The following is a 42683-nucleotide window of genomic DNA, read 5'->3' as shown; positions in this document are numbered from 1 at the left end:
TGTGGATCCACGTGGTTCCTGACAAGGCGGAGGAAAGCCGCTCGTACTGGATGTACTTGGGCTTTTCTCCAACGCCGTAACACAGACAGGGGCCGCTGTTGGCCGCAGCGGCGTAAAGGTTTCAGGGTCACGCGACACTAGTTCGTGCGGTGGATGAGCAGTGACCCCGCGATCTCCCACGAGCCGCCGTCCGCGTGCGCGCCGCGCAGCCCGTCGAACAGCCCGGTGTCGACGAGCGACCGCGCGGCCGGCCCCGCGGTGGCCACGGTCCGCCGCGGGGACCAGGCCGTGCCCACGAGCTGGCGGCCCATGCCGACCCAGCCCGCGAGAGTCCCGGTCACGACCCACGCGTCGGGCGCGGGCGAGGCGAACCGCCGCGCCTGCCGCAACCACGACGCCGCCGTCTCCGGCCACGCGACGGTCGCCAGCACGAAGCCGTCCCGCGCGGTCCACGCTTCGGCGAGCCGCGCCCCGTTCGCCCGCGACACGGGATCCGCGGACGTCCCGACCACGATGCTCACCGGCCGCAGGTCGAGCAGCAGGCCCAGCACCGTGGCGATCTCTGCCGTCCGCACACTCTGCAGACGCGCCGGCCGGCCGGAACGTGAGAAACGCCTCGATGATCCGCGGCCCGCGCCGCCACCGGCCGAGCGTCAGACCGGTCTCGAGCGGGAACACCCGCCCGGTCGCCGGGTCGGCCGGCAGCGCCGACGCCACCGCCTGCGCGCGCGTCGGGCAGCGTCACCACGAAGTCCACCAGCACGTCCACCAGCACGTCCACCAGCACGTCGGCCGGCCGGCACGGACAGGTCGAGCGGGCACGCCCGGGCGAGGTACAGGATCAGCTCGGCGCAGCGGCGGCGGCACGGCGGCGACACCGCGACGACCCCGCACGGCGCCCCGACCGGGAAGTCCGCGGCGAACAGGTACAGCGCCCGCGGCGATCCACCCCGCCCGGTCCCGCGGCACCGCCCACGTGCCCGACCCGGGGTGCGCGCTCATCACGCCCGGCTCGCGGGTAGCAGCTGGTGCCAGCCGGGCGCGCGGTGGCCGGCGGCGACGAGGTCGTGACGGCGAGGACCACGATCAGCGACGTCGGTGACCTGGTCTTTCCCGCCGACCCGTCCGGCAACGTGGTCGGCGCGATGCGCTACGACGACGCCGCCGACTGAAACGCGTCGTCGATCGGGGTGTCGCACAGGTTGGCCGCCCAGTTGGCGATGCTCGTGTAGCCGACCTGGGTGATCACCTCGTACGCCTGCGCCACGGTGTAGCCGGCCGTGAGAAAGGCGTCGACCGGCGCCCGGCCCCGGTCGCGCAGCACCGCGACGGCGAACTTCCGCAACGCCTGCGACCGAGCGTCCGGCAGCGGCCGCCCGGACCGCGCCGCGAGGATCACGTCCGGCGCGGCGCCCTGGCCCGCCGCGAACACCGCGGGCGCGGCCAGGGAGTACGGGCAGTCGTTCTCGTGGCTGACGGCCAGCCCGACGACCTCCCGCTCGGCCCCGGTCAGCGTGGTGGCCCGCAGGGTCTGCTGGAGCTGGCCGAAGCCACCGATCAGGACGGGGGAGCCGGCCATCGTCGCGGCCAGGTTGGGGATGAAGCCGATCCGCTGCTCGAGCTCGGCGAGTACCGGCCGCGACGCGGAAGGCGCCGAGTCGAGGGTGTGGACGGTGAACGTCTGCGAAGGTGTCATGGCTCGATCCTGTGGCCGGGGTGCGCGCCTGCTCAATTCCCTCCGAGGGAAGTGCGGCCGACCCTGCCGGCTCGCTACCGTCCGCATCGTGACCTCGGTGAACGAACGTCCGGCCGTCGGGCAGCTGCTGCGGTACTGGCGGCAGGTGCGCAGGATGAGCCAGCTCGCGCTCGCCACCGAGGCACGGGTGACCCCGCGGCACGTCAGCTTCGTGGAGAGCGGCCGGGCCACCCCGCGCCGGGAGATGGTGCTGACCCTGGCCGGCACGCTGGACCTACCGCTGCGCGACCGCAACCAGCTCCTGGTCGCCGCCGGGTACGCGCCGGTCTACCACGACACGGACCTCGACCAGCCGGCCATGACCCCGGTGCGCGCCGCGGTCGACCGGGTGCTGCGCCAGCACGAGCCCTACCCGGCGGTCGTGCTCACCCGGCACTGGGACGTCACGCAGACCAACGACGCGGCGCGGGCGATGTTCGAGTGGCTCGTCGGCCCGGCCGCGGCTCGGACGCGGCGCCGGCCAACGTCGTCCGGCTCCTGTTCGACCCGGAAGGCCTGCGCCGGTACGTGCTGAACTGGCCGGACGTGGCGCGCTCGCTCCTCCAGCGCATCCACCGCGAGGCCGTTGGCGGGATCCCGGACCCGCGGACGGGCGCGCTTCTCGAGGAGGTCCTCGCCGCGCCCGGCGTGCCGCGCCGCTGGCACACCCCGGACTTCACCAGCGACCTGCTCCCGGTCGTGCCGGTCGAGTTCGCGAAGGACGGCCTGACCCTGCGCTACTTCTCGATGGTGACCACGGTCGGCACCCCGCAGGACATCGCCGCGCAGGAGGTCCGCCTCGAGAGCTTCTTCCCCACCGACGACGTCACCGCCGAGCACCGCTGGGCGTGACCAGCTGCGCATCGTGCACCCGGCGCAGGAGCAGCTGGGCCAGCAGCGCGCCGCACAGGCACAGGAACATGTCCCACTGGGTGTCCCACACGTCGCCCTGGGTCGCGAGGAACTCGTCCGCGCCGGCACCCAGGATCAGCGCCGCCGCCCACTCGACGAACTCGAAGCACGCGCTGATCGACAGGCACACGGCCGCGGTGAGGGTGAACGTCCAGCCGCCGCGTTGCAGCGGAGTGAGCCGCAGCAGCAGCTCCCGCACCAGCATCGCCGGCACGAAGCCCTGCACGAAGTGGGCGAAGCGGTCGTAGTGGTTGCGCGACAGGTCGAAGGTGTCCTGGAACCAGTTGCCCAGCGGCGTCTCGGCGTAGGTGTGGTGCCCGCCGTAGCAGAGCACGATCGCGTGGCAGACCAGCAGCCACAGCACAAGCCGGGTCAGCGCGAAGCGGTGCCGGTTGAGCAGCACGATCGGCGCGCCGACGAAGATCCACACCACCTCGAGCGCCCACGTGCCGAGGCTCTTGGCGCCGATCGCCGACCACCCCAGCGCGACCACCAGGATCACGACCAGGACGTAGCCCTCGGTGCGGGTCACGGTGCGCATCGCGCCACTGTGCCGTACTCAGGAGCCGCGTGGGGGACGGGGAAGGAACCCGCTGGTGCGGCGCACGTACTCGGCGTAGCCCGGCCGCGAGCGCGCCAGGTGCCTCTCGGTCAGCGGCTTGCCGGTGCCCGCGGCGAGCACGACCGTCATCACGACCGGCGCCGGCAGGGTCGCCACGCCGCCCCAGGTGCCGCACGCCAGCAGGTACAGGCCCCACCACACGGTGGCGTCGCCGACGTAGTTCGGGTGCCGGGTGTAGCGCCACAGCCCGCTGTCGAGCACCCGCCCGCGGTTGGCGGGGTCCGCGGCGAACCGGCGCAGCTGCCGGTCGCCGACCGACTCGAACACGAAGCCGACCAGCCACACCGCCACGCCGAGGCCCAGCAGCCACCCGGGCGCGCCGGCGCCGTACTGGCCGACCTGGACCGGCAGCGACACGAGCAGCATGACCGCGCCCTGGGTGAGGTACACGACCCGCACGAGTCGCACATTCCCGCCGCGCGACCGGATCTCGACGTAGCGGCGGTCCTCCGGCCTGCCCCGGCTGTGAAGTCCGATGTGGACGGCCAGGCGCAGGCCCCACACCGCGGTGAGCACGGTGAGCAGGACCCGGGTCGCGAGGTCGCCGGTGGACAGCACGAACGTCGTGACCGCGATCAGCGTGAACCCGAGGCCCCACGCGACGTCGATGAGGTCGTGCCGGTCGCGGCGCACCGAGATCGCGAACACCACCGCCAGCAGCACGGCCACCACACCGGCGCAGACCGCCAGGTTGACCAGGACCTCACGCACGGGCCACCAGTCCCTGCCGTACCGGCGGCATGCCGCTGCGGCCCTCGGCCGTGGTGCGGACCGCGACGACCTGGTCGACGCCCATCCGGTTCTCCTCGAACGCCAGCGCGCCGCCGGCCGGGTAGAGCCGCCAGACCCGGGCCCGCTCGGGGCCGATCAGCGCCACCACGTCAGCGAACCGTTCCTCCACAGTGGACAGCCAGGCGCGGCGGGTGCGGACGTAGTGCTCGCGCATCGCCTCGACGTCGCGGATCTCGAAGCCGGCCGGGGCGAGGTGGTCGAGCGTCGCGCCGACCGGCCGCACGGTCATGTCCGGCGCGCTGTAGGTCTCGATGAACGCGCCGCCGCCGGGCGCGACCGCGCCGCGGGACATCTGTTGCAGCACCAGGCGGCCTCCCGGTTCGAGCAGCCGGTGGAGCGCGGCGGCGTAGGCGGGGTAGTTCCGCTCGCCGACGTGCTCGCCCATCTCGATCGAGGCGACCGCGTCGAAGAGCGGGTCGTCGAGCTCACGGTAGTCGCGCAGCCGCACGGCGACCCGGTCGCCGACCCGCGCTCCTCTCCTCACCGCACCATTCGGTACCCGAGGAGCCGCGGATTGGGCGTGACATGATCGGGACCGGCCGACAGTGGGAGGCGACGATGCGCAGCGACGACCTGGAACCGCCCGCGGGCCAGGCGCGGGCCCACGCCCTGTTCGTCGGCGAGCTCGACGTCGCCGCGCGGATCGCGCCGGAACTGGCCGCGGCCGGGATCGCGATCCGCCGGTTCGATCCGGCCTCGGTGCCTGCGGGTCCGACTGTCCTCATCGGACACGGGGCCGTCGGCGCGGCCGTGCTGGCGGCGGCGGAGCGCCTGCCCGACGTGCGCGCGGTCGTCACCGTCGGCGTGCCGTACGGACCGGTCGCGGTGGGTGGGGCGGCGCTGCTCGTGCTGCACTCACCCGTCGACGGGGTCGTCGGGGTCGAGAACGCGCGGCGGATCTTCGACGCGGCCCGTCACCCGAAGTCCTTCGTCTCCCTCGACGGTGCCGACCACCTGCTCGGCGCGCCGGCCGACGCGGGGTTCGCGGCCACGATGATCGCGACCTGGGCGGCGCGGTACCTACCGGAGGCCGCGCCCACCAAGGAAGGCAGCGTCGTCGTCGCCGAGACCGGGGGCGGCACCTACCGGCAGCGCATCACCGCCGGCCGGCACGTGCTCACCGCCGACGAGCCCCGCCCGGTCGGCGAGGACACCGGGCCCAGTCCGTACGACCTGCTCCTCGCCGGGCTCGGCGCGTGCACCTCGATGACTCTGCGGATGTACGCGCGGCGCAAGAAGCTGCCGCTGGAGAAGGTGACCGTCCGGCTGCGCCACTCGCGGATCCACGCCGAGGACTGCGCGCACTGCGAGACCCGGGTCGGCCGGGTCGACCGGATCGAGCGGTCGATCCGCCTCGACGGCGACCTCGACGACGACCAGCTCGCGCACCTGCTCGAGATCGCCGACAAGTGCCCGGTGCACCGAACCCTGCACTCCGAGATCGACATCACCACGGCCCTCGAGCCCTGAGCCACCTTGCCCTGAACGACGCGCTCGGGGCACTCGACGTCCCGAGCGCGTCGTTCAGGGCATGCCGGCGGTCCGGGCTCGAGGGCTGTCAGCCCTGGCCGTCGGGGACGATGTGCACCGCGGCCTCCTCGGCCGACGCCGCCGCGCCGTCCACGCCCACGTCCCGCGCGTACAGGTAGGCGTCGGTGTCGCCGCCGCCCTCGTCGTCCTCCACGAGCCGGCCGGAGCGGGCGACGCCCACCTCGCCGTCGTAGGGCTCGCCGTCGGTGTCCGAGGCGTCGCCGAGCCCGTCGGCATCATTCGCGTCCTCGGCGTCGGACAGGTCGGGCAGCTCCCGGGACAGCCTGCCCGCCAGCGGCTCGTGCCCGTCGAAGAAGTCCGACGGGCGCTCCGCCGGCGAGTAGCCTTCGTCCAGCACGTCCTCGACGCCCCGGTCGACGAGGGTGTCCTCCGGCCCGAGCAGGTCGGACTCGCTGTCGATGTCGTCTCTCATGGCGTCCTCCTGAACGTCACGGCATGGGGATGCGCACGGACCGCGCACCCCGGAGGTCCAGCCACGCGTCGGTCGGCGTGCGCACCAGCCGGGCGATCACCGAGCCGCAGGGCGCGCACCGCGCGACGATCCCGGGCCCGCCGCCGTCGTACACGTGGCTGTCCGCGAACCGGCCGGCCGCGCCGCAGCTCACACAGGTGACCATGGCCGTCGTGACGTCGATGCCCAACGCCTCGGCGAACATGCCGGCCGCGCCGTTGCCGTCGATGAAGTTGCCGTCGATGAACGTGCCCATCATCATCCTCCGCTCGGGCCGAACCGCTCGGTCCGGATGCTCGCCGGATCGTGTCCGCCGGCCAGCAGCAGCTGGGTCACAGACTCCACGAAACCCGTGGGGCCGCACACGTAGGTCCGGGCGCCGGCGTCCGGTGGCCAGCCCGCGGCGAGGTCGGCCGCACCGATCCGCCCGGCGGGCCGGTTGGTGCCGAACGCCTTGCGCGTGAAGAGCACCGTCACCTCCAACCCGGGCTTCGACCGTAGCTCCGCGTCGTAGTACACCTCCGCCGGGGTGCGAACGGAATACAGCAGCTTGAACTCGGCCGGGTTCGCCACCCTGGCCCGCGCCCGCACCATCGCCATCAGCGGGACGATCCCCGAGCCGCCCGCCACGAGCAGGACCGGCATGGTCTCCGTGCCGTGCCAGGCGAACCAGCCGCCGATGGGGCCGCGCAGCTCGATCTGGTCGCCGATGACCAGGTCTCCGACCAGGTAGGGCGACACCTCGCCGTCGGCGACGCGCTGGATCGTCAGCTCGACCCGGTCGCCGTCGGTGGGCGCGGCGACCGAGTAGCTGCGCTGGGCGCTGTAGCCGTCCGGCGCGGTCAGCTTGACGTCGACGTGCTGGCCCGCCGCGTGCCCGGGCCAGCCGGGGACCTCGAAGACGACGGTCCGGGCGGTCGGGGTCACCTCGCGGATGTCGACGGCCGTCGCGACCAGCCACCGCAGCAGCCGCCGCCGCCGCGAGACGGTGTCGGTGACCGGGTCAGTCACCGGTGTACCGCTGCTCGCGCCACGGGTCGCCGTAGTCGTGGTAGCCCAGCGACTCCCAGAACCCCGGCTCGTCGTCGTTGCGCAGCTCGATGCCGGTCACCCACTTCGCCGACTTCCAGAAGTAGAGGTGCGGCACCAGCAGCCGGGCCGGGCCGCCGTGCTCGCCGGGCAGGTCCTCGCCCTCGAACCGGTAGGCGATCCAGGCCTTACCGTCGAGCAGGTCCTCCAGCGGGAGGTTGGTCGTGTAGCCGCCGTAGGAGCGGACCAGCGCGTAGTCGGCGGCCGTCTCGACGTACTCGAACAGCGTGTCGAGCGAGACGCCCTGCCAGGTGGTCTCCAGCTTGGACCACTTGGTGACGCAGTGGATGTCCACGGTGGGCCGCTCGCTCGGCAGGCCGAGCAGCTGCCGCCACGACCAGGACTGCTCGGCGCCGAGCTCGGTGCGGATCGTGAACCGCCAGTCGTCGAGCCGGACCGACGGCGTCGGGCCGGCCTGCAGCACGGGGAAGTCGCGGGTCAGGTACTGGCCGGGCGGCAGATCGGCGGACGGCTCGCGCCGCCCGTGGAACCCCCTGCTCACGATGCTCATCGGCCCTCGATTCCGCGGGTCGGTCCCGCCGTCGCGGACAGCCTACTTGGACAATCTGGTCCAAACAGCGCGCTCAGGACAGCATCCGCGCCGCGACCGTCCGCAGCCGGGTCGGCGCCCTCGGGGTCCAGGGCGAACGGGGCGACGCCGCCGCCGAACAGGGGTGGGCGCTCGGCCCGCTCGATCTCCGGTACGAGAAGATAGCGCTCCCGGGCACGTCCGGCCAGATGCTGGTGACCTACCACGCCGAGTGCGGCACCGACTCCTACGAGCGGCTCCAGCTGCTGGCCCACGCACCGGCTGAGCAGTGAAAATGGGGGGAACGACGCGCTAAATGCAATTTGCGCGGGTCGTTGACAGCCCGCCTATTATCACATCGGTCCAGCCGCGGCGTGAGCGCGTGGAAGGTGAGGGTCCGGGGTGAGTAGGCCAATGCCGACGCCATTGACGGTGCGCGACGTGCAGGAGGTTATTTTCGATCGGGCCAGTTTCTTCTCGAGCGGATATGACGAGGACCAGGTCGACAAATTCCTGGATCGGGTCGCGGACACAATCGAGACATTGGCCGTGCGGCTCGCGGAGAAGCAGAACGAGATCGACCGGCTCAAGCACTGGCGCGAGCAGACCGGGCCGACCGGGATATCCGAGGCCGAGCTGCAGGTGCGCGCCGACCGGATGATGGACGAGGCGCGCAGGCGGGCCGAGGAGCTCATCCGGATAGCCAACGCGTCGGGCCGCCAACTCGAGGCCGACGCGCGAACCCGCGCCACCCGCATCCTCTCCGACGCGAGCCGCCAGGCCGGGAACGCGGTCGGCCAGCCGACCCCGGGCGTCAACGTCCACGCCGAACTGGCCGCGGCCGCCGTCGAGGTGGGCACCCGGATCGGCAACATCCGCGACGCGCTCACCGCAGAGCTGTCCAGCCTGTACCGCGTGATCGGCCAGCTCCACAACGCCGACCCGGACCGCGGCGCACCCGGGCGTCGCCTCGAGTGACGAGACCCTGCCGGCGGGCCGGGCGGAATCCGGAATTGTCCGCGCTCGGGCCGCCGATTCTGATGTGGTGGCCCATTCGTCGAGCCGGCTCGACATTCGGCACCGCCGGCCCGGGCATTGGCGGGAATCGGTGTCGCGGGCTTTGCCGGCGCGAATCGCCAATGTGCCGCGACGGTAATGGTGATGTTGCCGAGCGCATTCGAGCCTGGTGCCGGTGCGTGGTCGGGGGGTGACTCCGCTCACACAGCGCGACGCCGGCCGGCGGGGGACCCGGCTTGCGTCGGGTCACCGCGGTCCGGCGGGACCGGCCCAGGTGTGGTGTTGGGGATCAGCCCAGCGTGATGTCCACGCGGTGCGGGCCCGTCAGCGTGGCCGGGATCGCGTGGCGGGGCTGCTCCGCGCCGTCCACCGCGAACGATCCGATGCGGGTGCCCGACCCGGTGATCGTGATCTCCAGGGTGAGGCCGCGGTGGGTGAGACCGGACAGCCGGAGCCGGGACAAGCCGGCGGGGACAACCGGGCGGAAGCCGATCTCCGTGCCGTCGAAGGACATGCCGAAGAGTCCATAGTGGACCATCGCGAGGTAGCCCGCGGCGCTCCACAACTGGCGGGCGGAGCCGCCCGGTCGCCCGGAGTCGGGGCGGTAGAACTCGTGGTAGGTCGCGGCGCGCCCGGCGAGGTCGGCCAGGCCGGCCAGCTCGGTCGCGAACACCTCGACCGCCCCGCGCGCGGCCGCCGCCCAGCCCCAGTATCCTTGCACGAACGGCCACACCATCCCGTTGTGGTAGTAGTACTCGTCCCGCACCAGCCACGGCTTCCAGAACCGGTACCGCGGCCACAGGCAGGGCAGCCCGTGCCGCGTCGCGGTGACGGTGCGGAAGACGGCCGCTGCCGCCTCGTCGTCGGCCACGCCCCACAGCACCGCCAGCGCGGTACCGAGCCCCTCCCAACGATTCGCTGGCCGACCGTCGGCGTCCTCGTAGTAGGCGTAGTGGCCACGCTCCGGCCGCCACAGTCGCTCGTTGATCGCCCGCTTCAGTGCCGCCGCCCGGACCTCGAACGGCTCCGGGTCCTCCCCGAGCAGCGCGGCCGCCCGCGCCGCCAGGGTGTAGCCGCGGTGGTGGAGGACGTTGGTGCTCAACGCCTTCGTGGCGCCGACCGCCCGGCCGTTGAACGCGAACCGCGCGGGGTAGCCGCTGTTGGACTCCATGAAGCTGGCGCAGCCCCGGAACAGCCCGCCGTCGAAGATCTCCCGCTCGGCCCTGGCCAGGCTCGCGCGGGTCACGGCATGGCTCCAGCGCAGGAAGTCCGAGTCCCCGGTGGCCACGTAGCAGGCCCACGCACCGACGGCGCCGACGACGGAGTCGGTCAGCCGCGGCCACCCGCCGAAGTGCGCCGCCCGGTCCTGCGCCCACGCCCCGCCGGATGCCGCCACACCGCGCAGCGTGGCGCGGGAGACGTCGGGGTGCATCAGCCCACAGCCCAGGTCGATGGCGTACGAGGCGTCCCGGACCCACACCGTCGGCCAGGACTCTCCCGCGACGAACGCGCCGCCGGAGATGCTTGCCGCCACGTCCCGGACCGCCTTGGCATAGGCCATGTCGTAGGTCGCCCGGCCGGTGTCGAGCCTCGGTTCCGCCACGCGGCCACGGTACTGGCGCGGCCACCGCCGAGGAGACCGCCGCCTTGGTCCGCCACTACGGCCGGTGGTCCAGGTGCACGGCGTAGCCCGCCTCGTGCTCGAAGGCCTGGCGCAGGTGCCACGGCGTCTCGGCGAGGAGCTCGCGAAGCTCGGCGAGGGGGACGAACAGGTAGTCGAACCACTCGGTGGCGACCGCGCCGTCGCGGATGCGCAGGCGTGCCTGTCCCGGCAGCCGGCCCCGTTGGCGGTTCCGGTCGTGGTAGGCGAGGTGGGCTTCGTCGTTGGTGTGGTGCGGGTCGAGGCCCGTACCGAGCAGCCGGCCGCCGGGTCGGGTGGCGGCGGCCAGGTTGGCGAGCACGGTGCGGGCGTGTCCCGGGCCGGCGAGCAGACCGAGGTTGTTTCCCAGCAGCAGCACCGTGTCGAACGAACCCAGAGCCGGCGGGAGCTGCTCAACGGTGCCGAGGACCGCGGTCACTCCGCGCCTCGTCGCGACGTCCACCGCCCCGGGGGACGCGTCCAGGCCGACGACGTCGTGTCCCTTCCTCGCCAACGGCAGGGCGTGCCGGCCGGCCCCGCACCCCACGTCCAGGACGCGACCGGTCGCCCGGTCGCAGGCCCACCGGTCCACAGGAGACCACTCGTCGTCGGCGGCGAAGTACCGGACGGCGTCGCCGACGCCGAGGTAACCGTCGTCGCGCTCGACGATCTCGTGCGCGACCCCTGCGGCCACGCCGACATCCATGCATCTCTTCAGGATCGTGCCGAACGCGTCACCGATGACGGGCCGGCGGTGGTCTTCGGCCATGCCCACCAGGATGGCCGTCGCCGCGGCCGTCCGCACGCGGTTTCCGAGCCGCGAGCTGCTTCGCGGAAGGGCCGCCGACACCACCGGGCCAGGCACGCGGGCACCGCCGCGGTCAGCCATCGCCCGGCCGTAGGGGATCGCCTCACCTGGCGGATCTCCTTTCCTTCCCGAGTGCTTCGGCCGACCAAGCGCTCTGCACCTGCCAGCCCCACTTGATCCCGCCGAACACGTTGACGACGTCCTTTCCGTTCTCGTCCCTGGTTCCGCTGTCCTGCACCAGGAAAGTCTCGGCCGTGAACGGGACCGGCGAGAGGGTGGCGTCCAGGGGAACGAACCCCAACCGTCCCATCTGTACACGAATGGGATGGTTGTTAATCGCCAGTTGGATGCGGAAGGCCGCCGTGACGTAGTCCGTTCATGAGGAGGGCGAGCAGGCGGTCGGCTTGAGCGGAGCTGTCCTGGGCGTCCTGGGCGGCCCAGGCGATAGCGCCGACCATCTTCAGCACATCCGCTTCGTCCGCAACGGCGACGACCACGCCTGATTGCCGCGCCCGCGCCAGCAACGCGGCCCCCACCTCGAACATCTCCGCATGCCAGGTCGATACCAGGTCATTCCCGTGGTCGAGCGCCGAGTTCATCACCGCGGCCGCCAGACCTCGGTAGGTCAGGGCATGGGTGAGCGTGGCACGCAACCAGGTGGACAACGCGTCGAACTCGTCCCCGACTGTCAGCAGTCCGCGACCAAGGTCGACCAACTCGGCTATCTGTTCGGCGAGCACCGCCTCGATGAGATCCAGCCGAGTGGGGAAGTGCCGGTACAGCGTCCCGCTGGCCACTCCTGCCCGCCGAGCGATCTCGTCCAAGGAGGCGTCCACGCCGAACTCGGCGAACGCGACTCGCGCCTGCTCGACCAACTGCTCGTAGTTGCGCCGGGCGTCTGCACGCCGCGGACGCCCGGCGCGCGGCCGCGATTCGTGGCCTGCCAGCGCGATCACCACACCCTTGCTAACCGGGGACACAGTCCGCTACCGTGCCCATCTAAACGGACCATGTCTCACCTTAGTGGCATGACTTGCCTCAAAGCATGGAGGGGCCACCCCTATGGCGCTGACGGAACAAGACCGAATCGACATCAACGACCTGATCAATCTCCACGGCCACCTCACGGACGCGGGCAAGCTGGACCAAGCGGGTGAGCTGTGCACCCCAGATGTCACCTATGACGTCGACGACTTCGGCCTCGGCTCGTTACACGGGACCGCGGCCATCCGTGCGGCAGCGCTCGCATTGGGCGACGCCAACCCGGTCGGCCACCATGTCACCAACATCGTGATCACCCAGATCGACGATCGCTCCGCGCGGGTCCAGTCCAAAGGAATCGGCATCAAGGCCGACGGAACGGCCGGCAGCGTCGTCTACGACGACATCGTCACCCGACAACCCGACGGCTGGAAGATCCGCTACCGCAAGGTGACCGCCAGGCGAGCGGCACTCGGCGAGCAAGAAGCTGGTCCGCGTGCGGTTCTGGAGCGTTTCCGCCAAGCCGCCAGCAGCCAGTCCGCCGATGACATGGGCCGTGTGTACGCGGTCGACGCGGTCCATGAGTTCCCGTTCACCCGCCCAGGCCTGCCGTCCCGGCTCGAGGGCCGGGACGAGATCGTGAGTTGGACAGCCGCAGTGTGGAAGACCAACACGGTCAAGTACGAGCGTTACCGCACCCTTGCCATCTACGACACCAACGATCCAGACACGATCATTGTCGAGCAGGAAGCCCTCGGGACCAGCACATCCACCGGCGAGTTCGCCCTTCCCAACATCGTTGTGCTCACCGTGCGCAACGGCCAGATCGCCCATCTGCGCGACTACGTCAACATCGTGGCGGCCGCAGCCGCCATGGGGCGCGATGTGTAAAGGCTGTCTGCAGTTCATCGACTGGCGCCGCCGCACCCGACCCGAAAAGTTCGAGGCCGGCGACCCACGGGACCGTGCGCCCATCCGAGGACACACCGCTCGCAAACGCGCGGTCATGCCGCTGGGCGGGCATGTCGTGGCTGGCTGTGTCCTGGTGCGCGATCTGCGCTAAGACGTCTGCTTGCCCGCCCGCCACTCCGGCGCGAGCACCGACCAGACCTCCACGTCGTGCCGCTCACCGCGGCGCGGGTAGCACTCCCGCAGCACACCGTCCTTGGTCATCCCCAGCCGCTGGGCCACCGCGATGCTGGCCTGGTTCGCCGCCGAGACCAGCCACTCCACCCGGTGGGTTCCCCGCTCCTCGATGGCCCAGTCGATGATCACCCGCGCGGCCCTGGTCGCCAGGCCCCTGCCCACCGCCGACGGTTCCAGCCAGCAGCCCGCCTCGGCGTTGCCGTGCTCGACGTCCATCGTCCGGAACAGGACACCGCCGACCAGCTTGCCGTCCACCCAGGTCCCGTAGATCCGCCCGGTGTCGGCCGCGGCCTTCTCCGCGTACCCCTGCAGGAACGAGCGGCTCGACTCGAGGTCCGTGACGGCGTCCGCCAGCCCGATGTGGTGCCCGATGAACTCCCGCCCCCGGTCCATGTGAGCCAGGAGCTCCTCGGCCCGCCACGGCTCGAGCGGACGCAGCTCCGCACCGTCATCACCCAGGGAAATCGAGAACATCGTGACCTTCCATGATCGACGACAGCACGCACCACGACGATCCCCGTACCAGCGGCAGCGAAGCAAACCGTTTTCGCAATGCCCGCTCATGCCGAGTTGACGACGGTCAATCGATTGGGTTGTGCTGGCGGTCGAAGCGGCGGTGGTCGTAAGGCGCGCCAAGCTCAGCGTTGTTCCGGGTGGTTCCTACTGAGAGGTTTGCGCTATCTGAGGGCGTCCTCAGGGCTGGTCACGCGACACTAGCTCCGCGAGCACCGCTTGGATCGCTGGGCTGGCATTTGCGCTGCGCCGCCACGCCGCGTGTACCTCGCGCTTCGGTTGCCGCCGCAGCGGCCGGGAGACGAGCCCTTCTCCCAAGGGCGGGCGAGCAAGGCGAGGGATCAGGGCGATGACGTCGCCTGAGGCGACCAGCGACAGCTGGGTGGCGAAATCGTCAGCCAGATGGCGCACGTCGGGGTCTTCGGGCACGTCTGCGAACAGTCGTCGGAACCACTGGTGGCACACCGAGCCAGGCGGGCTGGTCACCCACGCGTGGGTGACAAGGTCGGCGCCGGCGAGTGGCGAGTCGAGCCGCGCGAGCGGATGCGTCCGATTCATGACGATGTCGCCGACGTCGGTGTGCATATGGTGCTGGGTCAGGGACGATGGCAGAGGGGCTGGCAGCCCGTCGGCGTCGTGGACGAGGGCAAGGTCGGCTGTACCGGCATCGACGATGTGGAGGGCTTGGTCGGGGTCCTGCTCGGTGATGTGCACGCGTAGGTCCGGGCAGCGCGTCGACAGTCGCAGAATGGTGGGCGCGAGCAGCCCGCGGATAGCAGTCGAGAAGGCAACCACGCGGAGCATGCCGCGCGGCGCGCCCTCCGAGACTGACTGGGCCGCTTCGGCGCAGCGCTCCAGCGCCTGGAACACGTCGGGCGCTGAGTCGACGATGGCCTGCCCGGCCGGAGTGAGCACGACCCCGCGTCCCGCCGGCGCGAGCACGGGCACACCGACCTGGCGTTCCAGCCTCTTGATCTGCTGCGACACCGCCGAGGCCGTGAACCCGAGCTCATCGGCCGCCCGCGCCAGCGTCCCGAGGGCAGCCACCGACCGCAACGCCCGCAAGGCCCCGACATCAATCATGAAGACAGGCTACGCAATATTGGCAAGAAAGCATCGCTGGACCACACTTATCGGGCCGAGGCAGGATCGAACCATGACCGACCCGCAGCACCCTGCTGACCTACTCTTCGGCGCCAACCTTGTCGCCATGGTGACCCCGATGCACCCCGACGGCACGATCAGCGAACCTGGGCTCGCCAACCTCGTCGACCACCTGCTGACAACAGGGTGCGATGGCATCGTCGTTGGCGGGACCACCGGTGAGTCGCCCACCCTGACCGAAGCCGAGGCAGCCCGGCTCGTCCGTGCCGTGGCGGCCCGGTCGAAGAACCAAGCTCGGGTGGTCGCCGGTATCGGCACCTACGACACGGCCGTCAGCATTCATCGGGCCCGCGAAGCCGAGGCTGCTGGGGCGGATGCGGTGCTGCTCGTCTGCCCCTACTACTCCAAGCCGACTCAGGCCGGGGTGGTGGCCCATTGCGTGGCGGTGGCCGACGCCACCGAGCTACCCGTGATGCTCTACGACGTCCCCGCACGCACAGGCATCGCAATGGAGGCGCCCACGCTGATCGAACTCGCCGGCCACCCCCGGATCCGAGCGGTCAAGGACGCCAAAGGCGACCTGTTCGAAGCGATGTCCGTCATGGCCCGCACGTCGCTGGCCTACTACTGCGGCATCGATGAACTCAACCTGCCCTACCTCGCGTGCGGCGCCACCGGTGTGCTCAGCGTCGTGGGCAATGTCGTCGCCGACCGCAACGCCGAGCTCATACGAGCGGTCCGCAGCGGCGACCTCGACTCGGCGAAGGCGATCCAAGGTTCGCTGATTCCCTTGGTGGACGCCATCATGCGCACATCCCAAGGGGCCGTGATGGCCAAGGCCGCTCTGGCCGGGCTCGGGATCATCCCGCATGCGACGGTGCGCCTTCCGCTGCTCGAGCCGCCGCCGCCGCACCTCCAGCGGCTAACGGATGCTCTGGCAACCATCGCCGTGCCTGTCTGAGCGAACTCCGCCAGGCGGCGGATCAGGATGCGCGACGGCGCCGAGACGAGCGGTTCCACGCGCTGGCCGCTCGCATCCAAGGTCCTGCTCGCCGAAGACGGGCTCCGGGCGAGCGCCGTCGGCATGGCACACCGGCCGGCTGGCCGGCCGTTCCTCCGGACTCATGTCACCCGAGCAGGCCGAGCCGCGAGTCGATCTCGGCCCGCGATGTGTGTTCCCTGGCTCCGCCGATGTCGTACCGTGGTCTGCTGGGCTTGTGGCCGTGCTGTCCGGTGCGGTGCCGCCACGATCGCGGTGTTGGCTGCCGGAGGTGTCTCATGCGACCAGGGATCGGGCTTGTGCTGGTGGTGACGGTTGCGGTCACCGCCGCCGGGTTGTCCTCCGGCCAGCCCGCCGCTGCCGACAGGCAGGGGCCGGTGGCGCATTTCGTGGTGCTCGGCCCGGAGGACGGACCGCTCGCAAAGACCGAGGAGTCGGTGCGCGACGCCGGCGGGCAGATCCTGCGGAGCTGGCCGCAGATCGGCGTGGTGGTGGCCACCTCCGAGCGCGCGGACTTCGCCGCCGCGGTGCGCCTGCTGCCCGGCGTGGAGGCGGCGGGCGCCACGCGCAACCTGGTCGAGCTCACCGAAGGGGCGCGGCCCCGTGGTCTCGACGATCGCGCACCACTGTCCAGAAAGGACGGTGTCGCAGCGACCACCGGAAGCCCCGAGCCGCTCGCGGCGAACCAGTGGGGTATGCGGCAGATCGGCGCCGACCGGGCCAACGACATCTCCGGCGGCAGCCGCGACCAGCTGGTCGGCGTGCTGGACGCCGGGGTCGACGCCGGCCATCCCGACCTGGCGTCCAATATCGACGCGGCCAACTCGGTGAGCTGCGGCGACGAGGGCGTGCCGGACACCTCGCCGGAGGCGTGGGCGCCGCCGCCGGACTTCTCGCACGGCACCGCCGTGGCCGGGATCATCGCCGCGGACCGCAACGGGGTGGGCATCGCCGGCGTGGCCCCGAACGTCCGCATCGCCTCGGTGCGGATTGCCGACGACGACCTGTGGATCTACCCGGAATACGCGATCTGCGGATACGTCTGGGCCGCCGAGCACGGCATCCAGGTCACCAGCGCCTCCATCTTCGTCGACCCGTGGCTCCGCTGGTGCGACGACGACCCCGATCAGGCGGCGGGAGCCGAGGCGATGCGCCGCGCGATCGACTACGCCACCGGCCACGGCGTGGTCAACGTGGCGGCGATCGGCAACCTCAACTGGGACATGTCGCATCCCGTGCTGGACACGATCAGCCCGGACAACGGCGAGCCGGTCGAGCGGCTCACCGGCGACAACTGCGCGCTGGTGCCCGGAGAGGCGCCCGGCGTGGTGGCCGTGTCCGCGACCGGCGCCGCGGCGCGCAAGACGTTCTACTCCAGCTACGGCATCCGCGACACCGACGTCACCGCACCCGGCGGTGACGAGCTGCAGATCCCGGACACCCCGGACCGCGACCCGGGCATCCTGACCACAATGAACAACGGGGCGTGGGGCTACTTCGGCGGCACCTCGGCGGCCACCCCGCACGTGGCCGGGGTCGTCGCACTGATCCGCGGCACGCACCCGGACTGGTCGCCGCAGCAGGTGGTCGCCGCGCTGCGCCGCGACGCCGACCCGCTGCCGTGCCCGCCCGGCGGCTGGTTCGACCCGGACGGGACCGGCGACTGGCTCGCGTACTGCCAGGGCGGCCGGTCCGGCCGAGGCTTCTACGGCTCCGGGCTGGTCGACGCACTGGACGCGGTCACCCGCTGACGACTCTGGAACTGCCAGCTGCTCGTGACGGCAGTCGTCAGCGGATACGGCGCGGTGGACTCCACTCGCGGGATGCGGCCGAGCAGGCTCGGGGCTACCTGCCCGGTGAGGACACCGACCCGGATCGGAACGTGATCACGGTAGGGCAGTGGTTGGATCTGTGGCTGGAGATGCGCCCTGCGTTCGCACGGTGATCTGCCCACCGAAATCCGAAGCCAGCATCCGCACCGTAGGAAGCCGCCGTCGGAGCTGGGTGTGCCGCTCTGGTCAACACGGCTGATGGCGGACCTGTTGGTGATCTCCTTTGCCAGTGTGTCGCCAGGATCTGGCGCAAGTGGAACATCCAGCCGCATCGGACCGAGACATTCACGTTCTCACCGACCCCGAACGGGAACCCAAGATCCGCGACCCGCCGCGACCCTCCGCGACGATCGGGTTGGGCAGGGAGCCGAGGCCCTCGACCTCGACCGTGACCGTGTTGCCCGGCTGGACCGGGCGCACCCCCTCCGGCGTCCCGCTCAGGATCACGTCTCCCGGCTCCAGCGTGGTGAACCGGGTGATGTACTCGATCAGGTAGGGGATCGGGAAGATCAGATCCTTGGTGCGGCCGCTCTGCCGCTCCTCCCCGTCGACCGTGCACGTCACCGCCACGTCGGTCGGGTCGTAGTCGGTCTCCACCCACGGGCCGACCGGACAGAACGTGTCGAACCCCTTGCCCCGGGTCCACTGGCCGTCGGACTTCTGGATGTCGCGGGCGGTGATGTCGTTGCCGCACGTGTACCCGCCGATGACCGACCACGCGTCGGCCGCCGCCACGTGCCGCGCCCGGCGACCGATCACGAGCGCCAGCTCGGCCTCCGGGTCCAGCCGGCCCGACAGCGACGGGTACACCACCTGCTCGCCCGGCCCGATCACCGCCGAGGGCGGTTTGAGGAACAGCAGCGGCTCGTCGGGCACCTTGTTGCCGAACTCCTCCGCGTGGGACCGGTAGTTGCGGCCGACGCACAGCACCGTGCGTGGCGCGACCGGGGCCAGGAGCGTCGCGTCCTCGACGGCCCGGCCGGTCGGGCGCAGGTCCACGAAGGGCGTCCCCTCGGCGGCCATGACCACGCCGTCGTCGAGGACACCCCACGCGGCCGGTCCGGTGGTCTGGTAGCGAACGATCTTCATGGAGGTCCTTCCTCAGCAGCCGTTGTAGGCGTTGGTCCACAACGCGTCCTCGGCCGGGTCGCCCGCCTCGGCGGTCAGCTCGATCTCGTGCATCGTCTCCAGCGTCGCGCGCACCGCCTCCGGGTCGAAGCAGCCGTCCCGGGACAGCGCCGGCATCATCGCGTCGAGGGTCTGCTGGATGATCTCCACGTCATCGTCGGACATCCGGTCGACGATCTCCTCGGACGCCGCCGCCGGGTCGGCCGCCACCTGCTCCATCGCGGTGTTCAGCGCCCGGCTGAACGCCTTCGCCGCCTCCGGGTTGTCCTCCGCCCACGCCCGGTTGGTCGCCCAGCCGGTGTAGACGTAGTCGGCGAACAGCGGCACGTCGCCGGCCGGTCCGTCGATCAGCACCGTGCCGAAGCCCTCGGCCTCGGCGACGTACGGCGTCGGCGGGGAGAGCTGGTAGGCGTCGATCTGCCCCGTCTCCATCGCGGCGAGCAGGGAGGCCCCGTCGCCGATCGCGATGATCTCCGCGTCCCGCTCCGGGTCCAGGCCCGCCTCACGCAGGTAGTAGCGCATGTACTTGTCGCTGGCCGCGCCCGGCGACGTGACACCGAGCTTGAGTCCCTCGAGTGCGGCGTAACGCTCCTCGATCGGCGACTCGCGGGTGACGCCCTTCTCCCGCGCGACGTCCGGGTTCATCACCAGCGTGAAGGTGACCCGGCTGACCAGGTTGTGCGTCATCACCAGGCTGTCCTCGCCCTCCTCGGCGAGGGTGGCGAGGTCGTCGAAGCCCATGTCGGCGAACTGGGCGCTGCCGGACACCAGGGCCGACACCCCGTCCACCCCGCTCTGCAGCTCGACGATCTCCACGTCGAGCCCTTCGTCCTCGAAGATCCCCTGCTTCTCGGCGACGTACATGGACGCCAGGAACGCGCTCGGCAACGAGGTCACCGTGACCTGGGTGAGCTCACCGCCGCCGGCATCCTCCCCGCACGCCGCTACCGGTAACGCCAACGCCAGCACGCCCAGGATCGCGGACTGTCGTAGTCCTCTCATGGTGCCTCCTTCGTCGGTACGTCTATCTCCTGCCGCTGCCAGCGCAGCGCGTGGCGCAGCGGGCGCAGCATCAGGTTCATCACCAGCACGATCGCGCTGAGCGAGAGCACCCCGGCGATGACGCCGGCGGTGGAGAAGCGGGACGCGGCCTCGCGGGTGAGGAACCCGAGGCCGCGGTTGGACGAGATGAACTCGCCGGTCACCGCGCCGATCATGGCCGCGGGCAACGTGATCCGCAGCGCCGCGAGGATGTAGGGCAGCGCGCTGGGCAGCATCACCCGGCGCAGCTGGTCGCGGCGGCACGCGCCCATCACCCGGGTCACGTCGAGCAGACCCTGTGGCACCTGCTGGAACCCGGCCACCGTGTTGACGAAGACGATGAAGAACACGAAGTACGCGGCGATGAGGATCTTCGGCGTCATGCCGATGCCGAACCACAGGATGAACACCGGGCCCATCGCGACCGCCGGCACCGAGTACGCCACCAGGAAGTACGGCTCGACGATCCGGTGGGCGAGGCGCACCATCCCCAGCGGCCACGCCACCAGCACCGCGGCGACCGTGCCGATCAGGTAGCCGAAGAAGGCCGCCGTGACGGTGAACCGGCCGTGGTACCAGAGCTCGCCGCTCGTGGCCCACTCGGCGAGCGTCTCCGCCACCGCGGACGGCGAGCTGATGTAGAAGGGGCGCAACAGGTTCCCGGACACGAGCTCCCACCCGACGATGACCACGACGGCGATGCCGAGCCGGGCGGTGAGCAGGAACAGCCGGTGCGTGCGGCGAGCCGACCGGTGGGTGCGGCGGGCGGCGGCGAGCACCTCGGCGCCGGCGGGGCTGACGGCGGTGGTCATCCGTGCACCCTCCTCGTGATCTGCCCTGGCAGGAGCCGGGACTCGACCAGCCGCAGCAGCGCGTTCGCGGTCATCACGACTGCGGCGATGATCACGATGCCGGCGAAGACGGTCGCGATGTCGAACGCGCGGGACGCGCGGGCGACCAGGAAGCCGAGGCCCTCGGTCGACGCGACGAACTCCGAGAGCAACGCGCCCTCGATGGCCCTGGTGAACGTGATCCGGACGCTGGCGACGATGGCCGGCGCCGCGGAGGGCAGCACGATCTTCACCAGCAGGTCGCGGCGGCGGGCGCCGAACACCCGACAGACGCGCAGCAGGCCAGGGCTGACCTCGCGGATCCCGGTGGCGGTGTTGACGAAGACGATGAAGTAGACGAGCAGCGCCGCCATGATCACCTTCGGCGTCTGGCCGAGGCCGAACCAGACGATGAACAGCGGCGCCAGCGCGATCTTCGGGATCGAGTAGAACCCGACCAGGAACGGCTCGAAGACCTCGTACCCGCGGCGGGTCTGGGCCAGCGCGAACGCGCTCACCAGGCCGAACCCCGCGCCGATCAGGAAACCGAGCCCGGCCTCGCCGAGCGTGACCCCGACGTGGGTGAAGATCTCGCCCTCGGCGACCAGCTCCCCCAGCCGCGCGGCGATCGACGCCGGATCGCTGACGTAGCGGGGGTTCACCAGGTACCCGATGCCGAACTGCCAGAACAGCAGGATCGCCACACCGAGCCCGGCGGTGCCGAACCAGCGCACGGCCCGCTCGCGCCGCCGGCGCCGGTGCTCGGCCGCCGCGACCGTGGCCAGCACCGCCCGGCCGCGGTCGGTGCCGTTGGTGGAGGTCGCCAGCAGTGTCATGACACGGTCCTGGCCTGCTCGATCTCCACCCGGATGTCGGCCCACAGCGCGTCGTGCAGCTCGCCGAACCCCGGCGTCTCGTGGATGCGGAACGGGTCGCGCGGGCGGGGCAGCTCGACCCGGTACTCGCGCTTGATCGTGCCCGGGGTGCCGGTGAACACCAGGATCCGGTCGGACAGCGCGATCGCCTCCACGAGGTCGTGGGTCACGAACAGCACGGTCGGCCGCGAGCGCTCCCACAGCCGGAGCAGCTCGGCCTGCAGGATCACTCGGGTCTGCGCGTCCAGCGGGCCGAACGGCTCGTCCATCAGCACGACGCTCGAGTCGTAGACGAGAGTGCGGATGATCCCGGCGCGCTTGCGCATCCCGCCGGACAGCTCGTGCGGGTAGTGGTCCTCGAACCCGGCCAGCCCGACCAGGTCGATGAACTCCTGGGCGCGGGTGCGGCGCTCGCGGCGGGCCACGCCCTGCAGCTCCAGGCTCAGCTCGACGTTGCCGCGCAGCGAGCGCCACGGCAGCAGGTTGTCGTCCTGGGTGATGTAGCCGACCGAGGTGTTGACCCCGCGCACCGCCGAGCCCTGGTGGGCGACCGTGCCCTCCGACGGGCCGTCCAGGCCGGCGATCAGGTTGAGGCAGGTGGACTTCCCGCAGCCCGACGGGCCGACCAGGCTGACGAACTCGCCCGGCGCCGCGGTGAACGTCACGTCCTGCAGCGCCAGCACCGGTTCGCTGCCGCGCCCTCTGGCCACGAAAGCCTTGTAGACGTGGTCGAAGCGAACGGACTCCATCGTCTGCTGCATCGTGGCTCCCTCGTCAGACAGTGATCAGACGCCGGCACCCGCCCGGGCGCGGTAGGACGTGCGGTCGGTGTGCCGCACGGGGTTGGTGAGCGTGCTGAGTTGCGGGGACGAGACGGTCACCTCGCCGCCGTCGGTGAGGAAGCACGCGGGTTCGCGCGCGTAGCCGACACCGGCCGGGGTGCCGGTGAGGATCAGATCGCCTGGCAGCAGCGTCAGCCCCCGGCTCAGCGCGGCGATCGGCCGCAGGAGTGTGACCCGGTCGCGGCGGACGGTGCCGCGGCGCAGGGCGGGCGGGTCGAGCAGGGCGCCTGCGCGCCGGGTCTCGACGATCTCGCGCAGCCCAGCTGAGCCGCGGGAGCCGGTCGAGCAGGTAGTTGGCGATCTTCATGCGGTGCCCTCCGCGCCGTCCTGCTCACCGGCCGGCTTCTCGACCAGCGTGCTGACGGTCTCGCCGACGGAGCGCTTGTGCCACAGGGCGAGCGTCGCGGCGCGCTTGGCGTCCCTGGCGTGCAGCGCGGCCATGATCCCCTCGTGCTCGGACTGGGAGCGGGCGAGCCGTTCAGGGACCATGCGGAACACCCGCTGGAAGCCGGAGTGGCGCTGCCAGATGTCCATGGTCAGCTCGCAGAGCATCTGGTTGCCGCAGGCGGCGACGATCGTCTCGTGAAACTGCCGGTTGAGGTCGGAGAAGCGGGGGCCGGCCTGGGCCGCGACGGCCTCGCGCATCAGGACCATCAGCCCGTCCAGCGTCGCCAGCTCGGCCTCGGTCATCCGCTCGGCGGCCAGCCCCGTGGCGATGCTCTCCAGGTGGCCGCGGATGAAGTAGGTCTCCTCGATCTCGCGCTGGGTCAGCGCGGTCACCCGCGCGCCGCGGTAGGGCACCATCTCGACCAGCCCGTCGCGCTCAAGCATGCGCAGCGCCTCGCGGACGGGGATGTCGCTGGTCTCGTAGGTGTTGGCCAGCTCGCGCAACACCAGCCGGGTTCCCGAGGCGAGCTCGTTGCGCAGGATCCGCTCGCGAAGTGCGCGGTAGATGGTCTGAGACTTCAGGTCGGACACGACCGCCCCCCTGTGATCCAAATCACGCAGAAGATATCTGATATAATTTGCGGCGTCAATTGTCCCCTTGGGAGTCCGTGTCCGGCCTGGGCCGGTCACGACCGGCACCAGCGCGATGTAGGCGTCCTTCAACGCATCGGGAACGAGGGGACTCGGGACTTTGCCGGAGCCGCACCCGGCGCAGCGCGAGGGTCGGCCCGCGGACAGCCCATATGGACGATCGAGTCTGGGTGAACAGGTCGCCCAACCTCGATGCCCTCCTCGGTGGAGCACGCGGGGCACCGAGATGTCCGCGAGATGAAGCTCCCCAACCTGGCTCGCGCCGATCGGCCCGATCTTCGGCAGGGCCGGTGTCACCGTCGCGATGGCCTGACACAGGGGTCACCGGACTGGGCGGCCACCGCCGCCCTCACCGGGAGTCGCCGTGCTGATGGCCGCACTCGACATCGCCGGCTATACCCGCCGCGACCTCGCGACCTGACAGCCGGAAAAGGGCTCACCGACGCTGCCGAAGGAGCGCCGCCTGCCCGGTGAGGTAGTCCCGTTCGGCAGGACTCGGTGTGAGACCGGCCGCGGTGTCGTATGCGGTGGCGGCGTGCTCGATCCGGCCGAGGCGGCGCAGCAGGTCGGCGCGGGTGGCGTGGAAGGCGTGGTACTCGGGCAGGTCGAGCTGGTCGACGAGGTCCAGCGCGGCTTCTGGGCCGTGGACCTCGCCCGCGGCGATGGCCCGGTTCAGCGCGACCACACGGGTCGGTGTGAGGGTGAGAAGCTGGTCGTAGAGGGTGAGGATCTGCGGCCAGTCGGTCGACCGGAAGGACTCGGCGTCGGTGTGGACGGCGTTGATCGCGGCCTGCAGCTGGTAGGGGCCGGGTCGGTCGCGGCGCAGGCAGTCGCGCACGAGGGCGTGGCCTTCGTCGATCAGCGCGCGGTCCCATGTGGAGCGGTCCTGGTCGCGCAGGAGCACCAGCGCGCCGTCCGCGGTGACCCGGGAGCGGAACCGGGAGTCGGTGAGCAGCAGCAGCGCGAGCAGGCCGGTCACCTCGGGTTCGTCGGGCATCAGCGAGGTGAGGATGCGCACCAGCCGGATCGCCTCGGCACGAAGCCCATCACCGGCGTTCTCCGCACCCGCGTTGTAGATCAGGTAGACCACGGCGAGCACGGCTCGCAGCCGGTCCGGGAGTTCGTGGTCGCGGGGGACCCGGTACGGGATCCGGGCGAGCTTGATCTTGCGCTTGGCCCGCACCAGACGTTGGGCCATGGTCGGTTCGGAGACCAGGAACGCGCGGGCGACCTCGTCGGTGCGGAGCCCGCCGAGCAGCCGCAGGGTCAGCGCGACCTGGACCTCGGTGGCCAGCGCCGGGTGGCAGCAGGTGAAGATCAGCCGCAGTCGGTCGTCCGGCACCGGTCCCACCTCCTGGACTTCCGGTTCGTGCTCGAGCACGGCGAGGTCGTGGCGCAGCTCGCGACCTCGGACGTCCCGGCGCAGCCGGTCGATCGCGCACCGCCGGGCGGTCGTGGTGATCCAGCCGCCGGGGTTCGGCGGCAGGCCGTCCCGTGGCCAAAGCCGGAGCGCCTGCGCGAACGCGTCCTGGACCGCGTCCTCGGCGATGTCGATCTGCCCGAAGACGCGGATCAGGGTGGCCACCGACCGGCCGGACTCCTCGCGGAAGACCCGGCTGATCGCCGCCTCGTCCATGCGGTCGCCCACGGACCGATCCCTCATGGTCAGGTTTTGGTGTCCCAGAACGGGCGGACCTCGATCGGCATGCCGATGATCGCGGCCGTCCTGGTCGCCCAGCCCAGAGCGGCATCGAGATCGTCGGCCTCGACGATGTAGAAGCCGGCCAGGTGCTCCTTCGACTCCACGAACGGACCGTCGGTGGTCATCGGGTCACCCGCCGCCGACACCCGCACCACCGTGGCCACGTCCGCATCGGTCAGCCGGCCGGAGAACAGCCAAGCCCCGCTCGCCTTCATGTCCTCCTCCAGCGCCAGGATCTGCTGGTACTGGTCCGACGCCGCCGGCTGGGCCGGCTCCGCGCCACCATCGACACCACCGGTAGCGCCACCGTCAGCGCCGGTGTGCACGGACAACAGGTACTGGGCCATCGACACACTCCTCGTCCAGGCGGGCACCTCCCACCCTGCCCCACTACGAACGACCATCGACCAAATCGACAACCAAGGCAAGAAATCGGCCGGCCGCGACGATCACCGGCCAAACACACCGACGCCCGGGGTTGACACACCTACCTCGAGAGATTCATTTCGGGTGACCGGGACGGTGCCGCGGTGCTGCTCACCGAGGACTTCCTGGTCCACGGCCCGATGCTGCAGTCAGAAGGCAAGGCCGCCTGTCACCGTGTGGAGCTACCCCCGCACCACTCCCCGAGGCCGCCGGCCTCGCCGGGCTCATCGGCATCGTCCCCGAGGACCCGGGCGTGAACGTCCGCATCGACACCGACCACGGACCGGATCATGGCCGCGGTTCGGGCGGGACGAGGCCGGTTTGGTATGCGGTGACGACCAGTTGGGCGCGGTCGCGGGCGCCGAGTTTGATCATTGCTCGACTGACGTGGGTGCGTGCGGTGGCGGGGCTGAGGACGAGGCGGGTGGCGATCTCGGTGTTGCTGAGCCCTTCACCGACCAGCGCCACCACTTCCCGCTCGCGTGGGGTGAGGACGACGAGGCGCTGCTCGGCCGCGTGGTGCGCGGTGCGGGTGGCGGTGAACTGCGCGATCAGCCGGCGGGTGATCCTGGGCGAGAGCAGTGCCTCGCCGCCCGCGACGACCCGGATTCCGTGCAGCAGCTCGGCTGGGCCGCAGTCCTTGAGCAGGAAGCCGCTCGCTCCCGCCCGCAGCGCCTCGAACACGTGGGCGTCGGTGTCGTAGGTGGTCAGAATCAGCGACCGCACCCGCTCCAACCCTGGCGTGGTCACGATCTCGCGGGTCGCCGCGATGCCGTCGAGCACCGGCATCCGGATGTCCATGAGCACCACGTCGGGCCGCCTGGCGCGGGCGATGGTCACCGCCTCCGCGCCGGTGCCGGCCTCGCCGACGACCTCGATGTCGTCCTCGACATCGAGCAGCACCCGGAACCCGGTGCGCACCAGGAGCTGGTCGTCGGCAAGCAGCACCGTGACCGGGCGCCGCAGCGGTGTGATCGGCGGTGTGATCGGCTCCGTCATCAGTGCACCGCCGGGTCGGGCGCTACCGGCAACCGCGCGTGCACGCGGAAACCGCCGCCGGGTCGCGGACCGGCGGCGAAGTCGCCGCCGAGCAGGTGGCAACGCTCCCGCATGCCGAGAATGCCCCTGCCGCCGGTGGCCCGGTCGGGCAGGATGCCGCCCGGTGAGCCGGCTCCGTCGTCAACGATCTCGATGTCCAGGGCGTCCGGTTCGTAGGTGAGCGTGATGGTGACGGTGGCCGGTCCGGCGTGGCGGATCGCGTTGGTGATGGCCTCCTGCACAAGGCCGTATGCGGCGCGATCCACCATTCCGGCCACCTCCCGCTCCCGACCGCCCCCTCGGCCCGTCACCTCGACCGTCACGGTCAGCCCGGCGTCCCGCGCCAGCCGCACAAGCTGGTCGAGTTGATCGAGGCCGGGGACCGGGACCCGCTGATCGGCCTCGGTGTCGGCACGCAGCATCTGCAGCGTCGCGCGGAGCTCGTGCAGCGCCTGGGCGCTGGTCTGCTCGATCGCGGCCAGGGACTCCCGCGCACGCTCCGGTCGCTTGTCGAGAACGTGCGCGCCGACCCCGGCGTGCACATTGATGATCGCGATCGCGTGCGCGACCGTGTCATGCACCTCCCGGGCGATCCGCAGCCGCTCGGCGTCGACCCGGCCACGCGCCTCGACTTCCCTGGTCTGCTCGGCGCGCTCGGCCCGTTCCAGTGCCCGCTCCACAACCCGCGCCGCGAGCTCGCGCCGGGCGCGGACCGACTCGCCGAGCGCCGCGGCCATGACCGCCGCGCCGATCCGGAAGAACACCCACCCCGCGCCGGTCAGCGGCACCAGGTCCGCGGTCGCCAGCCACACCACCGTCAGCCCACCGAGACCGACGGCCACCAGCCGCAGCGACGACTCCCCCTCGCCCCGCGCGGTGAGCGTGTAGGTGGCGACGAACAGCCCGACCCAACCCGGCCCGTCCGGGTAGCCCAACACGTAGTACGCCGCGCTGATGACCACGACCGCGACGAACACCGCCACCGGCCACCGCCGCCGGACCAGCAGCACCAGCCCACCGGCGACCAGCAGCACCCACCCCAGCTGGAACGGCTCGGACAGCGCGGCCATCCCGTCGTCCGGCACCACGAAGTCAGTGCCGCGGACGTGGAACAGCGTCACGAAACCAGCCAGCAGGACATCCTGCACGCGCACCGGCACGCGCAGCCGCGTGATCATGCCGGCCATGCGCCGATCGTAGCCGCGCCGCGGCCGCGGTGAGTCCGACGACCGACGTAGCCGGCTACGTCCCGCGACGTACGCGATGCGGCCGCCGGGTGGCTCGCGCGACGTAGCGGATGCCGTCACCGGCCCGACGCGAACACACCGCCCGGCGGCGCAGCATCGAGACATCCGGTCCCCCTTACGGAGGCAGTCATGACCGTCGAACGACTCCGGTGGCGAAGGCCGCTGCTGATCGTGCACATCGCCGCGTCGGCGGGCCTGATCGGAACCGCGTTGGTGCTGGTCGCGCTGGGTGTGTCGGGGGTGCGCGGCACCGACCCCCGCACCGTCTACCCGGCCGCTCACCTGATGGAGGTGTGGGTTGCCGCGCCGCTCGCGGTCATCGCGCTGGGTACCGGCGTCCTCCAGGCCACCCTGTCCGGCTGGGGCCTGATCCGCCATTGGTGGATCACTGTCAAGTTGGCGAGCACGGCCGGCTTCACCGTCGTGATCTTCCTGGTGATCATCCCGCGACTGTCCGCGGTAGCCGCGGATGCCGTCGCCGGCAACGCCTTCACCACCGCTGAGCGCCTGCCGCTCGCCGTCGTGCCGGCGGCTGCGACCGCGCTGCTCGTGGTCAACGTCGCGCTCGGCGTCCTCAAGCCGAGCCGAACCCGTGTCCCGACCTGAATCCCTGCCACACCAAGGAGAACACGAGATGAACCACACCGATCAACACGACCCCGAGAGTCCCGGCATCCTGCTCACCCCACGTCCGTACAACCTGATGCTGGCCGTGGTGTTCGGCGGGCGCCGCCGCGCACTCGACGCACAGCTGGCCGCCGCGTCCGGCGTGAGCCCTGGCGACCGGGTCCTGGACATCGGCTGCGGTCCCGGCCACCTGGCGCGCCGACTGGCCGGCATCGTCGGACCGCGCGGCCACGTCCTCGGCATGGATGCCTCCGCCCCGATGATCGCCTACGCCACCGCCCACCGTCGCCGGCCAGCCACCTGCGAGTTCCAGGTGGCGCTCGGCCAGGCGATGCCGCAGCCCGACGCCAGCATCGACGTGATCACCTGCACGTTCGCCATGCACCACATCCCGCGCGACGCCCGCACCACCGCGCTCGCCCACATGTACCGCGTGCTCCGCCCCGGCGGGCGCCTACTCATCGCCGACCTCCACCCCAGCGGCCACCTAACCCCACGCCTGACCAGCGCCCTGGCCAGACTCGCCCGCCACGGCGCCGCCGACCCCCAGACCGTCGACCCGATGGCCGACGTCGACATCCACAACTACACAGAACCGCTTCGCGAACTCGGGTTCACCGAACCCACCTTCACCGACATCAAACCCTGGACCCGCCACCTCACCACCACCAAACCTGTCTGAGCGACCCTCGCCACCGTCCGAAGAGGACTGAATAGGAGTCTGCCGTGGACGATCTGCCCACAACTGTCTGGGTGTTGCTGCTGGCCGCTGCGCTCGGGATACCGACGGTGACCAGCGTGGTGCTGTACCGCGGAGCAGTCGCCACCGGGCTCGGCCGCCGCAGCGCCACCGGCGTGGCCGTCGCGTTCGCCGCCGGGTGGGGTAGCTGGCTGCTGGCCACCGGATACCTTGCCGGCGCCGCGGTGTACTCCGGCCGGGGAAACCCCTGGTTCTTCGTCGCGGTCGCCGGCGCGCTGGTCGCGCCGCTGCTGGCCACCCGAATTCCCGTCGTGGCGCGCATCCTGGCCGACCCGGGCACTCCCGCACGGCTCGCGTTGCCGCACACCCTGCGGGTCATCGGAGTGGTGTTCCTGATCCTGATGACCCTCGGACACCTACCGGCCGTCTTCGCGGTCCCCGCTGGTCTCGGTGACATCGCGATCGGCATCGCCGCACCGATCGTCTACCGGCGGCTGGCCCGCGGCACCGGCCACCGCGCCGCGGTCCGGTTCAACATCCTCGGCATCCTTGACCTGCTCGTGGCCGCAGGCATCGCCACCCTGGTCACCTCCGGGCTACTGGACGTCACCCCGTCCACCGAACCCCTGCGGCTGCTCCCACTCGCGCTCGTCCCGACCGCCGCCGTACCCCTGGCAGTCGCACTGCACATCGTCTCCCTGCGCCAACTCCACACCGCCGCAGCCGCGCCTAGTGTCACGTGACCCTGAAACCTTTACGCCGCTGCGGCCAACGCGGCCCCTCGCTGCGTTGGAGAAAAGCCCAAGTACATCCAGTACGAGCGACTTTCCTCCGCCTAGCCAGGAACCACGTGGATCCACAGCGGACGCAAAGGAACAGGATCACGCGACACTAGACGACCTTCGTCGGAATGAGAGGAAGACCGCCGAACGGTCAACGGGCAACCTCAAGCGTGTCCACAAGCCAGCCACTCGCTGCATGCCGGCGAGTGCAGGGCAATCGTGTACGACGGTGATGTTCAGGTCAGCTGTCCGGCGTGCGCCACGTGCCCGACGCTGATCACTGCTGGCGACTGACCATCAGCGGCGCGAACCCGATGCGGGCCGAACTGGACGATGGCGCCTATCGCGCATGAGCGCGCCATGCGGCATGTGCGGACGGATGACTGTTGCTCCGGGATCATGATCCAGCGTGTCCGTTGATCGCTTGGCTGCTGGAGCCATGATGATGCAGGGATGGATTTCGCTCATCTCAGTAATGACCGGCTCAACGAGACCGGTGCCTACCTGGCAGCTGCCGAGGCGGCATGCCGGACGCGCCACACGATCAGTCTGAAGGCCGACGACCGGCGGTGGCTGTTGACCGTCAACGGCAAGAAGGCCAGGGTCTTCGCTCGTCGGTTCCCCACGGAGCGGCCGCTGCGCCGAGCGACCGACCAAGATGTCGACGGCGTCCACGCCGTGATCTTCGTGGATCTGACAACGTCGTCGCCGGGCTTCTACGTCGCCCCGCCCGAGCACACTACCGCTGGGCTCGTCGAGCAACACCGCGACGAATGGGAGCGGTTCGACTGAGCGAACGACAGCCTGACAAGCGGCATGAGCGTGCGTTGGCTACCGCTCGGCGAGGTAGTTGTCCTCAGCGGTGTAGTTCAGCATCGGCGCGAAATATTCGTGGTCGAACCCTGGCGGTAGCTGGGCGGTGTGGGAAGGGCCGCGGTCGGCGATTGAGACCAGCCAGTCCAGTTCGGCGGTCACGGTGGTGGCGTAGTCGCTGGCCGGTTGGTAGCGCAGTTGCCGGGCCGCGCTCATGTCCAGCCGGATACCCGGTAGGCGGTCCCAGGGATGCAGGCCGAGTTCGGCAGGGGCGCGTTGGTCGAGAAGCACCTCCGCCCACTGGTGGCCGAGATATCCCGCAACGGTCCGCGAGATCTCCAGCGCGGTTGGCGCGTCCGGGTCCGCGCTGTTGAGGACCCACTGGCCGGGATTGTTCGCGGCGATCTCGATCAGGGCAGCGATGTTGGCCGCAGCACTCGGGTGATCAACGCCGCGGCCGCCGCGGGCCAGGACAAGGACTTTGCGCCGATCGAGCGCGCGTTTGACGAACACCCATTCATCGGGCTTCGTCGACCCGTCCCCGTGAACCTTGGACGGCCGCAGGACCGTGACTGCGTGCCCGCTGTCGAGCAGGACCAGCTCGGCGGCGACCTTGTTGGCGCCGTAGCCGTCGCGACTGCGGTAGTCGATGTCCTCGCGCGGGGCCATGGTCGGCTGCGATTCGCGGACCGGGCCGTCGAAGTCCGGCGCGGCGGCCGAGTTCACGTGGTTTCCCGCCGCATCGACGTACACGGCCTTGCTGGAGATCATCACTGTGGACCCGACATCGTCCAGCAGCGGCAGCAGGCTACGGGCGTGTCCGGCGGTGAAGCACAGGCAGTCGATCAGCAGGTCGGCTCCCGCGCCCAGGGCTGCCGCGAGCTGGTGGGGTTCGGTGCGGTCCGCAGCGATGAACCGGCCTCCCGCCGCCGCGACATCATCGGGCATGCGTGACCGGTCTCGGCCCACGGTGGTCACGTCCCAGCCGGCGGCCAGCATCCGGTGTGCGGCGGCGCGGCCGATCAGTCCGGTCCCACCGAGAACCACAGCATGCGACATTGATCAACGATAACGCCGTCTGAGCCCTCAATCCGAATGCGCCCGCACATCGGCGGAAGAGTGCGTTGAACTGGTGGACGTTCTCCACCCGAGTGCCATGGACGCGGTAGTCGGCGCCCATGGCATCACTGCGCGTCGTCCTCGAGTGCGAAGCGCAGGTACCGTTCCGCGGAACGGCGCACCGCGGCCGCCCCGTCGCTGGTGACCACCCGTCCCCAGAACGCGCCATAGATGCGTTCGAACGCGAACGGTTCGACCAACGCGAGCGCGCGGCGGATGGTGCGCGGTCGTTCGGGGATGAAGTTGGGAATGCTGTACATGAAGCTGACCCACCGCCGGTCCATCACCACCATAAAGATGTCGCCGCTGAACAGTGCACCGCGGCTCTCGGGGTCGTCACTCCAATGCTGCACCGTGCCGCCGGCGAAGTGCGTGCCCGCGTTGATCAGCGTCATGCCGGGCGCGATCCGGTGGGTGTCGCCCGTCCAGTACTCGATCAGCGGATCGGGTCGTCCGACCCAGTCTCGGTCCCCGGCGTGGATGTACACCGGAGCGTCGAAGATCCGGCCCCACTCGGTCATCACGCCGTAGAAGTGCGGATGGCTGACGGCGATCGCGCTGATCCCGCCCAGCTTCTCGACCTCGGCGGCGAGATCGTCATCGAGGTAGCCCACGCAATCCCACAGCACGTTGCCGGACGGCGAGCGGATCAACAGCGCACGCTGGCCGACGGCCACCGACGGCACCGCGCCGACCCCGAGCACACCGGGCCCCTCTTCCTCGACCCGACCGCGATGGCCACCGGCGCGCAACTCGGCCAGCGTGGTCCACTGCTGGCCTTCCCAACCCACGTACTGCCGCTCGTCCAGGCAGATCGGGCAATCAGCGCGCGGTGCCCCGTACTGCACACCACAGGTACGGCAGATCGGACGCCGGGTACCGGCCACAGAGGGCAACTTAGTCACTTGGCTATATAGTCAGATCACGAATAAGATGTCAACATGGAGAACGCAGAGGTGCGATGGGCCGGGATGCTGCGGGCACTGGGTCACCCGGTGCGGCTGGGCATCATGCGACGACTGGCGACCGAGCCCGAGACCTGCGCGTGTGACTTCAGCGACGTGTTCGGGTTGAAGCAGCCCACCATTAGCCAGCACCTCAAGGTGCTGCGCGAAGCCGGCCTGGTCACCACACGCCGGCGCGGCACCCAGATTTGCTACTCGGTGCACCCCGGCGCGGTTCTCGAGCTCACCGACACACTTGGCGCGCTCACGGCCCCACCCGCCGACGCGATTGCTCCGCGAGCAAGTTAGCCGCGGACACGATGCCGGCGGTTCGACGACCTTGCCGAGGGCGGTATCCCTCGTGCTGGTCGGCAACACATCCGCGGAACCCGAAGCCGTCCGAATCCACCCGCCTGGCCCGATCGCCACGCCGAACCGGGACCAAACCAACTTACCGAAACACGCGCGCTCGTCGGCATGACAGGACGTTGTGCGATCGTCTGGCGGCACCGACATACCGCGACGTGTGACCCGACTCTGATCAATTTAGTGCGCAGTGTCTGGCCTGCGGATCTGCGTGAGCGCGTCGTGTAGGTCGGGTGGGAGTGGGTCTTCGGCGGTGAGGGTGTGCTGTCCGGCGCGGATGTGGACGGTGCGATAGCGGCGGTGCGGACGAACTTCTTGATCGACCAGCCGGTGCGGTCCTCGACGAGTCTGCTGACGGCGAGCGCCGTGAACACGATTCTCAGTGGCCGATGATCGACGGGTCGAGCCGCCTCGCGATCGCCGCCGTCGGCCACGCCGCCCCCGACGGCCACGACCTGCGCGGCGCGACGCGGATACGGCCGACCCGGCTGCCGACACCACCACGAGCCGTGCGGTGGTGACTCGTCCAGGCGACCGGTCATCACCGACTTCGGCGACCTCAAACCGTTCTCCGAACACCTCCTCGCGCCCAGCGCCGCCGCGGGGTTGCGTGATGCTGGCCCCGCGTTGGTCGCTCACCTGGCTGACTGGTTCGTCGGAAATGTCGAGCCAGGAATCCGCGGTCGCCTCGTATCCGTACGCGTCGACTCGGGGACCACGGTCGGATTGTGGGAACGGGGTGAGGCAGCATGAACGCCCCGGCCGTGCTCCCCGAACTCGTTGAGGGCTCCGCGATTCTCGCGGAGAAGTTCGAGTCGTTCCAAGGCGAAGGGCCATGGACCGGGCAGCGCTGCGCGTTTGTCCGGTTCTCTCGCTGCAACCTCAAGTGCAGCTACTGCGACACCCCGGAAAGCTGGGACTGGAGCAAGTACAACCCGACCGAGGTCAGCGAGCGGGTTCCCGTAGCCAAGTTGGTGTCGTGGGTGCGCGAACGTGCCGTGGACATGGTGGTGCTTACTGGTGGGGAACCGATGCTGCAGCAGCCTGCCATGGCGGCCATCGCTCACGGCGTGGCGCCAGCGCGGATACAGGTCGAGACCAACGGGACGATGACGCCGACCGCCGAACTGGCATCCCTGGTCGATTTGTGGGTGGTGAGCCCGAAGCTGGCGAACTCAGGCATGTCCTATTCCGTTCGGATCAAGCCCATGGCGCTCACAGCGCTGGTCGAGACGGGCCGCGCGGCGTTCAAGTTCGTCGTCACCGACCCGGACCGCGACCTCGATGAGATCGCCGAGCTCGTCGACGAATACCAGCTGGACTCGGTGTGGGTGATGCCGGAGGGCACCACCCGCGAGAAAGTCCTGGCCGGCATGGACGCGCTCTACGACCCGGCAACCAAAAGGGGCTGGAACGTCTCCACCCGCCTGCACATCCTGACCGGAGCTCGGTGACACAAACGACCGGCATCGAATGTGGTGGCTGACTTTCGTAACGCACCAACTACTTCCGTGACATTTTCTTAGGAGAACAACGGCCGAATGTCCGATGAGGACAGCCTAGATGGTCGCGGACGCTGTTGTGGCGCACCGCCACCAGCGTGTGTACATCCCGACCATCAGCGCGCTCGACCGCAGTTTCTGCTGCCCTGGAAGCGAGGCAACGTATATGACCAACACCGTCTGCAGCCCTGCGCCCGGCGGGAGCCTGGCCTTGTCACCACAACTCCGTCCCACCGCGCCGGGGCCGGTCGACACCGAGCGCGTCGCCGATCTCGTCAGCCAACTTCTGGCTGCACTCGGTGAAGACCCTGCACGGGACGGGTTGGTGGACACGCCGAACCGGGTAGCCGCGTGGTGGAGCGATTTTCTCTCCCCTGATTCGTCGGCCGCGCCGACGTGCTTCACCGAGAGCAGTCTCAGCGGCCAGTTGGTCGTGATCGGCGGCATGAGCGTCTGGTCGTTGTGCGAGCACCACCTGCTGCCCATGAACCTCGACGTCGCCGCCGGCTACGTGCCGGACGGCGAGGTGGTGGGCCTGTCGAAGTTCGGCCGGATCGCGCAGCGGCATGCGGGCCGCCTTCAGGTGCAGGAACGCTTCACCCGGCAGATCGCCGACGAGATCGCCGCGGTGATCGGCAGCAACGACGTGGCCGTCGCGGTCCGCGGCACGCACCTTTGCATGAGCGCGCGGGGTGTGCGAATGGAGGCAGCCCGAGCCACTACCGAGCAGGCTGGCGGCCGGTTCGAGCGCGATCCTGTGCTCTCGCAGCAGTTCCTCACCCTCGCCACCGACCGGTGGAGGGCAGTCTGATGGCCAAAAGCATCGACGTCTCCGTGATCGCTCCGCCCGACTACCTGGACGCTTTCGTTGCCCAGGAACCTGCCAGCGTCCATCACGTTGCTGCCCAGCGTGTTCTGACCGACGCCGCCTGCTGCGGGTTCTTCCGCCACGAGGCCCAACGTGGCGCGGAGATCATCGTCGACAACGGGGTGTTCGATCTCGGCCACGCGCTGCCGGCTGCGGATCTGATCGCGGCTGCCCGCGCGGTCAAGGCCCGCGAGATCATCCTCCCGGACGTAATGCGCGACGGGGTCGCCACCATGAAGGCCAGTGACGAGGCCGCCCGCGAGATCCGTGACCTGAGCGACGAGTTCCGGCTGTGTGTCGCTCTGCACGCGGCAGACGATCAAGAGTGGCTGCGCTGCTACGACTACTTCGCCTCCAGTGACTACGTCGGAGCGATTGCGCTACCCGCGTCCCGGCGTCCCGCGCCAGAAGACCAGCTGTGCCGAACCCGCTGGACGGCAACCCGGTATCTGGAAGACCACGGCATGATCGAGGACCGGATCGTCTACCGGCTGCTCGGCCTCGGGCGCACCGGGCACCTGGAACTCGTCGAACAGCGCGAGCACGAGTGGATCGCCTCGGTCGACGGCGCCGCTCCGATCATCCTGGGCGCGATGGGCATCGCGATGCTTCCCGGCGGACCCTACGAGAAGCCTCGGACCCCTCGGATCGAGAACCTGGGCCGTATCCCCGACGAACGATTCGAACTGATTCGCCGGAACATCGCCGTTGTCCGCGAGGCGGCCGGCAGCAGCGTGGGTATCCCGGAGGCCGCCTGATGAGCGTCCTCGCCAACGCGGTTCCGGCCGCGCTTCCCGGCTCGGTGTTGCGTATGTCCCCCATCGCGGTGGACGGACACACCATGGCCCCGGACCGGCTTCTGCGCTACCTGCAGATCAAGGTGCACCACCTCATCCAGGACCACGACTGGGACAGCATTCACGTCGTCGGCGGCTACGACCGTGAAGCCGTGATCTCCACGCACGAGAAGAACGGCAAGCTGTTCAACTTCGAGCGCCCCACCGCCGAGATCCACGGCCGCGACCTCATCGTCAAGGCATTCCCCGGCGCCGACTACGTCCACCACTACGCGCTGATCATCGCCACGTACCTTTCTACACCAACCACATCGCGCACACCCCCCTCGATCCTGCCTGGGCAGCGCAGGAGTGGGCGCCTCCGGGTGCGTAGCTGACCAGGCTTGCGCCGATCTCCGGGCGGCTGCGTCGCTTGCATCTCGCCCGGTGCGGAGGTGCATCTGCGCGCCCCTGCGCGACATGCGAGAAACCGTTCATCCGGGAATGATCGGCATGCCGAAGTTCACCGCGAGCCGTCGACGTCTGGCGAGCTGTTCGTCGGCTTTGCGGGCCAGCCGGTCGCGGTGGTCCGCCGCGAGCTGGGAGACGCCTGCGCAGTGTGGGACTGCCGACTGGACGAGGACACGTTGGACGTGTTCGCACAGGAGATCGCCGCCGGCGAGAAGGTCGAGATCGACGCGGGGACGATCGGCATCCCACCGTCGGACCCGGTGAAGGTGAGCTGGTGGGCCGCACCGTTCTAACAGGGCTTCAACTGGCCCGGATGTTGTCGGCGAGTTTGTCCAGTGATGCCTGGAGTTGCTCGTGGTTCACGACAGGCAGGTGGGAGAGCATGTCGGTGTGGGTGAACGCTGACCAGTCGTGGGTTTGGGCGACTGTGGTGTGGTGGTCGTCTGTGGGCTTCAGGTGCCAGGTGTAGGTGTGTCCGGCGGGTGGGTGGCCGGGTTCGGCAGGGGCCCAGCCGATGATGTTGTTGGGTTCGAAGGCGATGACGTGGTTGGCGACCTGGTGGTCACCTTTGATCGCGTTGTTCATGTTCATCACGAACACCTGCCCGACGTGGGTGATGGGGCCGGGGGATGCAGCGCCGCGGATCATGCCGCTGGTGTCGAGAGCTTGGTGGTTGGCTGGGTCGGCGAGGTAGGCGAAGACGCGCGAAGCGGGTGCCTCGATCAATCGGGTCACGGTGATGTTCCGGGATTCGCTGCCCATGCGGTTACTGTGCCAGGCAGTGCCGTGATGGGCGATACCGCTCGGTCGCGGGGTGCTCGTGTTAACTGGCCCGCGGGGACCGGCGGCGTTTGGTGTTGCGCAGCCGGAACGACTCGGTGCCAGTTTCGATGATGGACGCGTTGAAGGTGAGCCGGTCGACAATCGCGGCGCAGAGCCGCGGGTCGGTGAAGGTGCGGGCCCATTCGCTGAACGCGGAGTTGCTCGCGATGGCGATGGCCGAACCGGGGCCAAATCACGATGCCACGGCCATACCCGCCCGGTCGGGATCAGTCAGCGAGCAGGTGCGGGAAGCCGAACAGGACGACCAGTGCTGGATCGTGGAACTCGATCACGCGGGAGACGCCGGTGGCGGTCGGGGCCAGCACGACGATGCCGTGTGCCATGAGCGCGCCGTCGGCGTTCAGGTGGTACACGGCGGCGGCGGGTTGGCCGTTGGCCGTGGTGGCGATCAGCCGCCAGTCGCCCGGTGCGCCGAGCACGTACGCGTCGAGCAGGTGGAGGCACTTCACCCGGCCCGCGTACCACCCGCGGAACGGTGTCGCCTCCAGTGTGGCGTCCGTGCGCAGCACGTGTTCCAGCAGCCTGGCGTCGGAGCGTTCGAAGGCTGCGATGTAGCCGTCGAGCAGCGCACGCGCCCGCTGGTCGGTCGGTTCGAGCAGTTCCCCGAGCTTGGGTTCGAGTTCGTCCAGCCGTGCGCGGGCGCGCTGCAGACCGCTCTTCACCGCGGCTGTGGTGGTGCCGAGGATCTGTGCGGTTTCGGCCGCGGAGAACGTCAGCACCTCGCGCAGGATGAGGATCGCGCGCTGGCGGGCGGGCAGGTGCTGCAGGCTTGCGATGAGCGCCAGCCGCAGCGACTCGCGCGCGACCGCCGCCACAGCCGGATCGTCAGTGGCCGGGGTGATCCAGCGGTCCGGCAACGGTTCCAGCCACGAGACCTCGCCCGGCGCGACCTGGCTCGGCGGGCGATCGGGTCCGTCGTAAGGACCTGCCAGCCCCGAGGGCAGCACCCGGATCCGGCGCGGCGCCAACGCGGTCAAGCAGACGTTGGTGGCGATCTTGTAGAGCCAGGACCGGATCGACGCACGGCCCTGGAAGCCGGCGTAGGACCGCCACGCTCGCAGATACGTCTCCTGTACCAGATCTTCGGCGTCGTGCGCCGAGCCGACCATGCGGTAGCAGTGCGCCAGCAACTCCTGGCGGAACCGTTCCGTCTCGGCGGTGAACCGGTGCTGGTCCGCCGCCTCCCGCACGCGCGCCGTCATGCCGCGAGCTTAGGCCGCGGCCGGTCGGCCGGCTGCGCGATGACGGCCCAGCCGTCCCTCGGCAGCCGGTTGTCTCGCCGCCTCCGCTCGTGATCCGCCGCGGCGGATTGCCTGCTTGTCATGCGCTGCTCCTTGTCCGGCCTGGTCCCGCTGGCCGGGACCGTCACCCCAGTACGACCGGGAAGCCGGTGCCAAGGAATCGAAACGCAGGTCAGCGGGCACCCGCTCGCGGCGGCGGCGCCCGCGATCAGACCTCGTCGAGCTGCAGGATCATGCCGCGGAAGGTCGCGTAGCGGGTCAGGTTCGCCGCGGCGTCCTCGGCTGTGCGCCGCCCTATCTCGGACCCGAGCGCGGCTTCCAGCGCAGCCATGTCGTCCCAGTCCAGCATCACGACCAGGTAGCACGGCTCGCCGATCACGGCTGCCGGCTCACGACTGCACGTGTAACGACGCAGCCCCGGATACTGCTTCGCCAACGGGATGTGGACATCGTTGTAGTGACGTTCGAACGCGTCGACGTCGGATGGAGTGTCGTAGATCACGACGAATCGCGCCGTCTGCTTGGCGGCCGGGTCCACGGTTGCGGTCATCCGGGTATCACCTCCTGTCACGGCTGTGCTCAAGGCCGCAGGGCCAGTTTGCCGACGGTCGCCCTGGCTTCCAGTTCCGCGAGAGCCTTCGGGCCGTCGGCCAGGTCGTAGGTAGTGGGGCGGGTGGGAGCAAGGACGCCGGCGGCGATGAGCGCGGACAGTTCACCCATCAGCTCGCCAAAGACCTGGGGTGCGGCCTGGATCAGCACACCGATGTTGAGACCGATGACGTGGACCTGGTGCCGGTACACCAGCTCCCAGTTGGTGATCGAGGCTTCGCCGCCCGCCACGCCGTAGACGACGACTCGGCCGGTGACCCGCTTGGCCGCGGCCAAGCTGGCCTCGAAGGTGGCGCCACCCGCCGACTCCAGCACCAGATCGGCACCGGCGCCGTCGGTCAGCCGCAGCACCTCGGCGGCGAGATCCTCGCTGCGGGAGTCCAGGACGTGGTCAGCGCCCAGCGCCAGCACGGTCTCGTGCTTGCCCGGCGAGGCGGTGGCGATGACCGTCGCGCCGTAGTGCTTGGCCATCGTCACCGCAGCCTGACCGGTCGCACCCGCCGCGGCGTGGACCAGCACGGTCTCCCCGGCGGCAACGCGGCCCAGAGGTTTGAGCGCGGCCAGCGCGGTAGGCCAGTTCACGACCAGGCCCAGCGCCTGCTCGGCGCTCCAGCCGGCCGGCACCGGCGTCGCCGCGGCTGCGGGCAGGACCATGTACTTGGCGAATGCCCCGTATCCGACGCCGGCCACGCGGTCCCCAGGCCGCGGGCCGGTCACTGCCTCGCCCGCCGCCACGACCTCGCCGGCTGCCTCGAAACCCGCCGGATACGGTGGCTGCGGTCCGTCCAGGAACGTGCCGTGGGCCTTCGAGATGTCGGCAAAGTTGACACCGGCGGCGGCGACCCGGATCAGGACCTCACCCCGGCCGGGGGTCGGAACCGGCGCGTCGAGGATCAAACGCATGTCCTGCGGACCTCGCAGCGAGGTCTGCTCCAGGGCGCGCATGGTGGCGGGAATGCTCAAGGCGATCAGCTCTCTTCTCGGCTCGCCTCATCACGGCGGGCCTCTTCGGCGGGCCGCGTCGTCACCATGTAGACCGCGGCCGCCGCGGAAAGGAATCGGCAGTGGCCGAAGCTTCTGAGTCACACCGGCGGCGTTGAGGGAGCCCAGTCGGGTGTTCCGAGACTGGCGAAGCGCCTATCTGCGTGATCGCGGAATTCGGTGCACGATCCCGCAGAAGACCGACCAGGTGTGCAACCGCCAGAGCTGGCCGGCCACCAGCATTCCTTCCCGTGGCGGACAAACAGCGTCCTGCCATGGCGCGCGGCATCCACGGGTCAAATCACTCGTGCCGTGGCCACGAGGTAGGACAAGCTCGCCATCCGCTACGAGGCCGAGGTCCACATCGCGGTGTTCAGGGAGGGGCTATGACTTTGGGACACGGTCTGGTTCCGGGGCAGTTGCTGTGTCAGGGACGCAAGCCGATCAGCCGGGACCGTGGCGGCTACCAACATGTCGTCTTGGGGGCAGTACGCGGTGATTCCGTCGCGGTCGACAGTCCACGGTATGTGACCAGGTGGTGCGCGCGATGAGCATGGTCCAGAGGTGCTCGTCCCGGTCGGCGATCAGGACCCATTCGCGGAACACCCGTCCGGCCGGGGCGAACGGCTTGCCGACGCCGTCGGCGATCAGCTGCTCCACCCGGCCACGGGAGAGCTTGACGATCAGGTCGCCGGTGCGGTGATCAGAGGAGGCGAAGAACGAGCCAGACACCCGCAAGCATGGGAAGCCCATCATGGTGCCGGTCGCGACATCCGGCCGGGCGAGTGCGCCGGCGCTCATTTCGTGGAAGAACGCGGTCGGTGAGCCGGACATGCAAACCTCCTACCCCGCGTCCTGATCGACACTCAGCAGATAGCCGGTGGCGGCGAGCCAGCGCGGCCACGCCGGCTCCGGTCCCTCGACGACGACCTCACCATTGGCGCGGCCCTCGTCCCAGCCGACCTCGCCGGCCGCCCAGTGGTCGAGGAACGCCGAGCTGGCGCGGACGACGAGTTCGGGCTCGTCGGCAGGGCCGGGGTGCTGGTGCAGTCGGCCGTCGGTGAAGCGGAAGGTGGTCGGCTCGCCGTCGACCTGGAGTTCGAACTCGCCGTCGGCCAGGTCGTGGATGCCGCGCACATAGGTGATGTCGAAGCGCTGATCTGGTGAGCCGTCGGCGGTTGGATCGGCGAGGAACCAGACACCCCAACGCCGCAGTTCGCGCAGCGCGCCGTCCAGTGCCCGGCCGCGGTCGGTCAATGCGTAGACCACGCCGCCGCCGACCGGGCCGGGTTGACGGGTCACGATCCCGGCGCGTTCGAGGGTGCGCAAGCGGTCGGCGAGCGCGCTGGTACCGATGCCGGGGAGCCTGGCAAGCAATTCGTTGTAGCGTGAAGACCGTTTGAGGAGTTCCTGGACGATCACCAGGGTCCACCGTTCGCCGACTACGTCCAGGGCTCGCGCCAGCGGACAGAACCGCCCGTAGCCCGTCCACGCCGTTCGAGGCATGTCAGGTCGACGGCTGCAGCGCGCTCATCGCCGCGGTGTCGAAGATCAGGCGCGCGGCGGCGAGCTTGCCGTCCCGGAACGTGGTCCACTCCGCCATCGCGATCGACGACACGCCCGCCGAGGTCTCGATCTTGAAGTCGTAGATAGAGCAGACCTCATCGCCCGCCTCCCACTGCCGGTGCACGTCGGCACCACGCATGATCGGACACAGGCCTGCGGAGCCCTCCAGGAACGCCGCCTTGCCTTCCGACTGCAGCATCGGGCCGTGGAATCGGAAGTCCTCCGTCAGCAGCTCCGCGGCGCCCTCGCGGTCGCCGGAGGTGAATCTCGCCAGGTACGTACGGAAGATCTCAGCGTTCTGCATCGGAACTCTCTTGATAGGATTGAACTCTCATAATAGAAGCTGCGGTCGCGGTGTCAAGAGTCCCGAACGGGCGTCGACTCCGCTGCCCACGCCCGGTACGACGAGTAGGGTGAATCGCTCCGGAGATGCCGGGCGTTCCCACCCAGGGCAAAGTCATGATCACTTTAGGTAGCGCTTGTCACTGTGGGTAGCTAGTAGCGGGAGTGCGCGTTTGCGGTCGCGACCTATCCATTCGGTGGTCTCTTTGATTTTCGTGAAGCCGTTCAGTCGGAGGAGTCCGGCT

54 protein-coding genes and 2 pseudogenes are annotated in these 42683 nt (G+C 70.1%); 19 read left to right on the top strand and 37 right to left on the bottom strand.

Annotated features, from left to right (window positions below):
• Window positions 1–137: 137 nt before the first annotated feature.
• Window positions 138–575 carry a hypothetical protein gene (locus GEV28_RS19560; protein ID WP_291413528.1) on the bottom strand — a complete coding sequence of 146 codons (438 nt, stop codon included), beginning with the start codon at window positions 573–575 and terminating at the stop codon, window positions 138–140.
• A 453-nt stretch (window positions 576–1028) separates the two neighbouring features.
• On the opposite strand from GEV28_RS19560, the gene GEV28_RS19555 reads away from it, so the two are divergent.
• Window positions 1029–1172, top strand: a complete 144-nt coding sequence (locus GEV28_RS19555; protein ID WP_291413527.1) for a hypothetical protein — start codon at window positions 1029–1031, stop codon at window positions 1170–1172.
• Here the strand turns inward: GEV28_RS19555 and GEV28_RS19550 are convergent.
• Window positions 1151–1696: a hypothetical protein gene (locus tag GEV28_RS19550; RefSeq protein WP_291413526.1), complete on the bottom strand. Its 546-nt coding sequence runs from the start codon at window positions 1694–1696 to the stop codon at window positions 1151–1153. The genes GEV28_RS19555 and GEV28_RS19550 overlap by 22 nt on opposite strands.
• Window positions 1697–1784: 88 nt before the next feature.
• On the opposite strand from GEV28_RS19550, the gene GEV28_RS19545 reads away from it, so the two are divergent.
• Window positions 1785–2270: a helix-turn-helix domain-containing protein gene (locus tag GEV28_RS19545; protein WP_291413525.1), complete on the top strand. Its 486-nt coding sequence runs from the start codon at window positions 1785–1787 to the stop codon at window positions 2268–2270.
• Window positions 2177–2587: a hypothetical protein gene (locus GEV28_RS19540; protein ID WP_291413524.1), complete on the top strand. Its 411-nt coding sequence runs from the start codon at window positions 2177–2179 to the stop codon at window positions 2585–2587. Before GEV28_RS19545 ends, GEV28_RS19540 begins: the two co-directional genes overlap by 94 nt.
• Here the strand turns inward: GEV28_RS19540 and GEV28_RS19535 are convergent.
• From GEV28_RS19535 to GEV28_RS19525, 3 genes and pseudogenes are all read right to left on the bottom strand, one after another.
• Window positions 2562–3188, bottom strand: coding sequence for a DUF2238 domain-containing protein (locus tag GEV28_RS19535; protein WP_291413523.1), 627 nt, complete (start codon window positions 3186–3188; stop codon window positions 2562–2564). The genes GEV28_RS19540 and GEV28_RS19535 overlap by 26 nt on opposite strands.
• An 18-nt stretch (window positions 3189–3206) precedes the next feature.
• On the bottom strand, window positions 3207–3980 hold the full coding sequence (locus GEV28_RS19530; RefSeq protein WP_291413522.1) for a DUF1295 domain-containing protein: 774 nt from the start codon (window positions 3978–3980) through the stop codon (window positions 3207–3209).
• Window positions 3973–4521 (bottom strand): annotated as a pseudogene (locus tag GEV28_RS19525) (class I SAM-dependent methyltransferase); the annotation flags it as partial. The pseudogene GEV28_RS19525 and the gene GEV28_RS19530, both read right to left, overlap by 8 nt.
• Before the next feature lie 98 nt (window positions 4522–4619).
• Here GEV28_RS19525 and GEV28_RS19520 point away from each other — a divergent pair.
• Window positions 4620–5531, top strand: coding sequence for an OsmC family protein (locus GEV28_RS19520; protein WP_291413521.1), 912 nt, complete (start codon window positions 4620–4622; stop codon window positions 5529–5531).
• An 88-nt stretch (window positions 5532–5619) separates the two neighbouring features.
• Here GEV28_RS19520 and GEV28_RS19515 read toward each other — a convergent pair whose 3' ends face one another.
• The 4 genes from GEV28_RS19515 to GEV28_RS19500 are packed head-to-tail and all read right to left on the bottom strand — an operon-like array spanning window position 5620 to window position 7663.
• Entirely contained in the window at window positions 5620–6024 is a 405-nt protein-coding gene (locus GEV28_RS19515) for a DUF5709 domain-containing protein (protein ID WP_291413520.1), read from the bottom strand.
• A 16-nt stretch (window positions 6025–6040) separates the two neighbouring features.
• On the bottom strand, window positions 6041–6319 hold the full coding sequence (locus GEV28_RS19510; RefSeq protein WP_291413519.1) for a DUF6510 family protein: 279 nt from the start codon (window positions 6317–6319) through the stop codon (window positions 6041–6043).
• Between the two features lie 2 nt (window positions 6320–6321).
• Window positions 6322–7032, bottom strand: a complete 711-nt coding sequence (locus GEV28_RS19505; RefSeq protein WP_291413533.1) for a ferredoxin reductase — start codon at window positions 7030–7032, stop codon at window positions 6322–6324.
• A 34-nt stretch (window positions 7033–7066) separates the two neighbouring features.
• Window positions 7067–7663, bottom strand: a complete 597-nt coding sequence (locus GEV28_RS19500) for a sulfite oxidase-like oxidoreductase (RefSeq protein WP_291413518.1) — start codon at window positions 7661–7663, stop codon at window positions 7067–7069.
• A 432-nt stretch (window positions 7664–8095) separates the two neighbouring features.
• Here GEV28_RS19500 and GEV28_RS19495 point away from each other — a divergent pair, with 432 nt between their 5' ends.
• Complete coding sequence (locus tag GEV28_RS19495) at window positions 8096–8659, top strand: DivIVA domain-containing protein (RefSeq protein ID WP_291413517.1); 564 nt, start codon at window positions 8096–8098, stop codon at window positions 8657–8659.
• A 328-nt stretch (window positions 8660–8987) separates the two neighbouring features.
• On the opposite strand, the gene GEV28_RS19490 is transcribed toward GEV28_RS19495, so the two are convergent.
• The 4 genes from GEV28_RS19490 to GEV28_RS19475 all read right to left on the bottom strand — a co-directional run bounded on the left by GEV28_RS19490 (window position 8988) and on the right by GEV28_RS19475 (window position 12101).
• Window positions 8988–10301, bottom strand: a complete 1314-nt coding sequence (locus tag GEV28_RS19490) for a hypothetical protein (protein WP_291413516.1) — start codon at window positions 10299–10301, stop codon at window positions 8988–8990.
• A 55-nt stretch (window positions 10302–10356) separates the two neighbouring features.
• The gene (locus tag GEV28_RS19485) at window positions 10357–11106 is read right to left on the bottom strand and encodes a bifunctional 2-polyprenyl-6-hydroxyphenol methylase/3-demethylubiquinol 3-O-methyltransferase UbiG (RefSeq protein ID WP_291413515.1); all 750 of its coding nucleotides are present in this window, start codon (window positions 11104–11106) and stop codon (window positions 10357–10359) included.
• Window positions 11107–11248: 142 nt separating this feature from the next.
• Window positions 11249–11446 (bottom strand): hypothetical protein, encoded by a 198-nt coding sequence (locus GEV28_RS19480; protein ID WP_291413514.1) that lies wholly within the window; start codon window positions 11444–11446, stop codon window positions 11249–11251.
• A 31-nt stretch (window positions 11447–11477) separates the two neighbouring features.
• A complete protein-coding gene (locus GEV28_RS19475) occupies window positions 11478–12101 on the bottom strand; it encodes a TetR/AcrR family transcriptional regulator (protein ID WP_291413513.1) in 624 nt (207 codons plus the stop codon).
• Window positions 12102–12207: 106 nt separating this feature from the next.
• On the opposite strand from GEV28_RS19475, the gene GEV28_RS19470 reads away from it, so the two are divergent.
• Window positions 12208–13017: a nuclear transport factor 2 family protein gene (locus GEV28_RS19470; RefSeq protein ID WP_291413512.1), complete on the top strand. Its 810-nt coding sequence runs from the start codon at window positions 12208–12210 to the stop codon at window positions 13015–13017.
• A 168-nt stretch (window positions 13018–13185) separates the two neighbouring features.
• On the opposite strand, the gene GEV28_RS19465 is transcribed toward GEV28_RS19470, so the two are convergent.
• Window positions 13186–13746 (bottom strand): GNAT family protein, encoded by a 561-nt coding sequence (locus tag GEV28_RS19465; protein ID WP_291413511.1) that lies wholly within the window; start codon window positions 13744–13746, stop codon window positions 13186–13188.
• 219 nt (window positions 13747–13965) lie between these two features.
• A complete protein-coding gene (locus GEV28_RS19460) occupies window positions 13966–14868 on the bottom strand; it encodes a LysR family transcriptional regulator (protein WP_291413510.1) in 903 nt (300 codons plus the stop codon).
• A 139-nt stretch (window positions 14869–15007) separates the two neighbouring features.
• Between GEV28_RS19460 and dapA the strand changes: the two genes are divergently transcribed.
• Together dapA and GEV28_RS19450 are read left to right on the top strand one after the other, a co-directional pair.
• Window positions 15008–15850, top strand: coding sequence for a 4-hydroxy-tetrahydrodipicolinate synthase (gene dapA / locus GEV28_RS19455; RefSeq protein WP_291413532.1), 843 nt, complete (start codon window positions 15008–15010; stop codon window positions 15848–15850).
• A 317-nt stretch (window positions 15851–16167) separates the two neighbouring features.
• Window positions 16168–17640 carry a S8 family serine peptidase gene (locus GEV28_RS19450; protein ID WP_291413509.1) on the top strand — a complete coding sequence of 491 codons (1473 nt, stop codon included), beginning with the start codon at window positions 16168–16170 and terminating at the stop codon, window positions 17638–17640.
• Window positions 17641–18006: 366 nt separating this feature from the next.
• On the opposite strand, the gene GEV28_RS19445 is transcribed toward GEV28_RS19450, so the two are convergent.
• The 11 genes from GEV28_RS19445 to GEV28_RS19395 form a co-directional block, all read right to left on the bottom strand.
• Entirely contained in the window at window positions 18007–18810 is an 804-nt protein-coding gene (locus GEV28_RS19445) for a fumarylacetoacetate hydrolase family protein (protein ID WP_291413508.1), read from the bottom strand.
• Window positions 18811–18822: 12 nt separating this feature from the next.
• Window positions 18823–19851 carry an ABC transporter substrate-binding protein gene (locus GEV28_RS19440; protein WP_291413507.1) on the bottom strand — a complete coding sequence of 343 codons (1029 nt, stop codon included), beginning with the start codon at window positions 19849–19851 and terminating at the stop codon, window positions 18823–18825.
• On the bottom strand, window positions 19848–20702 hold the full coding sequence (locus GEV28_RS19435) for an ABC transporter permease (RefSeq protein WP_291413506.1): 855 nt from the start codon (window positions 20700–20702) through the stop codon (window positions 19848–19850). The genes GEV28_RS19440 and GEV28_RS19435 overlap by 4 nt, the downstream gene beginning before the upstream one ends.
• Window positions 20699–21556, bottom strand: a complete 858-nt coding sequence (locus GEV28_RS19430) for an ABC transporter permease (RefSeq protein ID WP_291413505.1) — start codon at window positions 21554–21556, stop codon at window positions 20699–20701. The genes GEV28_RS19435 and GEV28_RS19430 overlap by 4 nt, the downstream gene beginning before the upstream one ends.
• Window positions 21553–22356 carry an ABC transporter ATP-binding protein gene (locus GEV28_RS19425; protein ID WP_291413504.1) on the bottom strand — a complete coding sequence of 268 codons (804 nt, stop codon included), beginning with the start codon at window positions 22354–22356 and terminating at the stop codon, window positions 21553–21555. The genes GEV28_RS19430 and GEV28_RS19425 overlap by 4 nt, the downstream gene beginning before the upstream one ends.
• A gap of 24 nt (window positions 22357–22380) precedes the next feature.
• Entirely contained in the window at window positions 22381–22548 is a 168-nt protein-coding gene (locus tag GEV28_RS19420) for a fumarylacetoacetate hydrolase family protein (RefSeq protein ID WP_291413531.1), read from the bottom strand.
• Window positions 22549–22740: 192 nt separating this feature from the next.
• The gene (locus GEV28_RS19415) at window positions 22741–23415 is read right to left on the bottom strand and encodes a GntR family transcriptional regulator (protein ID WP_291413503.1); all 675 of its coding nucleotides are present in this window, start codon (window positions 23413–23415) and stop codon (window positions 22741–22743) included.
• Window positions 23416–23911: 496 nt separating this feature from the next.
• The gene (locus tag GEV28_RS19410; RefSeq protein ID WP_291413530.1) at window positions 23912–25111 is read right to left on the bottom strand and encodes a DUF6596 domain-containing protein; all 1200 of its coding nucleotides are present in this window, start codon (window positions 25109–25111) and stop codon (window positions 23912–23914) included.
• Between the two features lie 29 nt (window positions 25112–25140).
• Window positions 25141–25524, bottom strand: coding sequence for a YciI family protein (locus GEV28_RS19405; protein WP_291413502.1), 384 nt, complete (start codon window positions 25522–25524; stop codon window positions 25141–25143).
• A gap of 367 nt (window positions 25525–25891) precedes the next feature.
• Window positions 25892–26602 carry a response regulator transcription factor gene (locus GEV28_RS19400; RefSeq protein ID WP_291413501.1) on the bottom strand — a complete coding sequence of 237 codons (711 nt, stop codon included), beginning with the start codon at window positions 26600–26602 and terminating at the stop codon, window positions 25892–25894.
• Window positions 26602–27828, bottom strand: coding sequence for a sensor histidine kinase (locus GEV28_RS19395; RefSeq protein WP_291413500.1), 1227 nt, complete (start codon window positions 27826–27828; stop codon window positions 26602–26604). The genes GEV28_RS19400 and GEV28_RS19395 overlap by 1 nt, the downstream gene beginning before the upstream one ends.
• Before the next feature lie 189 nt (window positions 27829–28017).
• Between GEV28_RS19395 and GEV28_RS19390 the strand changes: the two genes are divergently transcribed.
• From GEV28_RS19390 to GEV28_RS19375, 4 genes are all read left to right on the top strand, one after another.
• Complete coding sequence (locus GEV28_RS19390) at window positions 28018–28494, top strand: hypothetical protein (RefSeq protein ID WP_291413499.1); 477 nt, start codon at window positions 28018–28020, stop codon at window positions 28492–28494.
• Between the two features lie 28 nt (window positions 28495–28522).
• Window positions 28523–29197, top strand: a complete 675-nt coding sequence (locus tag GEV28_RS19385) for a methyltransferase domain-containing protein (RefSeq protein WP_291413498.1) — start codon at window positions 28523–28525, stop codon at window positions 29195–29197.
• Between the two features lie 44 nt (window positions 29198–29241).
• Window positions 29242–29958: a hypothetical protein gene (locus GEV28_RS19380; protein ID WP_291413497.1), complete on the top strand. Its 717-nt coding sequence runs from the start codon at window positions 29242–29244 to the stop codon at window positions 29956–29958.
• Between the two features lie 492 nt (window positions 29959–30450).
• Window positions 30451–30789 carry a hypothetical protein gene (locus tag GEV28_RS19375; RefSeq protein ID WP_291413496.1) on the top strand — a complete coding sequence of 113 codons (339 nt, stop codon included), beginning with the start codon at window positions 30451–30453 and terminating at the stop codon, window positions 30787–30789.
• A 39-nt stretch (window positions 30790–30828) separates the two neighbouring features.
• Here the strand turns inward: GEV28_RS19375 and GEV28_RS19370 are convergent, their stop codons facing one another.
• Entirely contained in the window at window positions 30829–31869 is a 1041-nt protein-coding gene (locus GEV28_RS19370; RefSeq protein WP_291413495.1) for an NAD-dependent epimerase/dehydratase family protein, read from the bottom strand.
• A gap of 125 nt (window positions 31870–31994) precedes the next feature.
• Entirely contained in the window at window positions 31995–32816 is an 822-nt protein-coding gene (locus GEV28_RS19365; protein WP_291413494.1) for an MBL fold metallo-hydrolase, read from the bottom strand.
• Window positions 32817–32870: 54 nt separating this feature from the next.
• On the opposite strand from GEV28_RS19365, the gene GEV28_RS19360 reads away from it, so the two are divergent.
• Window positions 32871–33182, top strand: a complete 312-nt coding sequence (locus GEV28_RS19360; protein ID WP_291413493.1) for a helix-turn-helix transcriptional regulator — start codon at window positions 32871–32873, stop codon at window positions 33180–33182.
• Between the two features lie 237 nt (window positions 33183–33419).
• Here GEV28_RS19360 and GEV28_RS19355 read toward each other — a convergent pair.
• Window positions 33420–33622 (bottom strand): annotated as a pseudogene (locus GEV28_RS19355) (IS1634 family transposase); the annotation flags it as partial.
• Window positions 33623–33628: 6 nt separating this feature from the next.
• On the opposite strand from GEV28_RS19355, the gene GEV28_RS19350 reads away from it, so the two are divergent.
• The 6 genes from GEV28_RS19350 (at window position 33629) to GEV28_RS19325 (ending at window position 37149) form a co-directional block, all read left to right on the top strand.
• Window positions 33629–33760, top strand: coding sequence for a hypothetical protein (locus tag GEV28_RS19350; protein WP_291413534.1), 132 nt, complete (start codon window positions 33629–33631; stop codon window positions 33758–33760).
• A 228-nt stretch (window positions 33761–33988) separates the two neighbouring features.
• The gene (locus GEV28_RS19345; RefSeq protein ID WP_291413492.1) at window positions 33989–34693 is read left to right on the top strand and encodes a 7-carboxy-7-deazaguanine synthase QueE; all 705 of its coding nucleotides are present in this window, start codon (window positions 33989–33991) and stop codon (window positions 34691–34693) included.
• A 109-nt stretch (window positions 34694–34802) separates the two neighbouring features.
• Entirely contained in the window at window positions 34803–35552 is a 750-nt protein-coding gene (folE, locus tag GEV28_RS19340; RefSeq protein WP_291413491.1) for a GTP cyclohydrolase I, read from the top strand.
• Window positions 35552–36367 carry a hypothetical protein gene (locus GEV28_RS19335; protein WP_291413490.1) on the top strand — a complete coding sequence of 272 codons (816 nt, stop codon included), beginning with the start codon at window positions 35552–35554 and terminating at the stop codon, window positions 36365–36367. The genes folE and GEV28_RS19335 overlap by 1 nt, the downstream gene beginning before the upstream one ends.
• The gene (locus GEV28_RS19330) at window positions 36367–36783 is read left to right on the top strand and encodes a hypothetical protein (protein ID WP_291413489.1); all 417 of its coding nucleotides are present in this window, start codon (window positions 36367–36369) and stop codon (window positions 36781–36783) included. The genes GEV28_RS19335 and GEV28_RS19330 overlap by 1 nt, the downstream gene beginning before the upstream one ends.
• A gap of 57 nt (window positions 36784–36840) precedes the next feature.
• Window positions 36841–37149: a hypothetical protein gene (locus GEV28_RS19325; RefSeq protein WP_291413488.1), complete on the top strand. Its 309-nt coding sequence runs from the start codon at window positions 36841–36843 to the stop codon at window positions 37147–37149.
• 7 nt (window positions 37150–37156) lie between these two features.
• On the opposite strand, the gene GEV28_RS19320 is transcribed toward GEV28_RS19325, so the two are convergent.
• The 8 genes from GEV28_RS19320 to GEV28_RS19285 all read right to left on the bottom strand — a co-directional run bounded on the left by GEV28_RS19320 (window position 37157) and on the right by GEV28_RS19285 (window position 42400).
• Window positions 37157–37618, bottom strand: a complete 462-nt coding sequence (locus tag GEV28_RS19320) for an SRPBCC family protein (RefSeq protein ID WP_291413487.1) — start codon at window positions 37616–37618, stop codon at window positions 37157–37159.
• Window positions 37619–37679: 61 nt separating this feature from the next.
• Entirely contained in the window at window positions 37680–37847 is a 168-nt protein-coding gene (locus GEV28_RS19315; RefSeq protein WP_291413529.1) for an ATP-binding protein, read from the bottom strand.
• A 58-nt stretch (window positions 37848–37905) separates the two neighbouring features.
• Window positions 37906–38901, bottom strand: coding sequence for an RNA polymerase subunit sigma-70 (locus GEV28_RS19310; RefSeq protein WP_291413486.1), 996 nt, complete (start codon window positions 38899–38901; stop codon window positions 37906–37908).
• A 247-nt stretch (window positions 38902–39148) separates the two neighbouring features.
• On the bottom strand, window positions 39149–39490 hold the full coding sequence (locus GEV28_RS19305) for an EthD family reductase (protein ID WP_291413485.1): 342 nt from the start codon (window positions 39488–39490) through the stop codon (window positions 39149–39151).
• Window positions 39491–39519: 29 nt separating this feature from the next.
• The gene (locus GEV28_RS19300) at window positions 39520–40512 is read right to left on the bottom strand and encodes an NADPH:quinone oxidoreductase family protein (RefSeq protein ID WP_291413484.1); all 993 of its coding nucleotides are present in this window, start codon (window positions 40510–40512) and stop codon (window positions 39520–39522) included.
• A gap of 462 nt (window positions 40513–40974) precedes the next feature.
• Window positions 40975–41364 carry a hypothetical protein gene (locus GEV28_RS19295; RefSeq protein ID WP_291413483.1) on the bottom strand — a complete coding sequence of 130 codons (390 nt, stop codon included), beginning with the start codon at window positions 41362–41364 and terminating at the stop codon, window positions 40975–40977.
• Window positions 41365–41373: 9 nt separating this feature from the next.
• Window positions 41374–42036 carry a helix-turn-helix domain-containing protein gene (locus GEV28_RS19290; RefSeq protein WP_291413482.1) on the bottom strand — a complete coding sequence of 221 codons (663 nt, stop codon included), beginning with the start codon at window positions 42034–42036 and terminating at the stop codon, window positions 41374–41376.
• 1 nt (window position 42037) lies between these two features.
• Window positions 42038–42400, bottom strand: coding sequence for a nuclear transport factor 2 family protein (locus GEV28_RS19285; protein WP_291413481.1), 363 nt, complete (start codon window positions 42398–42400; stop codon window positions 42038–42040).
• Window positions 42401–42683 lie beyond the last annotated feature (283 nt).

The sequence above is a fragment of the Actinophytocola sp. genome, assembly GCF_009379765.1.
Taxonomy (GTDB): domain Bacteria; phylum Actinomycetota; class Actinomycetes; order Mycobacteriales; family Pseudonocardiaceae; genus Actinophytocola.
The sequence above is the reverse complement of the archived record's forward strand: the minus strand, read 5'-3'. Positions and strand labels throughout refer to the sequence as shown.

Excerpts from the sequence above, each read along its gene's own strand:
- GEV28_RS19550 (WP_291413526.1), bottom strand. The coding sequence starts at position 1,696 with ATGACACCTTCGCAGACGTTCACCGTCCACACCCTCGACTCGGCGCCT.
- GEV28_RS19535 (WP_291413523.1), bottom strand. The coding sequence starts at position 3,188 with ATGCGCACCGTGACCCGCACCGAGGGCTACGTCCTGGTCGTGATCCTG.
- GEV28_RS19520 (WP_291413521.1), top strand. The coding sequence starts at position 4,620 with ATGCGCAGCGACGACCTGGAACCGCCCGCGGGCCAGGCGCGGGCCCAC.
- GEV28_RS19515 (WP_291413520.1), bottom strand. The coding sequence starts at position 6,024 with ATGAGAGACGACATCGACAGCGAGTCCGACCTGCTCGGGCCGGAGGAC.
- GEV28_RS19510 (WP_291413519.1), bottom strand. The coding sequence starts at position 6,319 with ATGGGCACGTTCATCGACGGCAACTTCATCGACGGCAACGGCGCGGCC.
- GEV28_RS19500 (WP_291413518.1), bottom strand. The coding sequence starts at position 7,663 with ATGAGCATCGTGAGCAGGGGGTTCCACGGGCGGCGCGAGCCGTCCGCC.
- GEV28_RS19495 (WP_291413517.1), top strand. The coding sequence starts at position 8,096 with ATGCCGACGCCATTGACGGTGCGCGACGTGCAGGAGGTTATTTTCGAT.
- GEV28_RS19485 (WP_291413515.1), bottom strand. The coding sequence starts at position 11,106 with ATGGCCGAAGACCACCGCCGGCCCGTCATCGGTGACGCGTTCGGCACG.
- GEV28_RS19470 (WP_291413512.1), top strand. The coding sequence starts at position 12,208 with ATGGCGCTGACGGAACAAGACCGAATCGACATCAACGACCTGATCAAT.
- GEV28_RS19465 (WP_291413511.1), bottom strand. The coding sequence starts at position 13,746 with ATGTTCTCGATTTCCCTGGGTGATGACGGTGCGGAGCTGCGTCCGCTC.
- GEV28_RS19460 (WP_291413510.1), bottom strand. The coding sequence starts at position 14,868 with ATGATTGATGTCGGGGCCTTGCGGGCGTTGCGGTCGGTGGCTGCCCTC.
- dapA (WP_291413532.1), top strand. The coding sequence starts at position 15,008 with ATGCACCCCGACGGCACGATCAGCGAACCTGGGCTCGCCAACCTCGTC.
- GEV28_RS19450 (WP_291413509.1), top strand. The coding sequence starts at position 16,168 with ATGCGACCAGGGATCGGGCTTGTGCTGGTGGTGACGGTTGCGGTCACC.
- GEV28_RS19445 (WP_291413508.1), bottom strand. The coding sequence starts at position 18,810 with ATGAAGATCGTTCGCTACCAGACCACCGGACCGGCCGCGTGGGGTGTC.
- GEV28_RS19440 (WP_291413507.1), bottom strand. The coding sequence starts at position 19,851 with ATGAGAGGACTACGACAGTCCGCGATCCTGGGCGTGCTGGCGTTGGCG.
- GEV28_RS19435 (WP_291413506.1), bottom strand. The coding sequence starts at position 20,702 with ATGACCACCGCCGTCAGCCCCGCCGGCGCCGAGGTGCTCGCCGCCGCC.
- GEV28_RS19430 (WP_291413505.1), bottom strand. The coding sequence starts at position 21,556 with ATGACACTGCTGGCGACCTCCACCAACGGCACCGACCGCGGCCGGGCG.
- GEV28_RS19425 (WP_291413504.1), bottom strand. The coding sequence starts at position 22,356 with ATGCAGCAGACGATGGAGTCCGTTCGCTTCGACCACGTCTACAAGGCT.
- GEV28_RS19410 (WP_291413530.1), bottom strand. The coding sequence starts at position 25,111 with ATGGACGAGGCGGCGATCAGCCGGGTCTTCCGCGAGGAGTCCGGCCGG.
- GEV28_RS19405 (WP_291413502.1), bottom strand. The coding sequence starts at position 25,524 with ATGGCCCAGTACCTGTTGTCCGTGCACACCGGCGCTGACGGTGGCGCT.
- GEV28_RS19400 (WP_291413501.1), bottom strand. The coding sequence starts at position 26,602 with ATGACGGAGCCGATCACACCGCCGATCACACCGCTGCGGCGCCCGGTC.
- GEV28_RS19395 (WP_291413500.1), bottom strand. The coding sequence starts at position 27,828 with ATGGCCGGCATGATCACGCGGCTGCGCGTGCCGGTGCGCGTGCAGGAT.
- GEV28_RS19390 (WP_291413499.1), top strand. The coding sequence starts at position 28,018 with ATGACCGTCGAACGACTCCGGTGGCGAAGGCCGCTGCTGATCGTGCAC.
- GEV28_RS19385 (WP_291413498.1), top strand. The coding sequence starts at position 28,523 with ATGAACCACACCGATCAACACGACCCCGAGAGTCCCGGCATCCTGCTC.
- GEV28_RS19375 (WP_291413496.1), top strand. The coding sequence starts at position 30,451 with ATGGATTTCGCTCATCTCAGTAATGACCGGCTCAACGAGACCGGTGCC.
- GEV28_RS19370 (WP_291413495.1), bottom strand. The coding sequence starts at position 31,869 with ATGTCGCATGCTGTGGTTCTCGGTGGGACCGGACTGATCGGCCGCGCC.
- GEV28_RS19360 (WP_291413493.1), top strand. The coding sequence starts at position 32,871 with ATGGAGAACGCAGAGGTGCGATGGGCCGGGATGCTGCGGGCACTGGGT.
- GEV28_RS19350 (WP_291413534.1), top strand. The coding sequence starts at position 33,629 with ATGATCGACGGGTCGAGCCGCCTCGCGATCGCCGCCGTCGGCCACGCC.
- GEV28_RS19345 (WP_291413492.1), top strand. The coding sequence starts at position 33,989 with ATGAACGCCCCGGCCGTGCTCCCCGAACTCGTTGAGGGCTCCGCGATT.
- folE (WP_291413491.1), top strand. The coding sequence starts at position 34,803 with ATGGTCGCGGACGCTGTTGTGGCGCACCGCCACCAGCGTGTGTACATC.
- GEV28_RS19335 (WP_291413490.1), top strand. The coding sequence starts at position 35,552 with ATGGCCAAAAGCATCGACGTCTCCGTGATCGCTCCGCCCGACTACCTG.
- GEV28_RS19330 (WP_291413489.1), top strand. The coding sequence starts at position 36,367 with ATGAGCGTCCTCGCCAACGCGGTTCCGGCCGCGCTTCCCGGCTCGGTG.
- GEV28_RS19320 (WP_291413487.1), bottom strand. The coding sequence starts at position 37,618 with ATGGGCAGCGAATCCCGGAACATCACCGTGACCCGATTGATCGAGGCA.
- GEV28_RS19310 (WP_291413486.1), bottom strand. The coding sequence starts at position 38,901 with ATGACGGCGCGCGTGCGGGAGGCGGCGGACCAGCACCGGTTCACCGCC.
- GEV28_RS19305 (WP_291413485.1), bottom strand. The coding sequence starts at position 39,490 with ATGACCGCAACCGTGGACCCGGCCGCCAAGCAGACGGCGCGATTCGTC.
- GEV28_RS19295 (WP_291413483.1), bottom strand. The coding sequence starts at position 41,364 with ATGTCCGGCTCACCGACCGCGTTCTTCCACGAAATGAGCGCCGGCGCA.
- GEV28_RS19290 (WP_291413482.1), bottom strand. The coding sequence starts at position 42,036 with ATGCCTCGAACGGCGTGGACGGGCTACGGGCGGTTCTGTCCGCTGGCG.
- GEV28_RS19285 (WP_291413481.1), bottom strand. The coding sequence starts at position 42,400 with ATGCAGAACGCTGAGATCTTCCGTACGTACCTGGCGAGATTCACCTCC.